The organism is Bacteroidales bacterium (genome assembly GCA_035353855.1).
GTDB lineage: Bacteria > Bacteroidota > Bacteroidia > Bacteroidales > CG2-30-32-10 > DAOQAK01.
The window spans coordinates 1-57,671 of sequence record DAOQAK010000015.1 but is presented as its reverse complement, the minus strand read 5'-3'; the positions used below and the strand labels follow the sequence as shown (position 1 = coordinate 57,671).

General features: G+C 35.2%; 47 protein-coding genes, 2 tRNA genes, 2 rRNA genes and 2 pseudogenes (1 of these 53 running past the window's edge). 27 read left to right on the top strand and 26 right to left on the bottom strand.

All coding sequences use genetic code 11. The features are described 5' to 3' along the window. Window positions 1–104: the end of a DUF5723 family protein gene (locus PKK00_05490; GenBank protein ID HNW97845.1), read on the top strand. The gene continues 1,297 nt to the left of window position 1, outside the view; 104 of the gene's 1,401 nt are visible here — the last part of the coding sequence; the start codon falls outside the window, past its left edge; it ends in the stop codon at window positions 102–104. Window positions 105–154: 50 nt separating this feature from the next. On the opposite strand, the gene PKK00_05485 is transcribed toward PKK00_05490, so the two are convergent. The 9 genes from PKK00_05485 to murB all read right to left on the bottom strand — a co-directional run bounded on the left by PKK00_05485 (window position 155) and on the right by murB (window position 13,100). After that, window positions 155–850, bottom strand: a complete 696-nt coding sequence (locus PKK00_05485) for an OmpA family protein (protein ID HNW97844.1) — start codon at window positions 848–850, stop codon at window positions 155–157. 86 nt (window positions 851–936) lie between these two features. Continuing rightward, window positions 937–3,771, bottom strand: coding sequence for a PD-(D/E)XK nuclease family protein (locus PKK00_05480; protein HNW97843.1), 2,835 nt, complete (start codon window positions 3,769–3,771; stop codon window positions 937–939). Then, window positions 3,768–5,201, bottom strand: a complete 1,434-nt coding sequence (locus PKK00_05475; GenBank protein ID HNW97842.1) for a DUF6056 family protein — start codon at window positions 5,199–5,201, stop codon at window positions 3,768–3,770. Before PKK00_05475 ends, PKK00_05480 begins: the two co-directional genes overlap by 4 nt. Beyond that, a complete protein-coding gene (locus PKK00_05470) occupies window positions 5,194–5,934 on the bottom strand; it encodes a nucleotidyltransferase family protein (GenBank protein HNW97841.1) in 741 nt (246 codons plus the stop codon). Before PKK00_05470 ends, PKK00_05475 begins: the two co-directional genes overlap by 8 nt. Beyond that, complete coding sequence (locus PKK00_05465) at window positions 5,931–7,370, bottom strand: RNase adapter RapZ (GenBank protein ID HNW97840.1); 1,440 nt, start codon at window positions 7,368–7,370, stop codon at window positions 5,931–5,933. Before PKK00_05465 ends, PKK00_05470 begins: the two co-directional genes overlap by 4 nt. 20 nt (window positions 7,371–7,390) lie before the next feature. Further along, window positions 7,391–7,822: a hypothetical protein gene (locus tag PKK00_05460; protein ID HNW97839.1), complete on the bottom strand. Its 432-nt coding sequence runs from the start codon at window positions 7,820–7,822 to the stop codon at window positions 7,391–7,393. A gap of 47 nt (window positions 7,823–7,869) precedes the next feature. After that, window positions 7,870–10,110, bottom strand: coding sequence for a S8/S53 family peptidase (locus PKK00_05455; GenBank protein HNW97838.1), 2,241 nt, complete (start codon window positions 10,108–10,110; stop codon window positions 7,870–7,872). Window positions 10,111–10,140: 30 nt separating this feature from the next. Then, the gene (locus PKK00_05450) at window positions 10,141–12,039 is read right to left on the bottom strand and encodes a DUF3857 domain-containing protein (GenBank protein HNW97837.1); all 1,899 of its coding nucleotides are present in this window, start codon (window positions 12,037–12,039) and stop codon (window positions 10,141–10,143) included. Window positions 12,040–12,080: 41 nt separating this feature from the next. Beyond that, on the bottom strand, window positions 12,081–13,100 hold the full coding sequence (gene murB / locus PKK00_05445) for a UDP-N-acetylmuramate dehydrogenase (GenBank protein HNW97836.1): 1,020 nt from the start codon (window positions 13,098–13,100) through the stop codon (window positions 12,081–12,083). Window positions 13,101–13,165: 65 nt separating this feature from the next. On the opposite strand from murB, the gene PKK00_05440 reads away from it, so the two are divergent. Together PKK00_05440 and PKK00_05435 are read left to right on the top strand one after the other, a co-directional pair. Beyond that, window positions 13,166–14,281, top strand: coding sequence for a glycosyltransferase (locus PKK00_05440; protein ID HNW97835.1), 1,116 nt, complete (start codon window positions 13,166–13,168; stop codon window positions 14,279–14,281). Then, a complete protein-coding gene (locus tag PKK00_05435; GenBank protein ID HNW97834.1) occupies window positions 14,274–15,404 on the top strand; it encodes a glycosyltransferase in 1,131 nt (376 codons plus the stop codon). The genes PKK00_05440 and PKK00_05435 overlap by 8 nt, the downstream gene beginning before the upstream one ends. On the opposite strand, the gene PKK00_05430 is transcribed toward PKK00_05435, so the two are convergent. The 11 genes and pseudogenes from PKK00_05430 to PKK00_05380 all read right to left on the bottom strand — a co-directional run bounded on the left by PKK00_05430 (window position 15,377) and on the right by PKK00_05380 (window position 24,822). After that, window positions 15,377–16,087, bottom strand: coding sequence for an ATP-binding cassette domain-containing protein (locus PKK00_05430; GenBank protein ID HNW97833.1), 711 nt, complete (start codon window positions 16,085–16,087; stop codon window positions 15,377–15,379). The two genes, PKK00_05435 and PKK00_05430, sit on opposite strands and share 28 nt — an antisense overlap. Before the next feature lie 5 nt (window positions 16,088–16,092). Continuing rightward, window positions 16,093–16,296, bottom strand: coding sequence for a hypothetical protein (locus PKK00_05425; GenBank protein ID HNW97832.1), 204 nt, complete (start codon window positions 16,294–16,296; stop codon window positions 16,093–16,095). A gap of 246 nt (window positions 16,297–16,542) precedes the next feature. After that, a complete protein-coding gene (locus PKK00_05420; GenBank protein ID HNW97831.1) occupies window positions 16,543–17,103 on the bottom strand; it encodes a hypothetical protein in 561 nt (186 codons plus the stop codon). A 12-nt stretch (window positions 17,104–17,115) separates the two neighbouring features. Next, window positions 17,116–17,985, bottom strand: a complete 870-nt coding sequence (locus tag PKK00_05415) for a DUF5777 family beta-barrel protein (protein ID HNW97830.1) — start codon at window positions 17,983–17,985, stop codon at window positions 17,116–17,118. A gap of 25 nt (window positions 17,986–18,010) precedes the next feature. Continuing rightward, a complete protein-coding gene (locus tag PKK00_05410) occupies window positions 18,011–18,400 on the bottom strand; it encodes a hypothetical protein (protein ID HNW97829.1) in 390 nt (129 codons plus the stop codon). 47 nt (window positions 18,401–18,447) lie between these two features. Continuing rightward, window positions 18,448–19,023, bottom strand: coding sequence for an Rnf-Nqr domain containing protein (locus tag PKK00_05405; protein HNW97828.1), 576 nt, complete (start codon window positions 19,021–19,023; stop codon window positions 18,448–18,450). Window positions 19,024–19,026: 3 nt separating this feature from the next. Beyond that, window positions 19,027–19,620 (bottom strand): RnfABCDGE type electron transport complex subunit E, encoded by a 594-nt coding sequence (locus PKK00_05400; GenBank protein HNW97827.1) that lies wholly within the window; start codon window positions 19,618–19,620, stop codon window positions 19,027–19,029. Beyond that, on the bottom strand, window positions 19,620–21,197 hold the full coding sequence (locus PKK00_05395; GenBank protein HNW97826.1) for an RnfABCDGE type electron transport complex subunit G: 1,578 nt from the start codon (window positions 21,195–21,197) through the stop codon (window positions 19,620–19,622). The genes PKK00_05400 and PKK00_05395 overlap by 1 nt, the downstream gene beginning before the upstream one ends. Then, a pseudogene (locus PKK00_05390) lies at window positions 21,177–22,124 on the bottom strand (RnfABCDGE type electron transport complex subunit D). The gene PKK00_05395 and the pseudogene PKK00_05390 overlap by 21 nt, the downstream one beginning before the upstream one ends. Window positions 22,125–22,127: 3 nt before the next feature. Then, entirely contained in the window at window positions 22,128–23,462 is a 1,335-nt protein-coding gene (locus tag PKK00_05385; GenBank protein ID HNW97825.1) for an RnfABCDGE type electron transport complex subunit C, read from the bottom strand. Between the two features lie 151 nt (window positions 23,463–23,613). Then, window positions 23,614–24,822 carry a T9SS type A sorting domain-containing protein gene (locus tag PKK00_05380; GenBank protein ID HNW97824.1) on the bottom strand — a complete coding sequence of 403 codons (1,209 nt, stop codon included), beginning with the start codon at window positions 24,820–24,822 and terminating at the stop codon, window positions 23,614–23,616. 236 nt (window positions 24,823–25,058) lie between these two features. On the opposite strand from PKK00_05380, the gene PKK00_05375 reads away from it, so the two are divergent. Beyond that, window positions 25,059–26,060, top strand: a complete 1,002-nt coding sequence (locus PKK00_05375; protein HNW97823.1) for an FAD:protein FMN transferase — start codon at window positions 25,059–25,061, stop codon at window positions 26,058–26,060. 138 nt (window positions 26,061–26,198) lie between these two features. On the opposite strand, the gene PKK00_05370 is transcribed toward PKK00_05375, so the two are convergent. Both PKK00_05370 and PKK00_05365 read right to left on the bottom strand, forming a co-directional pair. Further along, window positions 26,199–26,519 carry a helix-turn-helix transcriptional regulator gene (locus PKK00_05370; protein ID HNW97822.1) on the bottom strand — a complete coding sequence of 107 codons (321 nt, stop codon included), beginning with the start codon at window positions 26,517–26,519 and terminating at the stop codon, window positions 26,199–26,201. After that, window positions 26,500–26,846, bottom strand: a pseudogene (locus tag PKK00_05365) (type II toxin-antitoxin system RelE/ParE family toxin). Before PKK00_05365 ends, PKK00_05370 begins: the two are co-directional and overlap by 20 nt. 520 nt (window positions 26,847–27,366) lie before the next feature. Between PKK00_05365 and PKK00_05360 the strand changes: the two are divergent. From PKK00_05360 to PKK00_05280, 17 genes are all read left to right on the top strand, one after another. Further along, window positions 27,367–28,347 carry a type IX secretion system membrane protein PorP/SprF gene (locus tag PKK00_05360; GenBank protein HNW97821.1) on the top strand — a complete coding sequence of 327 codons (981 nt, stop codon included), beginning with the start codon at window positions 27,367–27,369 and terminating at the stop codon, window positions 28,345–28,347. Window positions 28,348–28,613: 266 nt separating this feature from the next. Further along, the gene (locus tag PKK00_05355) at window positions 28,614–29,156 is read left to right on the top strand and encodes an RNA polymerase sigma factor (GenBank protein ID HNW97820.1); all 543 of its coding nucleotides are present in this window, start codon (window positions 28,614–28,616) and stop codon (window positions 29,154–29,156) included. Then, entirely contained in the window at window positions 29,153–29,824 is a 672-nt protein-coding gene (locus tag PKK00_05350) for a hypothetical protein (protein HNW97819.1), read from the top strand. Before PKK00_05355 ends, PKK00_05350 begins: the two co-directional genes overlap by 4 nt. Next, window positions 29,814–30,743 carry a PorP/SprF family type IX secretion system membrane protein gene (locus PKK00_05345; GenBank protein ID HNW97818.1) on the top strand — a complete coding sequence of 310 codons (930 nt, stop codon included), beginning with the start codon at window positions 29,814–29,816 and terminating at the stop codon, window positions 30,741–30,743. Before PKK00_05350 ends, PKK00_05345 begins: the two co-directional genes overlap by 11 nt. 329 nt (window positions 30,744–31,072) lie before the next feature. Then, window positions 31,073–31,342 (top strand): 30S ribosomal protein S15, encoded by a 270-nt coding sequence (rpsO, locus tag PKK00_05340; GenBank protein HNW97817.1) that lies wholly within the window; start codon window positions 31,073–31,075, stop codon window positions 31,340–31,342. A 180-nt stretch (window positions 31,343–31,522) separates the two neighbouring features. Beyond that, window positions 31,523–33,667, top strand: coding sequence for a polyribonucleotide nucleotidyltransferase (gene pnp / locus PKK00_05335; GenBank protein HNW97816.1), 2,145 nt, complete (start codon window positions 31,523–31,525; stop codon window positions 33,665–33,667). Between the two features lie 57 nt (window positions 33,668–33,724). Then, a complete protein-coding gene (locus PKK00_05330; GenBank protein ID HNW97815.1) occupies window positions 33,725–34,588 on the top strand; it encodes a sigma-70 family RNA polymerase sigma factor in 864 nt (287 codons plus the stop codon). 127 nt (window positions 34,589–34,715) lie between these two features. Beyond that, window positions 34,716–35,366 carry a ribulose-phosphate 3-epimerase gene (rpe, locus tag PKK00_05325; GenBank protein ID HNW97814.1) on the top strand — a complete coding sequence of 217 codons (651 nt, stop codon included), beginning with the start codon at window positions 34,716–34,718 and terminating at the stop codon, window positions 35,364–35,366. 27 nt (window positions 35,367–35,393) lie between these two features. Then, entirely contained in the window at window positions 35,394–35,957 is a 564-nt protein-coding gene (locus tag PKK00_05320; protein ID HNW97813.1) for a Crp/Fnr family transcriptional regulator, read from the top strand. A gap of 77 nt (window positions 35,958–36,034) precedes the next feature. After that, window positions 36,035–36,520: a hypothetical protein gene (locus PKK00_05315; GenBank protein ID HNW97812.1), complete on the top strand. Its 486-nt coding sequence runs from the start codon at window positions 36,035–36,037 to the stop codon at window positions 36,518–36,520. A gap of 35 nt (window positions 36,521–36,555) precedes the next feature. After that, complete coding sequence (locus PKK00_05310) at window positions 36,556–37,068, top strand: hypothetical protein (protein ID HNW97811.1); 513 nt, start codon at window positions 36,556–36,558, stop codon at window positions 37,066–37,068. An 87-nt stretch (window positions 37,069–37,155) separates the two neighbouring features. Further along, a complete protein-coding gene (locus PKK00_05305) occupies window positions 37,156–38,181 on the top strand; it encodes an efflux RND transporter periplasmic adaptor subunit (protein ID HNW97810.1) in 1,026 nt (341 codons plus the stop codon). A gap of 116 nt (window positions 38,182–38,297) precedes the next feature. Next, window positions 38,298–41,384: an efflux RND transporter permease subunit gene (locus PKK00_05300; protein ID HNW97809.1), complete on the top strand. Its 3,087-nt coding sequence runs from the start codon at window positions 38,298–38,300 to the stop codon at window positions 41,382–41,384. A 9-nt stretch (window positions 41,385–41,393) separates the two neighbouring features. Then, complete coding sequence (locus tag PKK00_05295; GenBank protein ID HNW97808.1) at window positions 41,394–42,758, top strand: TolC family protein; 1,365 nt, start codon at window positions 41,394–41,396, stop codon at window positions 42,756–42,758. A gap of 399 nt (window positions 42,759–43,157) precedes the next feature. After that, a complete protein-coding gene (locus tag PKK00_05290) occupies window positions 43,158–43,400 on the top strand; it encodes a DUF6364 family protein (protein ID HNW97807.1) in 243 nt (80 codons plus the stop codon). Further along, window positions 43,397–43,807, top strand: a complete 411-nt coding sequence (locus PKK00_05285) for a PIN domain-containing protein (GenBank protein ID HNW97806.1) — start codon at window positions 43,397–43,399, stop codon at window positions 43,805–43,807. The genes PKK00_05290 and PKK00_05285 overlap by 4 nt, the downstream gene beginning before the upstream one ends. A gap of 174 nt (window positions 43,808–43,981) precedes the next feature. Next, the gene (locus PKK00_05280; GenBank protein ID HNW97805.1) at window positions 43,982–44,614 is read left to right on the top strand and encodes a hypothetical protein; all 633 of its coding nucleotides are present in this window, start codon (window positions 43,982–43,984) and stop codon (window positions 44,612–44,614) included. Window positions 44,615–44,750: 136 nt separating this feature from the next. Here the strand turns inward: PKK00_05280 and PKK00_05275 are convergent, their stop codons facing one another. Continuing rightward, window positions 44,751–46,559 (bottom strand): TIM44-like domain-containing protein, encoded by a 1,809-nt coding sequence (locus tag PKK00_05275; protein HNW97804.1) that lies wholly within the window; start codon window positions 46,557–46,559, stop codon window positions 44,751–44,753. A 220-nt stretch (window positions 46,560–46,779) separates the two neighbouring features. Between PKK00_05275 and mtgA the strand changes: the two genes are divergently transcribed. After that, a complete protein-coding gene (gene mtgA, locus PKK00_05270; GenBank protein ID HNW97803.1) occupies window positions 46,780–47,466 on the top strand; it encodes a monofunctional biosynthetic peptidoglycan transglycosylase in 687 nt (228 codons plus the stop codon). Between the two features lie 98 nt (window positions 47,467–47,564). Here mtgA and PKK00_05265 read toward each other — a convergent pair whose 3' ends face one another. Then, entirely contained in the window at window positions 47,565–48,638 is a 1,074-nt protein-coding gene (locus PKK00_05265; GenBank protein HNW97802.1) for an Ldh family oxidoreductase, read from the bottom strand. 7 nt (window positions 48,639–48,645) lie between these two features. Next, window positions 48,646–50,847 carry a cation:proton antiporter gene (locus tag PKK00_05260; GenBank protein ID HNW97801.1) on the bottom strand — a complete coding sequence of 734 codons (2,202 nt, stop codon included), beginning with the start codon at window positions 50,845–50,847 and terminating at the stop codon, window positions 48,646–48,648. A gap of 260 nt (window positions 50,848–51,107) precedes the next feature. Between PKK00_05260 and PKK00_05255 the strand changes: the two genes are divergently transcribed. Next, complete coding sequence (locus PKK00_05255) at window positions 51,108–52,556, top strand: aminoacyl-histidine dipeptidase (GenBank protein ID HNW97800.1); 1,449 nt, start codon at window positions 51,108–51,110, stop codon at window positions 52,554–52,556. A gap of 44 nt (window positions 52,557–52,600) precedes the next feature. Here the strand turns inward: PKK00_05255 and PKK00_05250 are convergent, their stop codons facing one another. Beyond that, window positions 52,601–53,191 carry a hypothetical protein gene (locus PKK00_05250; GenBank protein HNW97799.1) on the bottom strand — a complete coding sequence of 197 codons (591 nt, stop codon included), beginning with the start codon at window positions 53,189–53,191 and terminating at the stop codon, window positions 52,601–52,603. 676 nt (window positions 53,192–53,867) lie between these two features. Between PKK00_05250 and PKK00_05245 the strand changes: the two genes are divergently transcribed. The 4 genes from PKK00_05245 to PKK00_05230 all read left to right on the top strand — a co-directional run. Next, a 16S ribosomal RNA gene (locus tag PKK00_05245) occupies window positions 53,868–55,391 on the top strand. A gap of 167 nt (window positions 55,392–55,558) precedes the next feature. Then, window positions 55,559–55,632, top strand: a tRNA-Ile gene (locus PKK00_05240). 16 nt (window positions 55,633–55,648) lie between these two features. After that, window positions 55,649–55,722 (top strand) — tRNA-Ala (locus PKK00_05235). An 86-nt stretch (window positions 55,723–55,808) separates the two neighbouring features. Next, window positions 55,809–57,671, top strand: a 23S ribosomal RNA gene (locus PKK00_05230); the annotation flags it as partial.

The window sequence follows — 57,671 nt, the reverse complement described above, 5'->3', positions numbered from 1 at the left end:
TGGGAATTGCATCACGCGATATAGTTACATTCGTTAAAAAAGATAATCCTACTGTTTCAATTGCTCTCGGATTTATTAAATTTTGCTTTGGCAAGTATAAGTAGGAACTATCAATTGGTATAACTTCCGACTTCTGAATTTCCTTTTGCCTATTTTATTCTTTAACGATTTTCACTTCTGTTCTTCTGTTTTTTGCTTTGCCTTCATCGGTTGAATTATCGGCAATAGGTAAAGTATCGCCGTATCCGGCTGCTGTTACTCGAGAAGCAGCTATTCCTTTTTTTATCAAATAATTTCTAACAGACTCAGCGCGGCTTTGTGAAAGCTTTTGATTTATTTCTTTTGTTCCTGTGTTATCAGTATGCCCTTCTATTTCAATAACCATTGAAGGTTTTAATTTCAGAATATCTACCAGTTCGTTAAGCGCTTGATATGATTCAGGTTTTAAAGTTGCAAGTCCTGTATCAAAGAATACATTTTTTAATGTATAAGTTTTTGCAGGTTCAACCTGTATCGTAACTTCAGAAGTGAATTTTCCGGGTGTAGAAGGAATTTCAACAGTGCTGTAATCAGTACTGTCGGTAAAGTCTTTGTAAATGATTCGATAAGTATCACCTTTGGGAAGAAGTATTGAAAATTTCCCTGAAGCATTGGTAGTGTCGGAAATTATTTTCTTGTTGGTTTGCCCTGAAAAAATGATCAGTTCGTTCGTACGCGGCACGTTTTGAAAATTCGTTACTGTAACATTTACCAGGACTTCTGCTTCGCTAGGGGTAAGGGTTTGCGAGTTTTGCCCTGATATGTTTGATGTGAACAGAAATAAAAATAAAATAAAAAAAATGTTTTTCATAACAGAATATTTAATTGTAAAGTTACGAAAAATTTAATGGGAAAACCAATTTTAATTTTATTGAAAGGCAATAAGGGCTGAGGTAATTATCGGTTACATATACCCGAATAAACACAATTCACGCAGGTTTTCAAATCTTCGGTTTGCATGAACGGGGTTTCAGTATTTAGAATATTACTGATAATAGCAGTTAAAATATTTTCAAATTCGGTCATCGCTTCTCTGTTAAAAAGCCCGTCAGCAGCATCCGGAATTGATACAGGCAAAAATCCTTTATCGATATTCCTGAATGAAATAATTCCTAACGAAATCTTGTCGGTATTGATGCTGTTCATGTAAACATAGGCATAGCATAATAGCTGAAGGCTTTTTGAAAGTTTGGAATTGGAAAGCAAGTCGTCCCATTCTTTAACTTTTAATTCGTTATTATTAATATTCCCGGTTTTGTAATCAATGATCCTTGTGGTATTTCCTGCTTGGTCTATCCGGTCAATGTTCCCTGAAAGTACAGCTTTTATTATTTTTCCGGAAATGTTTATTTCCGGCACATTGGCTTTGAATTTTTCTTCTAATTGTTTTATGAAAAGATTTTGCTTTGCATTATTCAGTGTGTCAATAAAACTACTTTCTGTATTAAGGAAATTAGTAATGATCTTTAGCGCAACTTTCGAAATTAAAAGATTTTTCCCTGATTTGATATCTCCTTCAGGATAACAAATTCGAAAAGCTTCTTCGCATGCTTTTGCTGAATTCGCATGCATTTTCTTTATATCATCAACAGTAATATTTTTATTTATGAAATCCTGGAACAGGTTTTTCAGCACATGGTGTATGACCGTTCCAAGTGTTGCTGCATCAATAGTTTCAGCAACATCATCGGTTTCGGAAATTTTTTCAGCGTAATTGAAATAAAATTTCAGGGGACAGCTTATGTATGAATTAAGCGCTGAAGGCGAAATTCCATTTTCTATATATGATTGAAGTGTTGCAATAATTTCAGAAGTTTTTTGAATCAGGATAGGTTGTTGTTGTGCAGAAAGCGAAATGTTATTTATAAGAACCTGTTCGGTTATTTTACACTTATCGTTATATTTTGGAAGTTCTTCGAGTAGTTGTGTTATGAAACGACTTTTTTCGCCACTTCCGAAATGATCGCTTTGAGTATTATACAGGATATGTATATTTTTGGCACGTTGAATAAGCCTGTAGAAATGGTATGCGAATATGGATTCTTTCTGTTTGTAATTGCTTAGTCCTATAGCATTTCTTATATCGAAAGGTATGAAAGTATTCGTATGTTTTCCGGCAGGAAGAATATTTTCGTTTACAGAAAGTAAAATGATATTTTCAAAATCGAGTGTGCGCGTTTCAAGCATTCCCATTATTTGCAAACCTTTCAGCGGCTCGCCAACAAACGGGATATTTGTAGTTGATGAAATTTCACTGAAAAGTGAATGCAGGGTTTTTAATTCATTGATATAACCCGATTCATTTGTAATATTTTTTAACTTATTAATGATAACAGCAAAATGAAAAAGATATTCCATTTCCATATCGCTGTTTTGCGTTTTGTTATCTTCTAAACTTTTGCGAAAAGCGTTGATGAACTTCAGCAATATTTCATTGAGGTGAGAAATTAAATTGTTTTCTATTTCGAAAATAAAATCAAGGTTCGTATTTACTAAAAGTTTCCTGATATTTTCCTGCGAGAAAAAGCTGCGATTTGCTGAATAAAAGGTTTCAATAAGATGGTCGGCAATATGCGGATTTTCTTTCGTGTTCAATAAACTCCGGCTATAAGGATGATTCAGAAAATCAGAAATATCTTTATAATAGTACCTGTAATTTTCAGAACTTTTATATTTTTCAGCATTGATAAAAAGTTTGAAAATACTTTCAAATAAAGCATAAGCGGCTGTATTTGCAAGCGGGTAGCCCATAGTGATATTTAGATGCTTTACTTTTTCAGGGATGCAATATAATACAGCAGTAAGTAAATTCTCGTCAGCCAGGACTATTGCTGTTTTTTCGGAGTTGATTTCGGAGTCGGACATTTCTGATACGATCTGTCCGGCATATTCTGCCTGGCCAATGCTCAATGGAACACCTGTTATGTGAATGTTTTTGGGATATTCGCTAAAGTGATCTTCATTCCATTTCATTTCGCTAAGGTTCCATTCTTCCTTGTATTTCCTGGAAAAATGTCCCGCTTCATGATTTTTATTTTCAGAATAATATTTGTCGTAATCCCAAAGTATTTCTGCTATTCCTGATTGTGTAAGCGTTTTAATGATTTTTTCTTCCGAAGCAGTGAGCGCGTTAAATCCAGCGAAAATAATTTTTTGAAATTTTGTTTCGCTTATGTATGTTTCAATTTTTTCGGCAGCTTTTTTATATATCAGCCCCTGGTAAGCGATATTTTTATTCAGAAGCTGTAAAATGAATTCAGGATAATATTTACTTAATGAATTATAAAAATCCAGGTAATCTTTTTCGTGTTCTGTAAGGGGTTGCTGCTCCAGGTTCCATTGACTGATGGCTTTGGTTTCATTCAGTAATTTAAAAACCTGCACCGTGTCGGCAAGGTTTATATCGCAGTCATTATAATCACTTATCAGAACCTGTGCCCAGTATAAAAATTCATCAAAGCTTTGCGCTTTTTCTTTTTCAATATTTTGATAAACATGAAATAATTCAGTAATCAATGATAAAGAATCAGCAATATTAATTCCTGTAATATGGCAAACAAAATCTTCTATAGAAAAAACAGATGGGGCAAAAGTTATTTTTTTTAGTTTAAGCGGAATGTGTTTTTTAAGGTAAAGCCCGGCACGCCTGTTAGGCAGTACTATGCAAATATCTTTCAGTTGTTCTTCATAACTGGAAATAATATATTCGGTGAGCTTTTCAATGAATGTCATGGTGTTGAAATTTTTATTGAGTCAAGCCCGAAATATTCTGCCGTACTAATATTTATCCAATCGTATGTTTTATCGGAAATATCAATAAAATGTATTGTTGTAGGGATTTTAGTTAATGCAGGCACTTCGAGATATTTAATATTTTTCGCAACGGATTCCTGAATTAAAGCTTCACGTTTATTAAGTTCGGAATTATATGTTTGCGCATTAATAATTAAATCATAGCCTGCACGGAAAATATTTCCTTCGGGAGAAATCTCTTTTCCGGGTTCCTTATTGAAATCAGAAACGATAATGATTATGGCGCCTATACTTAAAAGTTTTATAAGTAAATCAGGTACTTCGATCATTTCAATTTTATTCAGCTTGAAAAAATAATTATGTAAGACAATGATATTATAAAACCACATAAAAATAAAAATAAAACCAACTTCATTATGTATTCTTAAAGCCGGATTCATCCCTGTACTGAACGAAACAATAAAATAAAGACTGATGATAATTATAATACTTACAGGGACTGTAATGTATGGTGGAAAGATAATAACCTTTTGAATGTTCTCATTTTTGTATAATGTTGGCAGAAATGAAATAAATAACATGGATCCAATAATAAATACAGGGTCTTTTAAATATGTTCCACCGATTTTTAAAAATGAAATGGAAGATAATTTTAAAGCAAGCAATAAATTGGAATGTACCGGGAAGGAATCCATTTTGAAAAAGTTCCCGGGTGTACTGATTTCAAATAGACTTGCAATTAATGCACAACCAGCAGATATAAGTATAACGGGTTTAATTTTTCTTTTCAAAATAAATTGTGTGATAATGATTGTAAATAAAATTTCATCAATAAATATCATGCTTATTTCATTACTGCCAATAATGATGACAGGAAGCAGACAAAGAAATATGTTAGATGAATTTTTAACATTGGTCTTATTCCATACTCTTATTATAATTGAGAAGAAAAATAAAATAAAAATAATAGAAAGAAAATAATTTAATGAGGAGCTGATCCAGTATATCCCTTCAGCAGTTGAAGGCATTTTGTTAAAAAAAAGGATGATGATGAAAAGCGATATAAGATGTGTTTTTATTAGTGTTAACGATTCACGGAAAATACTTCGAAAAAAGAAGCAGATGCTAAAATAAAAAAGAATGATAAGAAGAAAAGGGATTATTTTATATCCGAAAATCCAACCGAAGACAAGAGGCGAGAATAATGAGATAATTGTTGAAAAATATCTTCCGCTCCATTCAAAATACACCTGTTTGAAATGCTCGTATATCCCTTTTTCCCTGATTACTGCTGCAATTATATAATCATCGGCAGAAGGATGACTGTAAAACGAAAGAATAAGAAAAGGCAATAACAGCAGGCAAAGCAGCAGAATCCAGAATAATGGTCTATCGATAATCTTATTCATTTAATGAATGGTTACGTTTTAAAATATTCTCTACTTCGTTAATGGTTTCAGGTTTTCCGAGGTCGAACCAATAACCGGAATTATGCAGGTATCCTTTAATGTCGCGATAAGTTGAAAGTCGTAAATAAACATCGGTCATCGAAAATTTTCCTTGTTCGGTAATCAATTCAAAAATTTGTGGATTGATAATATGAATGCCGCTAAATGCCAATGGTATTATTTTCTCTGAAGAATTTCTTGAAATGATTTGTTCGTTTGTTTTTGTATTTTTCCATCCGCACAAATTCATGTTTTCATTGAAAAGAAAATATCGTTGTGTTTGTCTTTCTCTTACAGCTATTGTTGCAATGGCATTTGAACAGATGTGTGAATAATACAGGTTATTCAAATCAATATCAGAAATAACATCAACGTTATAAACAAGGAAAGGTTTGTTATCGCTAAAGAACCATGATGCTTTTTTTAGTCCGCCACCTGTGTCAAGTAGCTTATCGCTTTCGTCAGAGATTTTAATTTGAATTCCGAAATATTTTTTTTCTTGAAGGAAGTTTATAATCTTCTCATGAAAATGATGAGTGTTAACAATAATTTCATTGAACCCTGAAGAAGCAAGTTTAATAATGACATGCTCAAGTAAAGGAATCCCATTTACCGTGACAAGCGCTTTTGGAATGTTGTCAGTTATGGGCTTTAAACGGGTGCCAAGACCGGCAGCGAATATCATTGCTTTCATGCTTTGATATTATTAAGTTCCCGATGAGTTAATGTAGTTTTAATTTTAAACTTTTGATTAATATGTTCATAAAGCATGTTGGCGCAAAACACCGAACGATGCTGCCCGCCTGTACATCCGAAACTAATCATCAAATGAGAAAATTTCCTGGAAATATAATTTTCAATAGTTTTATCAACCAGGCCGTATACATGGTTCATGAATTCGTAAATCTCAGGTTCGCGCTGAAGGAACTCTATTACTTCTTTGTCTTTTCCCGTGAGTTGTTTCAGTTCGTCGTATCTGCCGGGATTATTCAAAGCTCTGCAATCGAAAACAAAACCACCGCCATTGCCTGAATTATCATCAGGCATTCCTTTTTTAAATGAAAAACTATTTATAGCTACAGTTAATTTATTTTCATGTTTGCCAAGATTATAAAGCTTTTCAGAGAGCGTAAGTTTTTCAAGAAGATTTTTTAATGTTGGAATATTTATTGGCAGTGAAGTGTTATTTAAAAGCCATTTTAAATTATCTAATGCGTATGGAATGCTTTGCAGGAAATGTTCTTTCTTTTCGTAAAACCCACGGAATCCATATGCTCCTAATGCCTGCATGATACGAATCAACACGTATCCATAATATAATTCACTGAATTTTTTTCTGTCGATATTAATATATTGTGAAACGGTATCCATATAAAAATCGAGAAGCATATTTTTTGTTTCCTGTGGAATATCGGCTTTTGCATCATAAAGCAGCGAAGCTATATCGTATTGCAATGCACCTTTTCTTCCACCCTGGTAATCGATGAAGTATGGTGTATTATTGAAAAGCATTATGTTCCTGGACTGGAAGTCGCGGTATAAAAAATTATTGCAATCGGTTTGAAGTAAATAATTCGAAAGAGTTTGAAAATCATCTTCCAGTTTTTGTTCATCAAATGCAATTTGCGATAGTTTCAGAAAATAATATTTGAAATAACTTAAATCCCAAAGCATCGATTGTTTATCAAACATAGCACGCGGGTAACAAACAGAATAATCAAGGTCTTTGGAATATTTGATTTGAAAAAGGGGCAGGGCAGAAATTACTTTTTTATATGTTTCAATGATTGATGATGAAAAACTTTCTTCTTTTCTTTTTTCAGTAAGCCATCCGAAAAGTGTGGTGTTCCCTAAATCCTGTAAAAGATATATTTGCTGGTCGTCGGCTATTTTATATATTTCAGGGACATTTAATTTGTTCCTGAAAAAATGTTTGGTAAAAGTGAAGAAAGCCTGATTTTCGCGGATATCGTTATTAAAAGCGCCAATAACAGAAGTTGATTTGCTACATATCCTGTAATAACGGCGGTATGAACCGGACGAAGGTAACTCCGTAATTGTATTCAAATCAGTTCCCGACCATGTTCTGAATAGTTCGGATAATTTATTTTCAATTTCTTGATTTGCCACGATTTCTTTATTGTTTGAAATTAATATTTAAGAGTACAACTTTCTAATGGTACATTAAGTGTGTCATTTCCTTTAAATACCATGATGTTGGTATTTTCATTAAATTCATTTTCATTAACTGAACCATAACTAAAAGAAATTTCAATATTAGAATCAAATTTTTTTGCAGTATCCATATTTAATTTAAGATAAGTAAATACTCCATCGCCCGAAGTCCTGATTTTTGCACTATCTCCGTTGGTTTTCCCTGCAAGCATCATATTTACCGAGCCTCCGCCATCATCGTAACGAATAAGGAACCAGGTTTCTTTCGTGATATTAAATGTTATTCCACTGGTATCGGAATAATTACTTGCATCTTTTGAGCAACTGGTGATGGATGAATCATTGTCTTTTTTTGAACAGGAAAATAGAATTGTAATTCCAAAGATTATTAATAAATATTTTTTCATTGGTAAATAAATTATATTTTAGAATCAACGTGTTCTTATTATTTATATTATTTTACGATCATTTTATAAACGGATGTTCCTTCTAAAGAAGAAATTTTAATGAAATAAATTCCTGTTGTTACATCTGAAAAATTAAATCTTTCAGAATTAATGCCTGTATTTACTTTCCAGTTTTCGGATAAAATATTTTTTCCAAGAATATCAATAATAGAAATATTTATTTCTTCATCCGTTTTGGAAATATAATCAATACTGAAGTTCCCGTTGTTGGGATTCGGATATATCATGTAATTCAGTTCGGTGTTTGAAATATTATTTACATTGACATCGGTCCATGATTTCTTTACAGCTGCATAAGCATTTATTTTTCCATATCCCCAAATACTACTTCCTTCAGAAGGAATAACCCCTGTATAACTATCAGTGATTGCGGTTGACTGCAAAATATATTTTACCAAACCGGGAGTAAGGGAAGGATTTGCTTCAAGCATCAATGCAATAATTCCTGAAGTCATTGGCGATGCCATAGAAGTACCACTCATAACGGCATAACAATAATTATGGCTATTTACCGTGTCGTTATAACAGGTAACAACATAAACCCTGTCAGTACCTCCTGCATCATAGTTGGTGTCAAATGAATTAATTGAAGAAGCAATGGTCATTCCGGGAGCTGCAATATCAGGTTTTGTAAGGCTGTCAGCAGCAGGTCCATGACTCGAGAAAGATGTAATGTTCCCTTCAGTATAACCGGTGTAAGTATTGATTTGTCCGTCGATATTGGTGAATTTTACTTTTGAAACATATGCCGCAGCAGATATTGCTGAATGTGTAGAAGCAAAATCGCTTATGGTCATATCTTTATTCCCATTTTCACTGCCGGTAATTCCGCCTGCAATAAAATTTCCATAGTAGCCAGTATAATCCAGAACATAGCCCATCCACATGTTTACCGTTCCACTGTTTGCTTTTATTGTAATAAGAATACGGTTAGCTGATTTATTAAAAAAATCAAAGAATATTCTTGGCTTTCCATTGAAGTCAGATGCAGATGTTGTAATAGTTGCAAAACAAGTATCGCCTGTGGAAGCTTTAAGAATAATGTTATGAATATTATTATCGAGACAAATAAACTCTGTAGAATCTACCGGGGTTGCGCCATTACATAAGGTAAGTTTTGAACAGAAATTTTCTGATGCATCACCCCATGCATCTACCCATGTTTTCTTGGCGCTCATGTATGTCGAAAAACTTACAACCGTTTTAAGTAAGGTATCATTAGCGCTGAATTTTTTTCCAAGGTGAATATTTGTTGCCCCGTTATTTCCTGCAGCGCAAACAAATATTTTTCCTTCTCCGGTAAGATTATCAACTGCCTGGCTGAATAATGAAGTGCCATCATGCGGACCAACTGTACAGCCCCAGCTTAAATTGGCAACAGCAGGCTTGCCGACAGATTCTGCATAATCAAAAATATAATTTATTCCATCAATAATTGAGCTGGCACCTGTATTTGTCCATTCGCTTTGTTCCGGCCTGATTCCAACAAAAATCAAATCGCTTTCAAAAGCAATGCCTCTGTATTTTTTATTATCGCTACTGCTGCCATAGCCCGAACCTGCGGCTATTCCTGCAACATGCGAACCATGTGAAAATGTATTCACATCATAGCCATCATTGAATAATGCAGCCGAATCAGTTATTTCATTTCCGTATGTATATCCTGATGGTGGTGTTCCTGTTTCTTTAAGTTCCCATACTTTTTTAATGCGGTAATTATTTCCGCTTGTATCGAGGAAAGCAGGATGCGTGTAATCAAAACCAGCATCAATGATACCAACTACAACATTTTTCCCGGTGTATGCCTGTGGTAATTGAATACCCTGGTGTACGGAGTCGGTATGCGTATCATGACGGGCGCTGTCGAGGTTAATGAAAACCGGTTCGTCAAGTTGAATGTATTCTATTTCTTTTATCGAAGCAAATGCTTCAAGGTTTTCGGGTGGGATTTGAACAGTCCATATATTTCCGGCTTTTGTGCCAATAAGTATATCCAGTTTTGAAAGCCTGGAAATATCCGTATTATCACTCACTTTGATTAAAGCGCTTAAATAATTTTTCCCGTTTATTTTTTTAAAGATATAATTACTTTTATCAATATTTTTTTCCGATTCAGATAAAAATTTTCTGGTCAGCGGAGATAACCGGGATGTGTTATTATTATTTTGTGAAAAGGTAATCTGAATGTAGAAAAATAAAATAACGAAAAGAAAAATTCTGTTTACCATAATGGATGATTTTTAAATGTTGAAATTAATTTATCTGTGAATGAATACAAATTTATTTTTATCTGAAATATCAATGTATTTAAAAAACTGAATAAAATCTTCATAAATACCCGGTGAAAATTTTCCTTCATAAATTTTGAGTGTCCTGATATATCTTACTACATTGTAGTTTAACTCTTTTATCTGGGTAGTGAAATCACCGAAAGGCATACTTAGATCCACAACAGCCGGTTTAAATTCAACTTTAAAACTATCAGGCAAAACATAGGTTATTGTATCGGAATAGAAATATGAATTTTGAATTTCAATTTTAGATTTACGTTTCTTAAGCTTTTCAGGAATTTCAACATTATAGTTTTTATAATTTAATGGAATGGTAATTCGTGTTGAACTTAATGATGCAAATTGTTTTAAAAGCAAATTATAATTTCCTTTTACCGTAGGAATATCGTTCGATGTTTTTTCAAGATTAAAATCATTGATTTCGAAATCGGAAATATTTAAATTATTGTAAAGCGATTTTTTTTGTTCCTCTTTAGTTTGCGTTAGCATATCAGCACAGGAATAATAATTGAGTCCTGAACTTGTTGATTTTATTGAAGCATCTGCATTTCCATCCGAATTAACTTTTATTAATACTGTGCTGGTGCTTGAATTATCTTTTTCCAAATAGTGCTTTGTATGAACTAAATTTCCTCCGTTCTCATTTATCACCAGAGCATACCTGTTATCAGTAAACCCTCCTATATAACCAAAAGGATTGTGCTGATTAGTACATTCAAGCCAGATCGTGTCTTTCTCGATAGGAACACAAACGATAACATGGTTAAATTGTAAGCCCGGAAAATCGGGAATGACATTCTTGTTATTTCCTGCTTTGATCAAAGTGTAATAAGATTTTATTCCAACAGCATTGAGTAATGCAATCATATAATTACTTAAAGCTTTGCAATCGCCATAGCCCAACTTTTTTACTGTTGCCGCATCAACAGGCTGAAATCCGCCAATGCCAAGCTGCACACTTACATACCTTGTTTTTGATTGAAGATATTCGTATAATGTTTTTACAATTTCTTTTTTATTTGTAATACTGCCTGCCTGCCTGTTTAATTTAGCAACTGTTGAATCATCAAGGTTTTGCTTCTCTGTATTTAATTTTTTTATCCATTTTCCAAAATCTTCCCACGATTCCATACTGCCTGAAAAATTCTCCAGTTCAAATTTATTGGGAGCGATAAATACTGCCGGTAAAATTTCAATAAGGTTTGTAGAATAAGGTTCTGCTTCGAATGCAGGCAAATTTTCGACAGTCCATGAATAAGTATCTTGATCTTTTTCGTAATTGATTCCGGCTGTTCTTGTAAGATTAAATTCTTTGAAACGGAAAGCCATTTCTTTTGGCGTAGAAATATTAAAAACGGATTTCTCGACAGAAATATCAGGTGAACTTTGAGGTATCCATTTTGGCAGATACATTGTGGAACTATATTTTACCAGCCATTCATATTCTACAGTATATGGATATTCATTTACCAATGGCTTGTAATAAATAACCCTGTTGTCGCTGTATAATGTATATTCGGAATAAGAACTGTAATCTTTGAAATCCGTTTTTTTAATTTCTTTTATAATTGCTCCGTTCTCATTCATCACCTTTGCATATGCAACCGATATTTTGCTGTATTTATCGTAGGGTTCCATGAATACTGCATAATTATCTCCATTCTTATTCAGCACGGTTATAACAGATTTTCTTTTCTCATTAAATTTCCCTGACGATTCAATTATAATGTCTGTTTGATCATATCGTATCACAGCCGAAGCATCTTCTTTCATGTTGGATGAAATCTGTGATGCAGTGTAATCCTGCGAAAATAAATTTATTGATAATGTAATAAAAATTAATAGAGTTAGAAATATTTGTTTCATAGGCGCGTTATAAATTTTGTGAAACATAAAGATAAAAAAAATCAGGAAATGATATTCACTTCGATTTCAAGTTCTATAGAAAATTTTTCCTTTACGGAGGTTTGAATTTTTTTTGCAAGTTGTAAAATGTCATTACCTGAAGCATTACCGTAATTTACCAGCACTAATGCCTGTTTTTCGTGAACACCTGCATCGCCTTCACGATAACCTTTCCAACCGCATTGCTCAATTAACCAGCCTGCCGGGATTTTATAAGTGCCGTCAGTTTGGGAATAGGAGGGGATTGCGGGATATGATGATTTTAATTTTAAGAATTCTTTTCCTGTGATGGAGGGGTTTTTAAAAAAACTTCCCGAATTGCCAATATCTTTTGGATCGGGTAATTTGCAGTTTCGGATATTGCACACAGCTTCAGCAATATTTTTTAACGTAGGCTGTGAGATTCCTGTTCTGCTTAACTCTTCACGAATGGCGCCATATTCAAGATGTAAATGATGTTGTTTGGTAAGTTTGAATGTAACCGAAAGGATGATTATTTTTCCTTTTAATTCATTTTTGAAAATGCTGCTTCTATATCCAAACTTACAATCTTTGTTTGGAATTTCATACATCTGCAAGCTTTTTATATCAATTACTTCAACCGATTCGATGCAGTCTTTTACTTCAACACCATAAGCTCCGATATTCTGAATCGGGCAACTGCCAACGTTTCCGGGAATAAGTGCGAGGTTTTCTATTCCTCCGAAATTATTTTCAATACAGTAATTTACAAAATCGTTCCACACTACACCGGACTGAACATTCAGCCAAATATTTTGTTCCGATTCTTTAACTTTTATAATCCCTTTTGTATTTATTTTTACAACTACTCCGTTAAAGTCGTTAGTGAAAAGAATATTGCTGCCTCCACCAAGTATCAGCTTTTGCCTGCTTTTATACCGGGCTGTGTTCAAAAAGGTTTGAATATCCTGTAATGTATTCAGCTCTGCAAAAGCTCTCGCTTCTGCATCAATACCAAACGTATTATAGGGTTTTAATGAAACATTCTCTAAAATAATCATAATTGTAATTTATATGCTGTAAAATTAATAGTTTTGTAAGAGAATAAATAATTTTTTTATCAGCATTGAAAAAAGCAATCGTATCGGTAATAAATGATTTAAGCACCGACAAGCGCGTAAACCGTACCTGTATTACATTAACGAAACTCGGGTTTGATGTATTACTGGTCGGACGTAAGCAAAGAAAAAGTCTGCCTTTAAATCACAGGGAATACTCTACTGAGCGAATGTTCCTTTTGTTTGAAAAAGGTTTTTTATTTTATGCGGAATACAATTTTCGTTTATTTTTATTTTTAATGTTTAAAAAATGTGACCTGCTTGTATCAAATGACCTGGATACCTTACTTCCGAATTATCTTGTAAAAAAAATCAGAAAGAAAGGTTTAGTTTACGATTCGCATGAATATTATACCGGTGTTCCTGAACTTGAAGGAAGACCATTTGTGAAAAAATTCTGGAAGCATATTGAGAAATGGATATTTCCTAATTTATCAGATATCATTACTGTTAACGATTCCATTGCAAAATTGTACCATGATGAATATGGAAATGAAATAAAAGTTGTAAGAAATATTCCTGAAGTAAAGGCGCATATTGATTTCAAATCAAAAAATGATTTAGGAATTATTGAAAACAAAAATATTATTTTGTTGCAAGGCTCTGGTATCAATGTCGACAGGGGCGCTGAAGAATTAGTTCTTGCAATGCAATATGTAAATGAAGCCGTACTATATATCATTGGCGGAGGTGATGTAATTGATATATTAAAACAAATGGTACATGAAAAAAATTTGGAGAAAAAAGTATTTTTCATTCCGCGTCAACCAATGGAGAAGCTTGTGCAATACACTGTTCATGCTGATTTAGGTTTAACTCTTGATAAAAATACAAATATAAATTACCGATACAGTTTACCTAATAAATTGTTCGATTATATATATGCTGGTGTTCCGGTGCTTGCATCACCACTTGTTGAAGTGAAAAAAATTATTGAACAATATAAAATCGGTGAATGTATTGAAAATCATGAGCCGAAACATATTGCGGAAAAGATAAACGGAATGCTTGTTAATAAAGAAAAACTTTTACGTTATAAAGAAAATTGTAATATTGCAAAAAATAAATTGAATTGGGAATTAGAAGAAAAAGTGTTGAAGAATGTTTTTGAAAAGTATGCATAGTAAAAAAAAGAAAGTTGATATTGTTGCCTTTGATATTCCTTGTCCTCCTAACTATGGTGGAGTGATAGATATCTATTATAAAATTGTTGCTTTTAAGAAAGCAGGTATCAAAGTAAACCTACATTGTTTTGAATATGGGAGAAAGCGTTCGATGGAGCTTGAAAGTCTTTGCGAAAATGTTTTTTATTATAAACGAGATGTGTCTAAAACCAATCTTTTTCGCAGACGCCCGTATATAGTGGTAACACGAAGCTCCGAAGACCTGGTAAGGAACCTGTCAAAAACGGATAACCCTATTCTTTTTGAAGGATTGCATAGCTGTTATTACCTTGATGACAAACGCCTCAGAAAGAAAAGAAGAATAGTTCGTACGCATAATATTGAACATGATTATTACATGAACCTGGCTAAAGTGGAAAAGGATATTTTTAAAAGATATTATTTTTCTAATGAAGCACAGAAGCTGAGCCGCTACGAAAAAATTCTCGAACATGCTGATGGTATTGCTGCCATTTCACTTCACGATAAAGAATATTTTTCAAAAAAATATAAAAATGTAATTTCTGTATCAGCCTTTCATCCGAACGATGAAGTCAATATCGAGGAAGGTCTTGGGAATTATGTGTTATATCATGGAAGCCTTTCGGTCGGTGAAAATAATGAAGCCGGTCTTTTCCTTATAAACGAAATTTTTAATGATATTGATGTACCCTTGATTATTGCTGGTAATAAACCATCCAAAGAGCTGCGTCATGCGGCCGAGAAATACAGCAATATCACATTAAGAACTGAAATAACTACCGCAGATATTTATAAGTTGATAAAAGATGCGCAGATAAATATTCTTCCTACATTTCAGGCTACGGGTATAAAATTAAAATTATTATCTGCTCTGTACACAGGAAAGCATTGTATTGTAAATACTCCGATGGTAGAAGATACAGGTCTTGAATCATTATGCGTTATTCGTGATGGAAATGTTGAAATGAAAAAAGCAGTACTCGACTATTTTGCTCGTCCATTTGCCCGTAATGATATTGAAAAAAGAAAAAAACTGCTGAACGATAGCATCTATTCAACAAATTATAATATCAATCAGTTGGTCGATATATTATTTCCCTGATGACTGGTATGCGTTTCCAATACAGAACCATTTTCGCATTTCAATGTTCTTGACTGGAATTTATTGAACAGCGAATAGTCATGTGTGGCCATTAGCACAGCTTTGCCGGCTTTACTGATTTCAATAAGCAATGATAAAATATCTTCAGAAGTTTTTGGATCGAGGTTTCCAGTAGGCTCATCGGCAAGAATAATTTCAGGGTCGTTCAATAATGCTCTTGCTATAACAACACGTTGTTGTTCGCCACCTGAAAGTTGATGTGGCATTTTGTGCCCTTTTGCTACAAGCCCGACTTTATTAAGTACTTCCTGTATTTTGGATTGCATTTTTTCTGTATCTGTCCAACCGGTTGCTTTTAAAACAAATAATAAATTTTCATTTACATCGCGATCAATTAAAAGCTGGAAGTCCTGGAACACGATACCAATTTTCCTTCTTAAGAATGGAATATCTTTATTTTTTATTTCTTTTAGATTGAATCCTGCAATAACGCCTTCGCCTTCAAATAAAGGTAAATCGGCATATAGAATTTTTAGTAGGCTGCTTTTGCCACTCCCTGTTTCACCAATTAAATAAACAAATTCGCCTTTACTGATACTGAGATTTACATTAGAAAGTATCAGTATGTTTTTTTGATAAACAGATGTGTGATTTAATGATATTATTGTTTCGTTTGTATCCATATGCATTAAAATGGAAGTTTAAAAATTTTACCGAATGAAATGGAATCAATAATTTTTTTTATTTCATTTTCTTTTTCTTGTAATTTACATTGTTGTAATCCGGTGGAAATATTTTCAGTTCGGAAATAAGCTATCAACGTGAAATCATCATCGCGTATTTGAATATAATCAGGTATTTTAGCGCTTCCTTTAACTTTTAAAATATACATTTGATTACTCTTCGGAAAAAATTATTTATTGCAAATGTAGTTTAAAAAATTAATGAATAAAAAAAGCCCGAATGAAATTTCGGGCTTCTGTATATTTTATACAGAATCTTAGCAAATTTGTAAAACAAAATGTGCTAAGATTCTGTTATACCGATAAGAATTTATTGCAACCGAACTTGTGAGCTCATGAATACCTTTAAAATAAAATAAGTTATGAATAAATCATTTCCTTATCGGTATAAAATCTTATTGCGCTTCTTTAATTTCTAATTTAGAAGTAACCGCAGTTTCAGGTTTTCCGCCAATTATGAAAGCAGCATAAAATGTAAGAGGTCCGGAACCTTTAATAGGAGCTTTCCATTTGAATGACCACGATCTTGAACCTTGTCCGTCAACACCACCCTTAATTTGGGTAATGTATTTTATCCCGCCAACAAGTTTGGTTTCCGTTGTATTAATTACAGACATTTTCCCTGCTGTTTTACCGGTAGGAAATTGAGGTGAAGCTTCGAATCCGAATTTTGTTGATGTTGCTTCGCCTTTTGCTGTGCATGTGATTGTATAAGTTGAATCAGGAATATATCCTGTTTGAGGTATGGTTGAAGTAATCCAACCTTCTTCAACTTTAATAATAGATTTGTCGTTATGACAATTTGTTGCACAATGTTGCCCGTCAGCTGGTGAGCCTGTGCATCCCGGAGGATTTCCATCAGTGTAAGCTATAACACTTTTTGTAGAGTAGAACAGAATAGCTACAAACAGAGCTATCGTTACAGTGAAAAATGAAATTAAAATTTTCTTTGTCATAGGGGTTATTTTTTAATAGTTTGCAATTGTAAAGAACCTTAATAGATTGAAACCAATATGTATCTGTCCTTTATCCCATCTTTCGGTTGTTTCTGTAATAAAACCTTTTTCAGCCATAGTTGTTGAATTGGTTATATGAAGCTGGAACGTGTGTTTTCCGGTATAAATATCAATTCCAAGAGAAAAAGAATTTACAACATCTGTGCCATTATATTGCGAATAAACCTGATTTGGGAAAACATAATACCATTCGGAAGTTAAATCTATTTTATGCGATAATTTTAATCTTCCTCCAACACCTAAAGCAAATACATCATTTATATCATCTTTGGTTTGAACAAGGTTGCGGTGTATCAATGTTGGTGAAAGTTGTAAGCTTAATAAATCGCCAAATCTTCTTGCAATAAGAATCTGGTGAGCATATGTTATGCGATTTGTAAAATAATAATCGTTGATTAATGTATTAACAGATGGGTCGGGGAGGGTGTTTAATCCCATTGCAGAAAGACCTGTAACTGTTATTGGCATTCTTCGTTTACCTTTGCTCTGTTTCAGGAATTTTATTTTAATAAAACCATCAACAAGCTTTTCGGTAGTGTTACGACCAACACCAATGTTGCACCATTCTGTAGCGCCATATTCAAGAGCTATGCGTGAAGTAGCCTGGTCGATCCCGAAAAAATTATCGAGCTGGTCAACACGTCCCATGCGGTGCCCGATTTTAAAATCGAGTTTTCCGTGTGGTGTTAGATCAACAGAATGCCCGTTAATAATGCGGTTGGCGTAAAATGTCATTTTGGTGTATTCCGTAGTTTCCTGCTGGGCATAACTAATAGAAGTAATAAATATGATTAGGAAAGAAGTAAGTAAATATCTTTTCATTTTTTTCATTTTTTAAAATAAGAAATCAATTTGCTCCTGTTTCGAGCCATTTTTTCATCTGGGCTTTCTGGCAATCATCAGTAATAGCCGGTAGATTTGCATGTTCAGGAATGGTTTTATTAGGATTTGTAATTTCATCGAATAATAAATGCCCATTAGTAGATATAGCATATTCATGAGCAGATGTAAGGTTGTCTAATGAAGGGGAATCGGGTCCACCTGTATAATGACAGGATGTACATTTTGAGTTTAACAGGGTTTTAATTTGAGCATCATAGGTAACATTGGCTGTGTCGCATCCTGCCACAGCGTCATTTGGATATAATTCATCAGATACATCGTAGTAACATGCACTAAATGTAGTGATGAAAAAAATAAAACCGATAAAAATAAAGTAAAGAAGTTTCCTATTCATAAATTATTTTAATTAGATATACAAATATACAAAAACATTTATTAAAATTAAAAAATCCCGCTCAGTCCCATAAAGGCTAAAATTAAAATACCAATAGTGATAAGTGATATGGGAATTCCTTTCATGCCTTTAGGCATTCCTGATAAATTATTTTGATTGGTAATGGTTGCCATCAGTATGAGTGCAAGAGTATAACCGGCAGTTGTTGCAATGGTATAAATAACACATTGTAAAAAATGGGTAGAGAAATTACTTTTAAAAATAATCAGGCATACCCCAAGTACCATACTGTTAGATGTAAGCTGAAAAAAGTCGGCAGATTTTCTGTAAAATTTAAAACTGATTTTCTTTATCACAAAAGCAATAAGCATGGATACATGAATAACAATCAGTATGAAAATTATAATTTGAAGAAACTCGAGGTGTAATGGAATCAAAACAAAATTTTCCAAAACAAAATTGATCATGTTAACAAATATCATTACTAAAGCTATAATGCTTCCTGTTCGTAATGCTGTGCCTGCTTTATTCAGGTCGCCAAGTAAAGGGCGGACACCCAGAAATTGATTGAATGCAACATTGTTAACGAATAACGACAGAAATATTATTTTAAATATATCCATTTTCTATTTATTTTTTTTATAAATATATTTAAATAGTGCAATTATAAATCCATACACAATAAATGCTCCCGGAGGAAGAATAAAAAATAATATGGTGTTTGAATTCTCGCTTACAAATTTATATCCTAAGAAAGAACCATTTCCCAATGTTTCCCTGATTGTTCCCAGGAATAATAAAGCTATTGTAAAACCTATTCCCATGAAAAACCCGTCGAATATTGATGATACAACATTATTTTTTTGTGCGAATTTTTCTGCACGTCCGAGAATAATACTATTGATTACAATTAATGGAACATATATTCCTAATGCTTTATCAAACTCAGGGAAAAAGGTTTTTAATAATAAATCGGCAACAGTTACAAATGTTGCTATAATTACAAGGAAAACAGTAGAACGGGTTTTTTCAAGAATACTATCTTTAAAAATTGATACTGTAGCATTCGATAATATTAAAACAAAAGTTGTTGTTAATCCCATGCCAATAGCTTTTACCATTGAGTCGGTAACAGCAAGAGCAGGGCATAATCCCAATACCAAAATGAACACAGGGTTTTCCCTTAAAATTCCTTTGCTGATATTTTGTATGGGTCTCATTATTTTTTAATATTTATAAATGAGGAATATGCTTTTTGAACACCATCACAGAATGAGCGCGACGTATATGTAACTCCTGAAACCGCATCCACATCGCCACCTTCTGATTTAATAGCCAGTTTGAATGTAGCCGGGTTTTTCCCTATATATTGGTCTCTGTAACCTGCTTCTTCAACCATTTCAAGAAAGTTGGGTGTTTCATTACTTGAAACAAATGCTGTATTGTTAATGGTTCCATCGGGTTTAAACCCTACCAAAATAATTACTTTACCACCAAATCCTTTTTTAGAGAATGAAGTTATTGCATAGCCAGTAACTACACCATTCATTCTTCCTGTATATACATCCAGCCCGTTTACAGATTGGAATTCGGTTAAAGGATTATTATTGAAAGCAGGTAATACATTATTGAAAATCGATTTGTCGGTGTATTGATAAATTGTCGGTTTTGATGGAGGTGCAATAACACTATCTTTTTTAACTTCATTTTTTGTAGTGGATAAACTATCGCAGAACATGGTCGATGCTTTAGCTACGGCTTCGCAGAACGCGCGCGATGTAATGGTTGAGCCTGAAACAGCGTCAATATCACCATCATCTTTTTTTACTTCAAAATCACATTTGCCAAATAATTTGCCTTTAAACTGACCGAGAAATTGAGGGTTATCAACTTTGTCTCCATAACCTATGGTTTCTTTATTTTCAAGGAAACAAGCGCCATTTATTTTTCCGTCAGGCAGTACTCCTATTAATATCCAGACGGTACTGCAATAACCTTTGCCCGAGCTTTTAATTGCATAACCTACAACTTTACCCCCTTTCTTTGCAGTGAAACATTCCAGGTCAGAAATTGTTTTAACTTCTTTCAATGGATCGTTGTCGAATGCAGGAAGTACTTTCTTTAATATTGAAATATCTTTAATAATAAATTTCTCATTTATTTCTGATGCTAGTTTAACATCTGATTTTTTCAGAATATTTTTCATCAGGGATAAGTATGCCTTTTCGATGGCATCGCAGTATGCGCGTGAACTAATGGTTGATGCCGATATAGCATCCACATCGCCACTGTCTTGTTTAACTTTAAGGTTGAATTCGGTAAGATTTTTTCCATTGAATTGTTTGTTCCAGTCCGATGCCATTCTGTCGCCAAAGCCCGGAGTTTCGTGTTGTTCCAAAACAATAGTGTTATAAATAATTCCATCAGGTTTAAAACCTACCAGCAAATAAAATCTTCCGTTGAATCCTTTATCGGTAAATGTTTTACATGCATAACCTACAATACTGTCGCCTTTCTTTGCTGTATAGAAAACAAGCTCATCAATTGTTTTGGCTGAATCAATGGGGTTATTGTCAAAAGCAGGAAGAACCGTACGTATCTTATCTAATTCGGAATTCTTATGTGCATTATTTATGGGTCCGATTGTATAAATGTAAACTATGGTCAGTATGGTCAGAAGTACTATGAAAATAAAAATAAAGGCAACAATTCTATTCTTTATAATAGGCGCAATTGTAGAAGAAAAAGTATTTGTTTTATCTCTGTATTTGTACGAACGGAATAGCTGGTTTATCATGGGTGTGAATGCATTCATAATAAGAATGGCAAATCCAACACCTTCGGGATAATATCCCCATGACCTGATTGAAACAGTTATTACACCACAGCCTATACCAAATACAATTTTTCCTCCGTCCGACATTGGGCTGGTAACCATATCTGTTGCAATAAATGTTGCGCCTAAAATCAAGCCACCTGCAAGTACATGGAAAACAGGGTCTGCGTATTTATCGGGGTGCATGTACCACAATATACCGGTAAAAACAAAAACGGTAGTAATAAATGTAACGGGTATATGCCAGGTTATAATTTTTTTATATAGCATGTACAATGCACCTATAAGTATTGCAAATGCTGATACCTCGCCAAGTGAACCCCCAATATTTCCCATAAACATATCCATGTACGAAGGTGCATCAGCCATAATATCGGAAAGAGGTTTTCCGTTAAGCATTCCTTCTCTTATTGCGCCTAATGTTGTTGGACCGGATATAGCATCGGTAAGAAACGAAGAATTTTGAAGTGGCAAAGGCCATGTGGTCATTTCTACAGGGAATGAAATCAGTAGAAACATTCGCCCTACTAAAGCCGGGTTAAAAATATTTTTGCCAATTCCACCATAGGGCATTTTGCCAACACCAATAGCAATAAGGCTTCCGAGTACCATCATCCATATAGGCAGCGAACTGGGAACATTAAATGCAAGCAATACTCCGGTAATAAATGCTGAACCATCCTGTATGGTTATATCTTCTTTATCAATAAAGAAATATTGAATCAGGAATTCAAATAGAAGACAGGAAACTATTGCTGTAACAGTTAATATAAATGCACTTATACCAAAAAAATAAAATGATACTGTCATTGCCGGCAATAACGCTATCACAACATTCCACATTATTCTGTGACGGGTAAGGTTATTTCGGAGTTCAATCAGTTTCATTTATTAAATTTCTGTTTGTGGATTGTTTTGAATTTCAGTGATTTTTTTTCTTCCGTATCTGATAAGGTCTAAAACCGGGCGTCCGGTTGGACAAACATATCCACATGTACCGCAATTGGTACAGTTTAATATTTTTTCTTTTCGCAATAGAACAAAATCGGAATTCCTCACATGCATTGCCAGCCGGTAGGGTTCTAATCCCATAGGGCATGCATTAATACATTGTGAGCAACGAATGCATTTGAATAATGTATCTCTTTTTGAAAAGGTAAAAAGACCGATGCTCTTTTTATTAATTGGTGTTTGTAATTCTAAAATTTCTTTTCCTCTTATTACATTTCCATTAATAATTCTTTTTTTATTTATATCAACTGAACATACTTTTTCGAAGATGGGAGTTAATGGAGTTCCAATTCTTACTTGTAAGTTAGCTCCCTTTTTTATATCTAAATCGCTTACTGTTATGATTCTTTCAATAAGCGGTTTATTTTTTTGTACAGCTTCATAAACAGCAAAAGTAGTAGCGATGTTATGTGTTAAGTATCCGGCAGGGAGATCGGTAGAATTATCCGGAACATTTTTTCCTGTCAGGGTTTTTATTAATTTTTGCCGGTTATAATACAGGACATTTTTTTTCAAAGCAATGATTTCAATATTGGGATATTGTTTTGAAATATTCAGCATGTTTTTCAAAACATCTTTTTTTTCTTTCTCAATTGCAATAATCCCTTTATTAGTATCGTAAACCTTCATTAAGATTGAAGTTCCGATAAATAATTCCTCTCCTTTTTCAAGCATTAACCTGTGATCGGATGATATGTAGGCTTCATTTTCGGCGCTGTTTATGATAATAATATTTTCTTTTTGCTTGTGTTGAACAGATAATTTTACATGTAACGGGAAAGCTGTTCCGTTCAATTCAACAACTCCGTTATCTCTTATCCTGTTTATTATTTCCGGAACAGGCAGAGTTATCTCTTTAATTAAAGTATCAGTGGTGTCAATATTTTCTTCCCACACATCATCTTTGGTTCGGATAACGATTTCTTTCCTGTGCCTTTCTTTTTTTTCAGTAATTTCTTTTATTTCAATTATTCTTCCTGTTACTGAGGAATGAATATTTGATGATATTCTTCCATCAGCTTTGGCGATGAGTTGTCCTGTTTTTACAAAGCTGTCTTTCTCTACAATAGGTATAGCCGGGTTCCCGGAATGCTGAAATAAAGGAATACTCACAAATTCAGGAAGCGCAACTTTTTCTATCGGGTGATTTGCTGAAAGCCTGTTATCGTTGAGGTAAACTTCGCCTACGTTTATTTTTGTGTATTCTTTTTTCAAAATATTTTATCTACAGGTTAAATTGTAGCTCAATATGCAAATATAATACATTAATTATATTAATTAATAAATTAATGTTGTTAAAAATAATTAGTAATTCAATTATTAAAAAATAAAAAAAGGCTCAAAATATTTCTGAGCCTTTTTTATTTTATTCTTTAATAAATCTTTTTATTGTTGTTCCTTCAGTACTTTCTGCTTTTATAAAATACACACCTTTTTCAAGATTAGAAATATTGATAGTTGTATTTTTATTTACAGCCGGTTGAAAGTATAATAATTTCCCCTGAACATTGTAAATGGAATATTTAGCATTTTGAATACCGGGATTAATTACAGTTAAAAAATCGTACGCAGGGTTCGGGTACAATTCAAAATAATTTTTATTATTTGTATTGTCAGCAATACCTGTTGTGTTTACTGTTATTGAATTGGAATGAGCCGAAGGACAATTATTGGAAGTAACAATAACATAATAGGTGTCGGTAGTTTGCGGAGTGTATGTTTGACTTGTAGCGCCTGAAATAGCTCCCGAACTGTTATACCATTGGTTTCCGGTAGTTGCAGATGACTGTAAATAATTGCTTATTTGTGTTATAGTAGGTGTAGTGGGTGTTTGAGTAACACTAACGGTTACACTTGAAGTAGAAGTGCAACCTGATAAAGTACCGGTAACCGTATAAGTGGTATTGGTAGTGGGACTAACGGTAATAGCTGCTGTTGTGCCTCCGGAGCTCCAGCTATATGATGCAGATGTTCCGCTTGCGGTTAATGTTGTAGAATTACCGCTGCAAATTGTAGGGCTGGTTGGTGATATGCTTAATGTAGGAGCAGTGCAAGCCTCGGCTACTACTAAAGAACAATTTCTTGTAGAAGAGTAACTAAGAGCAAACGAAGCATAAAATGTTACAGAACCTGTTCCTGCAGCAGGTGCTATCCATGTAAATGTCCATGTTTTTGGACTTGTTGTAGCCCAATTAGAAGTACATACCGCTTTGCTATTATTACAAAGTTTGGTTCCTGTGCCGGATGCAAAAGTTCCTATTTTAGTGGTTGTCCCCGTTTTTTCTGCTGTAAGTTCAAATCCTTTTTTCTGTGTGCTTGTAGCAGTTGCAGAAATTGTATATTGTGTTCCTCCTGTATAACCTGCTGTTGGGATATTGGTAGTAATCCAACCAGTCACATTTATTGGCGTACCACCATGACAATCGTCAGTACAATCTTTGTAGCTGTCGCCCTGAGAACTACTATAGCCACCGGGAGAAGAACCATCTTTATTACTGAAAGCATATTTATCAACATAAATAAAATAAAAAATAATAATGCCGATAACCGATAAAATCGTAATTTTTTTAATCATATAAGTTTGGTTTTAGGGGTTAATATTTATTTTAAATAAAAAGTTAAAAGCATACAAATATAATAAATGAAGGTGTCTAAATCAATATTAAAAATCGGATATTTTTTATTTTAGTAAAACAAATAGATGTTCTGGTTAAAATTATCGACAATCACTTTGTTTTTACGAAATATTTTTTTGTGTTGTTTAATGCAAATGATTAAAAATTAGTAATCTTGCAGCTGAAAATATATTTTATGAGGAAGAATTTTTTTTATTTTTTTGTTGTATGTGCGCTTTGCATTTTTGTTTCATGTAAACAAAAACAATTCATTAAATTTTCAGGACTGGCACAGGGGACAACATATTCCATTTCGTACTACGATTATGAGGGCAGAAATTTTCAGAAGGATATTGATTCTATTTTAAAAAACTTTGATAAATCAGTTTCAATTTATGACTCCACTTCGTTAATCTCAAAAATTAATAAAACAGGCGATCCTGTAAAAGTTGATAAATATTTTACTGATATTTTTAATAAAGCAAAAATTGTTTCCGAACAAACCAATGGTGCGCTGGATGTAACAGTAGGTCCATTGGTAAATGCTTTTGGATTTGGATTTAAAAATAAAGAAAAAATAAGCGATACATTAATTGATAGTTTGAAAAAACTGGTGAATTATAAAAATGTAAAAATCGAAAACGGATACCTTGTAAAATCTAACCCTGCGATTTGCCTTGATTTTAATGCCATTGCACAAGGCTATTCGGTTGATGTAATTTCAAAATATTTGGAAAGTAAAGAAGTGGAAAATTATTGTGTTGAAATTGGAGGCGAAGTATTTGCGAAAGGAACAAAAGCAAATGGCAAACGGTGGAATGTGGGTATTGAAAAACCTGTTGATAATAGTGAGGAGCGGGAACTTAAAGCAACAATTTATCTGGAAAATAAAGGGCTTACTACTGCCGGAAATTATAGGAAATTTTATATTGAGAATGGTATAAAATATTCGCACACCATCGATCCGGCAACAGGTTATCCTGTAAGGCATTCTTTATTGAGTGTTTCAGTAATAGCCGATAATTGTATTGATGCTGATGCTTATGATACCGCATTCATGGTAATGGGACTTGAAAAATCATTAGCCTTCCTAAAGGAGCATAAGGAGCTGGAAGCATATTTTATTTATTCTGATAAAGACGGGAAAATGAAAACGTACGAAACAGATGGATTGAAAGAGTTACTTACAGAAAAATAAATAAATAGCGAATCATACATTTTCTTTTCACTCAATTTTTAATACATAATCAATTGTCATATTGAGTTTCGAAAAGATACGTTTTTGTCTGCTACAGTGTTGTCACGTTCGCCTGGTAGCAGACATAGGTAGCCTTCGTTAAATCTTTATTCCAATTGTCACTTTACCGCCAAGTCCTCTTTCAACGATCTCGAACAATGTCCGTAAAGTGATATTACTACCGTCATTCTCTACACGGGAAATGTAAGTCCTTTTTTTGTCAATTACCTTTGCTAGCTCATCTTGAGTCAGATGTTTTGATTCTCTTGCTTGCCTGAGGAGAATACCAATTTTGAATGACTCAAATTCCCTATCAAGGTTATCCCGTCTGTTGGTGCCTTTTTTACCAAATTGCTCGTCCTTTATTTGCGACCAAGTCTTAATGTTTGCTTTTGTCATTTTATTTTCTCCTTTTTTCATTAAAATATTCTTGTCTTAACCGCACTGCTTTTCCAATTTCAGACTGAGGAGTCTTTTGATTCTTTTTTTGAAAACCGTTTAAAAGTATCACTAGCTTTCCCTTATCGAAAAAGCAAAACACTCTCCAGATATTATTTCCTAGTGAGAACCTTGTCTCGTAGAGTCCATCTGTTCCTTCAATATGTTTAATGAATTTTGTCGGAATTTGTTTTTGGTATTCTACAATTTCAAGAATTTTGTAAATCTTGTTTTGAACCTTGATAGGCTGCGAAGCAAGAATTTCTCAAAATGTCCTTTATAAGAAATAATTGTCCGGATCTTTTCCATGCAATTAATGTTTTTGCAAATGTAACTTAAAAGTTACATACAAACAAGTCTTTTTAATTATTTTTTTAATGAAATTTAATGAAGGCTAACGTTTTCGTGGCTGCTTGCAAGCCGATTTCAACCTTTTCGTGTCTACGTGCATTAACTTGTCAAAGTTATTTCTTTCCTATGGTTTCGTAACTCAACCTGGCCGTTAGTAATTGATAGTTCAATAGCACAAATTGTTTACAAACCCTCAATGAAAGTATAATCCTTATTCATTCATTCATTCATTCATTCATATTGTCCATAAAGTTATTATTCCATCTATCGTTACTTTTTGAAAATCACAATCCATTTCATTTTAAAATTAATATTCTGTTTATAAATACTTTTATCTGACGGGTATAGGGTTGGTATAAGGTAAGTTGTTTTTAAAATAGAGATTAAAGATTTAAAATAAAATTAATGTTTTTACCAACATTATAAAAAATATAAACGTCAATGGTGATAGAAGAGAATAAATAAAAAAACAAAAAAGATGAAAAAATCATATTACATAATATCCATACTTTTCTTTTTTATGATGAGTATAACCAAGGCTCAGGACCCTCACTTCACACAGTTCTATGCCAATCCTATTTACCTGAATCCTGCTTTTGCAGGTTCGGCAATATGCCCGAGAGTTATAATGAATTACCGAAACCAGTGGCCTGCTATTCCTGCGGCATATGTAACGTATAATGCTTCATATGATCAGTATATTAAAAATATGTCGGGTGGAGTAGGGTTAATGCTAACGAGCGATAATGCAGGCGAGGGTGTTTTGCAAACCAATACCGTATCCGGAATTTATTCATATAGTGCGAGTATTTCACCGTCTTTCTCAATAAAAGCAGGGTTTCAGGCAACTCTCAGGCAAATAAATCTGGACTGGGAAAAGCTATATTTTGGCGACCAGATTGATGCCCGGTTAGGATTTGTGTATATAACAAATGAAAAATGTCCTGAAGAGCTAAACCTCCTGATGCCTGATTTTAGTGCAGGAATTTTAGGTTATAGCGAAAATTTTTACGCAGGATTTGCAGTACATCATTTAACAACACCCGACGAAGGTTTTATTGCTACATCCTATTTGCCGCGTCGTTATACAGCGCATATAGGTTGTGTAATAAGTACCGAACAACATCGCCGGAGAAGAAAACTGGAAGACCCTTATATTTCGCCAAACCTGCTTTTTATGAAACAGCGCGATTTTGAACAAATGAATTATGGGTTATATTTTAATAAATATCCTTTTGTAACAGGGCTTTGGTTCAGGCAGGGTTTTGATAATCCTGATGCATTTATTGTTCTTATAGGAATACAAACAAGTGTTATGAAATTTGGATACAGCTATGATGTTACTGTTTCAAAGCTGGCAAGCGCTTCAGGCGGTTCGCATGAAATTTCATGGATAATGCAGCTCCCCTGTCGTGAACGACCTGTTCGTTACAGGAGGATTGTTTGTCCGACATTTTAGCTTTATCATGGGTTATTTTACCAACGTTCTTATTGTATTTTACGTCAGTATAGTTAAGTACTGTTACTTACGTTTGTTTACTATTGTTTTACTTTATCGGAAAAGATATATTTGTTAAGCTAAATAATACCGATTGTATATATGTAATAGTCTAATAAAATGTACTATAACATTTATATCATCGTCATAACCATTGTAAAATTTAAAATATCCTTTAGGCTATTATAAATTAACAATTAGTATAATATAGCTTTTAAGCTATTTAAATGAATATAAATACAGAAATAATAGAAGCTTGTAAAAAGAACGAACGTTCTGCGCAAAAATTCGTTTATGAAAAATTTTTCAGCAGGTTTTATGCAGTATGTGTGAGGTATATCAAGGACAGGGAGGAAGCGCTTGAAGTATTGAACGATGGTTTTATCAATATGTTTAAAAATATTGAACAGTATAAATGCGATGGAAGTTTTGAAGGTTGGGCAAGAAGAATTATTGTAAACAAAGCAATTGATTATATCAGGTCGAATAAAAAATACAAAGAAGTATTTAAATATATTGACGATTACAAAGATGTTCCTGTTAAAATAGAAATAGAAGAGGATATGTTCGATATTAATGAACTTTATGATATGGTACATAACCTGCCGAATATATATCGCATGGTTTTTAATTTATACGCTATTGATGGGTTCTCGCATAAAGAGATTGCCGAAAGAATAGGAGTAAGCGAAGGAACATCAAGGTGGTATTTGTCGGAAAGCAGAAAAATGTTAAAAGAAAAACTCACCCTTGTAAGCATAATGATATGAGTAAAATGAATATTGATAATTTTTTCAGAAACAACTTTCTTGAACATGAGAGAAACATGGAAAGTTATAGCCCGGAGCAATGGAAAAATTTTGAGCAGTTGCTGGATAAAGAAATGCCCAACAAGAAAAATAACAAAAAGGGATTTTTATTCAATAACATATTATTATTTATGTTGTCGCTGGTAATAATAATTTCACCACTATTCTTCATGCATTCAGATAAAGCCCCGGTTGTTGCTGCTAAGAATGGACACAACATGATTCAGGCGAATAAGCTTTCTGCTTCAATTAATCAAATCCATGAAATAAAAAATGATAATCATGAAATAACTGAAGAGGTAATCCCGTCCGAAAATACAACCAAACCGGTAAGATCTGATGCAACAATCAAAATACATATTAATAATAATGAGCTTTGTGATGTTATAAAGCCTGATAAAGAAATTTCTTCTGGTATATCATTTATTGAAGAATTGGAAAATGATATTGATTTGTGCATTCCTGCAAAACCGGTAAATATAAAATATACTTCAACACTTGTTGTTCCATCTGTTAAATCAAAGAATACAAAAAATTATTTAAAACAGGTTGATACAAACAATACAAAAAAAGGAAAAATTAAAAGGTCGAAAGTTCTGGTACCTCACTTTAATTATAATGGTTTTTAAAAAAAACATATTTGTTTTTAGTTTGCTTTTTCATGGCATTATATTTTGCCGGGCTCAATCCGATGTAGCGTACGACCATATCATGGCGGCTGCAACATATTATAACCCTTCGTTTGCAGGAGCCAATGGCAAAACATCCTTTTCCTTTAATTTTAATAATAATGATAATAAAAATAAGCCTGATAATAATTCGTATTTTTTTTCTATGGATACCTATACGCGTATGCTTCGCGGAGGAATAGGAATATTGGGGAATTTTAACCAGACACATAACCAGCTTAAATCATCAATGTATTTGGGAGCAATATATGCCCCGAAAATAAGTCTCGAAAATAATATCAATATATCACCTTCTTTAAAGTTGGGATATGTTTATAATAAAGATATTGTATTGTATTCAGCAGATTCTATAAGTTTTGATTCGATGATTTATGGAATGGATGATTATGATATTTCATTGGGTTTACTTGTAAATTCTGATAGGTTTTATGCAGGCGTGTCTGTTGATCATCTTATGCAGCCAGAAGTAAATTGTTTTGATAAAGGTGATTTCATTATTCGAAGGAAATATATTGCCCAGTTCGGTTATCATTATGCGTGGAACAAGAATGCAAGTTCAATATGGCATTTAAATTTGATTTCACAATACCAGCCTTACAACAGTTTTATTTTTCTGAATGATTATTTTGTAAGTAAAAAATTTCCATACCATGTGGGTGCAGGGAAATATTATTACAGGCTTCTTTTTGGTGCAGGATATAAATATAAATTTCATCCTTATGATGAACATTTTGCATATGTCGGATTCGGGGTGCAAAACCATGCTATCACTTTAGGCGGTGGTTTTGAGTTTCTTTCTACATCATATATTCCTAAAACTTTTGAGATTTCTGTAAAATATGTTCTCAATAATTATTAGATTTGCAATGTTATATACCGATACGGAACAGGTAGCAATTACAAAAACTTTTTATTTATACTCGTTCTTATCAGGTTTGCAAAGGCAAAACTGTTTAGAACGAGTTATACCGTACAGAAAACAAAAAAATATTTTTGCAAAACTCTTTTCTGTCGGTATATAAATGTTCCTATCTGTATTGTCCGTTCTTTTCGTTTTTTAAAAATGGATAAGAATGAATATAAAAACAGGGGGATGAAAATAAATTTGTTTATTTTTTGTTCATATAAAAAGAATTCCTTATTTTTGCACCCCATTAAGATAAGAAAAACATTAAACAGTAAGCATTTATGTATTTGACAACTGAAAAGAAAAGAGAATTTTTTAAAGAATTTGGTAAATCTGAGTTTGATTCAGGTTCTGCAGAAGGACAAGTAGCTTTATTTACACACAGGATAACTCACCTTACTGAGCATCTGAAAGAAAACAAAAAAGATCTTGGAACAGAGCGTGCTCTTGTAGGTCTTGTTGCTAAAAGAAGAAGAATACTCGACTATCTGAAAAACACCGAAATAGATCGGTACAGGGCTATTATTAAAAAACTTAATATCAGGAAGTAATTTTTATGTTTCCTGGAAAGAAGAAAGGCAATACATTCATGCTATTGCCTTTTTTGTGTTTTTGAATGTTTGTGCTCCACATATGATATTATACAACTATTTATTTTTTTTTATTCACTTTATTCCAGTCTGTAGAAATCTCATTTCAATAAAAGGGACTGGTATTTTAATTTAAATTTTATGACTCAATTAGGAATTCAAAAGACCTTTGATTTAGGCGATGGCCGACAAATAACAATTGAAACCGGTAAACTGGCTAAGCAAGCCGATGGTTCTGCTGTTGTGAAAATGGGCGATACCATGTTGCTGGCAACTATCGTTACTAAAAAAGAAGCCGCAGAAAATGTTGATTTTTTACCTTTATCCGTTGATTACCAGGAAAAATATGCTGCCGCAGGACGTTTTCCCGGTGGTTTCTTTAAAAGAGAAGCTCGCCCTTCGGAATATGAAATATTAATAGCTCGCCTTGTTGACCGTGCACTCAGACCATTATTCCCCGACGATTATCATGCAGAAACACAAGTTCAGATTTCACTCATATCGGCTGATAAAAATATTATGCCCGATGCACTTGCCTGTTTGGCTGCTTCATCGGCTATTGCAGTTTCCGACATTCCATTTCATGGTCCTATCAGCGAAGTAAGAGTAGTTCGTATTGATGGAAAATTTTCAGTTAACCCTACTTTTGTTGATGCTTCTTATGCCGACCTTGATATTATGGTGGCAGCATCAATGGATAATATCGTGATGGTTGAAGGTGAAATGAAAGAGATTTCGGAATCCGATATGGTAGAAGCTTTGAAGTTTGCCCATGATGCTATAAAAATTCAGTGTAAGGCGCAGCTGGAACTCGCTGCAATGGTTGCAAAAGCTAACCCCAAACGTGAATATTGCCATGAAGTGAACGATGCTGATCTGAAGAAAGCGGTTTATGATGCTACTTATAAAAAAGCATACGAATGTGCAAAGTCAGGAAATAAAAATAAACACGAACGTGGAGATGCTTTTGAAGCTATAAAAGCTGAATTCATTGAAAGCATTCCCGAGGAACAGCGTGCCGAAAAAAAACCACTTATCGACCGCTATTATCATGAAGTAGAAAAGAAAGCCATGCGCAACATGATCCTTGATGACCGCATTCGTCTTGATGGCCGTAAGCTTGATGAAATACGCCCGATATGGACAGAGGTAGATTATCTTCCTGCTGCTCACGGTTCAGCAATTTTTACCCGTGGCGAAACCCAGTCGCTTACCACGGTAACATTAGGAACCAAACTCGACGAACAGGTTATTGACGGCGCTGTTATTGAAGGCAAAAGCAATTTTATATTGCATTATAATTTCCCTTCATTTTCAACAGGTGAAGTAAAAATGAACCGTGGTACAAGTCGCCGCGAAATTGGTCATGGTAATCTTGCACTGCGTGCTTTAAAACCAATGATCCCCGGATCTGATGAAAATCCTTATACGATAAGAGTTGTTTCCGATATTTTGGAATCGAACGGTTCATCATCAATGGCTACAGTATGTGCCGGAACAATGGCATTAATGGATGCAGGCGTGAAAATAAAAAAACCTGTTTCTGGAATCGCAATGGGGCTTATCACTGATACAGAAACAAAAAAATATGCAGTACTTTCCGATATCCTTGGTGATGAAGATCATTTAGGCGATATGGATTTTAAAGTTTGCGGAACCCGCGATGGTATCACTGCATGCCAGATGGATATTAAAGTTGACGGCCTTTCGTATGAAATTTTAATGCAGGCATTACAGCAGGCAAAAGCCGGAAGAATGCATATACTTGGTGAAATTGAAAAAACAATCATTGAACCAAGGACCGACTATAAACCTCATGTTCCAAGGATAGAGAAAATGAGTATTCCTAAAGAATTTATCGGCGCTGTTATAGGACCCGGTGGAAAAATCATCCAGGAAATGCAGAAAGAAACCAATTCCACCATTATTATTGAAGAAGTGGGAGAGTATGGTATCATTGATATTTTTGCAGCCGACAAAGAATCTATAGAAGCTGCAAAAGATAGAATTAAAAAGATTGTTGCTGTTCCTGAAATAGGTGAAGTATATAAAGGAAAAGTGAAAAGCATTATGCCTTTTGGAGCTTTTGTTGAAGTTTTACCGGGCAAAGACGGATTATTACATGTTTCGGAAATCGACTGGGCACGTGTTGAAAAAGTTGAAGATGTGTTGAAAGAAGGCGATATAATTGAAGTTAAGCTTATCGATATTGATAAGAAAACAGGAAAGATGAAACTTTCACGCAAAGTACTTTTACCACGTCCGCCAAAGACAAATAAAGAATAATGAAACAAAGTCCGGCGCATATACGTATAAACTAATGTTTATAAATAATATTTGTGTATGAGACAACTTAAAATTACAAAGCAGGTAACGAACAGGGAGACTGCCTCTCTTGATAAATATCTTCAGGAGATAGGAAAAGTCGATCTGATTACTGCCGAGGAAGAAGTTGCTTTGGCTCAGAAAATACGCGCCGGTGACCAGTTTGCACTTGAAAAGCTTACCAAAGCTAATTTGCGATTTGTTGTCTCTGTTTCCAAACAGTATCAGAACCAGGGTCTGAGTCTTCCTGACCTTATTAATGAAGGGAACCTGGGACTGATTAAAGCGGCACAACGTTTTGATGAAACCAGGGGATTTAAATTTATCTCTTATGCGGTATGGTGGATTCGTCAGTCGATATTACAGGCGCTGGCAGAACAAAGCCGTATCGTTAGGCTTCCGCTAAATAAAATTGGCGCTATCAATAAAATCAATAAAGCATTCTCGCAACTTGAACAAACATACGAACGCGAACCCAATCCTGATGAAATAGCCGATTTGCTTGAGATTTCAGAAGGTGAAGTAAAAGAATCGCTGCGTAATTCAGGTCGCCATGTTTCAATGGATGCACCAATCGTTCAGGGTGAAGAAACCAATATGTATGATGTGCTGAGGAATGATGATGGTCCTACTCCTGAAACGGGTTTGCTTTACGATTCGCTTCGCAAAGAAATCGACAGGGCTATATCAACGCTTACTCCCCGCGAAGCTGATGTGATACGTTTTTATTTCGGCTTGAATGGCGAACATGCTTTAACACTGGAAGAAATAGGAGAGAAGTTTGACCTTACCCGTGAGCGTGTCCGCCAGATAAAAGAAAAAGCAATCCGCAGATTGAAACATACATCGAGAAGTAAAATTTTAAAAACTTATTTGGGATAATATATGAAACAATAATACTTTCTAAAAGGTCAGGCTGAGTTTATCGAAGCCTGACTTTTTTATTTTTGAAATTTTATTTTTATAAATTTGACATTTATTATTTACAATATTCAATTTGAAAAAAGTTATGAAACACCTCATTTCACCTTCAATATTATCGGCTGATTTTGTAAATCTCGAAAAAGGAATATTAATGCTGAATAAAAGCAAAGCCGACTGGATTCATATTGATGTGATGGATGGCGTTTTTGTTCCCAATATCACTATTGGATTTCCTGTAATCAAAAGAATAAAACAGGTCGCAGAAAAACCTCTTGATGTACATCTGATGATTACCCAGCCTGAACGTTATATCGAGAAATTTTATGAAGCCGGAGCAGATATATTAAGTGTACATTATGAAGGCAGCGTTCATTTGCACCGAACGATACATGCAATAAAACAAATGAATATGAAAGCCGGGGTGGTTATCAATCCTCATACTCCGGTGGATGTACTTTCCGAAATCATTAATGATGTGGATTTGGTTTGCATAATGTCGGTAAATCCCGGTTTTGGCGGACAAAAATTTATTGAAAATACCTATTCTAAAGTTGTAAGTCTTAAAGCGCTTATTAATGCATCGAAATCGAAAGCGCTGATTGAAATTGATGGAGGTGTAGATAATACAAATGCTGCCATGCTTATAAAATCTGGCGCTGATGTTCTTGTTGCAGGGAATTATGTTTTCTCATCTAAAGATCCTTTGAAGACCATTGCTGGGTTGAAAAATTTTTAAAATATTTTTTTATAAAAAACTCCACTGATGAATCTTCTTTCCTATATTAAAAATATTGCTAAATTATCTCCTGAATCAGAAGAAAGCATAATATCCGTATTTAAAAAAGAGTCACTTCCTAAAGGACATTACTTATTTAAACAAAACGACATTTGCCGCCACATTTTCTTTATTGAAAAGGGGCTTGCCCGAACTTATTATCATACCGAAAATGGTCGTGAAGTAACAGCCTGGTTTTTCCCAGAGAATTCTTTTATTACCGCAATTGACAGCTATTATTATAATAACCCGGCTAAAGATTTTTGTGAACTGCTGGAAGATTCAATTGTATATTCAATAAAATTTTCTGAAATGGAAATGATGCTGGATAAAGAATCACAGATGGCAAAATTTGCTTTCCACGTGGTTTACGATATGACAAAGCAAATGTCGGAGTTTATCATAAATTTAAAATTTCAAACAGCAGAAGATCGTTATAGCGCTTTCCTTACAAATTACACTTCTATCCTTCAGCGTGTATCCTTGGGGCATATAGCCTCATACCTTGGAATCACTCAAGAAACATTAAGCAGAATAAGGGCAGGGAAATAATTTATTTTTATTTTTTGATTTAAGTCAAAAGCTTTGTTACGCAGGTTGCGGAATTTTGTATTCTCAAATTAGATACAATGCAACCGGGCAAGCAGAAAAGACAAAGACAAATTCGATCATCAGTAATTCATTCAGGCGAAGCCGGCCCTGACTCCTTTATTAACAATAATGATTTACATTTAGTTTTCATCACTGATGAAAAAGGTATTCAGAAAACATTCAATCTTCTGAAAAAAAGATTATCGGAGAATACGAATAATTTCCTGACATTAATTTATTGTATTCCTAAAATGCAGAACCATCCGTTGTATAACGATGAACTGAAAATTCTTGAAAGCCGCTTTTCGCAACAATTAAAAGTATTTTACATTTCAAAAGAAACAAACTCTGTTTGCAAGAATATCATTGCAGGACTAACCGTATTAGAAATAATAATTAACAGCAATGTGAAAGCAGTGATGAAATTTTTGATAAACGGCAAAGAAGAATTAATAGAAGTAATGTCGGAACAACTTTATTTTCTTGGTATCGAAAAAAATCAAATAATAACACAAATCAGTTAATGAAAAAAAATAGTTGAAATATGAAATCTGTAAATATGAAAAAAAATACAATTAAAATGGTGGCTCCACTGATGCTTGCATGCCTGCTTTTAGTATCATGCAAAAAAGAGGGCGTAAAAGTTTTTGAAGGGGATTATACTTACAAAACTTCAGGGAATGTTGTTGTAAAAATAAATGGGATGAACATTCCTGTGAGCTTGATCAATCATACCGGACAGCTTGATATAATTGATATAGGTGAAGATGATAAAGTTCAGATTGTAAAAACATCATTGGAAGGAAATGTATCAACTTATAACGCTACTATCAATGATGATGAAATTGATTTTGACCCGACAACTTTTACGGAAATAATTATGCTTGGTACTTCAGGCTCTTATGGTACAGGAATCATAACAAGTAAGGCAACAGGAAAAATATATAATAAAAACACGATTATTATCAATGAGGTTTATCAGGGAACATATATTAATTCCGATTCATTGAACACCATGGGAACAATATATGGGGATAATGTATTGACCGTAGCAGACAGAAATGAAGACTGATAAAATGATAAGAAAATCAAAGCAACTAGAAAACAATATAAAACACAATACACACGAATTCGCTTTCCAATTTTAAAAAGGGAAATTATGATAAAAATAAAAACAGCAACAGCAATTATTGTAATTGCCATAATAATTAATGGCTGCACAAATAAAAAGCAAACTTCGGAGCCTAATGCAATACCTGTAAAAATACAGTTAATGGAACCGGCATCAACAGGTACCGAGCATAATTATGTCGGAGTTATTGAAGAGTCTTTTGCAACAACGCTAAGTTTTGAGACTTCAGGGAATGTTCAGCATGTTTATATAAAGGAAGGCGACAGGGTAAGCAAAGGGCAATTGATCGCAGATTTAAATGAAACAACCGCGCAAAATGCATACAACGTTGCAAAAGCAACATTTGACAAAGCGCAAGACGGGTATACCCGTTCAGAACAACTTTATAAAAACAGAAGCCTGTCGGAATTAAAGTGGGTTGAAGTTCAGACTGCATTTACTGAAGCAAAATCGTTAGCTGAAATTGCTAAAAAGAATTTGCAGGATTGTAAAATGTATGCTCCTATTTCCGGTGTGATAAGTTCGCTGGATATTGAACAGGGCATGAATGTTATTCCTTATGAGTCGGTAGCCAAGTTGGTTGATATTAGTGAGCTATGCGTTAAGGTAAGTATTCCTGAAAATGAAATTGCTGACATTAGTATTGGGCAAAATGTACAGGTTATCGTATCGGCGTTGAATAATGCTTCTTTCACAGGTAAAATTACCGAGAAGGGAATTAAAGCAGATATCCTCTCGCATTGTTATGATATTAAAGTAAAATTAAATAATCCTGAAAAAAAATTACTTCCGGGAATGGTTTGCAAAGCGCTGATTCAATATTCTGATACATCGGAATCAAAGATACAGGTACCGGTAAATGCTGTGCAAATTACCAATGAAGGTCAGCGCTATGTTTGGGTTGCAAAAAACAAAAGGTCTCAGCGTTGTTTTGTTACTATTGGTGAACTTACCAATAAAAATGTAATAATTCAATCGGGGCTGAAACAAGGTGATACCGTAATTGTTGAAGGATACCAGAAAGTAAGTGAAGGAAGTTTATTAAAATACTGATGAATTCAAAATCAGAAAAAATTAAATTATACTTCTGCAGAATGAGTTTGCGAAAATTATGAAACACATTAGCCCAGTATAAAAAATGATAAGCATTACAATGAAACCGGAACAAAATGAAAAAAATTAATAAAGGCATAATAGATTCAATGATGAAACACTACAAGATTGTGTGGTTGATTGTAGCGTTATTTGTTGGCTTCGGAATATATGGGTTGATTGAAATGAACAAACAGGAATTCCCTGATTTTACCATACGGCAGGGTGTTGTGGCAGCTGTTTACCCGGGAGCAACACCCGAAGAAGTGGAAAAACAATTAACCAAACCATTAGAGAATTTTTTATTCACATACCAGGAAGTTGACAAAAAAAATACCTACTCATATTCAAGGGATGGGATTGTATACATATTTGTTGAGCTAAGTAAAAGTGTACATAATAAAGATGAAGTATGGTCAAAAATAAAACACGGGTTAAAGGATTTTAAAATCCAGTTACCTTCCGGCGTACTGGCTATAGTTGTGAATGATGATTTCGGAAACACATCATCACTATTAATAACTATGGAGTCGAAAGACAAAAGCTACCGGGAACTGGAAACTTATATGGATAAGCTGTGCGATAAATTGAGAACAGTAAAAGCTGTAGGAAATATAAAAGTTTTTGGTAAAAGGAACGAAGAGATTTCTGTTTATATAGAGCAGGAGAAATTAGCAACCTATGGCATCAGCTCAAAAACATTGATGCTGAATTTATACACACAGGGTTTTTTAAGCATGGGCGGAACTATCGATAACTGCGATATGAATGTTCCTATTCATATTAATACCCCGTTTACTTCTGAAAAAGAAATTGCCGAACAGATCATTTATACCGACCCTGATGGAAATGTGATCAGGTTGAAAGATATTGCCCGTATTGAAAGAGAATACGAAAAGCCGGTCAGTTATATCAATAAAGATGGAGAAGAAGCATTAGTATTATCTGTTGAAATGCAGTCGGGGAATAATATTGTGAAGTTTGGAAAGAATGTGGAAACGGTATTGCAGGATTTTCAAAAAACACTTCCGCAAAGTGTAACATTATATCGTATTACCGACTTGCCTAAAGTAGTAAGCAGTTCAGTAAGTTCATTCATGCGCGATCTAATATTTGCCATACTGGTTGTAATTGCTGTCATGCTAATGTTGTTTCCTGTACGTTCCGCATTGGTAGCAGCATCAGGCATTCCGATAACTATTGCAATCACATGGGCATTTATGTATGCTTGTGGAATGGAGCTGAACACAGTAACGCTGGCAGCGCTTATTGTTGTGCTGGGTATGATCGTTGACAACTCCATTGTGGTTATTGATGGATACATTGACAACCTTGAACATGGATTATCGCGTTGGCATTCGGCTGTAAAAAGTGCAAAGGATTATTTTCAACCTTTGTTGATTGCAACACTTGCAATGAGTGCAGCCTTCTTTCCGTTCCTGTTCACACTTACAGGTCCGCTTAATGATTTTGTAAAACATTTTCCTTACACTTTTGGTTTTGCACTTATGGTATCATTGGTTGTTGCCATGCTGATGACACCGTTTCTTGAATATCGTTTTATTAAACGTGCTAAGCCTGTCGCAAAACAGTCGATGGTCATCAGGGCGCAAAACAAATTTTTTTCCATACTGCAGGGAAGTTATGAATGGCTATTGAAGAAATGTTTCAGGCATCCTGTTGTTACTATTTCTGTAGGGCTATTAGTCATTTTGATTTCTGTCATCATGTTTATGTTTACGCCTGTGCAGATGATGCCTGTTGCTGAACGGGATTGTTTTGCTGTGGAAATACATCTGCCTGCAGGAAGTTCATTGGATCAAACAGCTGTGGTGTGCGACAGTATGCAGCATATCTTATTAAAAGATTCCCGTGTTGAAGCAGTAACTGCATTTATAGGAACCAGTTCCCCACGTTTCATGATAACCTACGCACCTAATCTACCCGATAAAAATTACGCGCAGTTTATTGTCAATACCAATTCTAATGAAGACACAGAAGAATTACTTCAGGACTATTCCGAAAAATATTCAAATTATTTTCCAAATGCGATCCTTCGTTTTAAACAGATCGATTACCAGGCAGTGAAGAATCCTATTGAAGTTCGCTTTACCGGCGATAGTATTCAGAAACTACGTGAAGAAGCGGATAAACTCGTGGCTTATTTACATACGATGGATAACGAGTTATCGTGGATACACACCGATTTCGACGGTTATCAGCCTTGTACAAAAATTGACCTTGATCAGTTAGAAGCAAGCCGTTTGGGAATTACAAAATCTATGTTAGCAGTTGACCTGGCTTCTAGTTTCAGTGGAATACCACTAACTACGCTATGGGAAGATGATTATGCTGTTCCGGTTAAACTCAAAAGAGAGCGAAAAGGTAATGAAACCGATTTTCAATCACTGAAAGAAGAAATGATCCCAACCCTGATACCCGGTGTTTGGGTGCCATTAAGACAAGTAGCAACTATTTCTCCCGATTGGCAACCTTCGCAAATTGTAACACGAAACGGTGTGCATTGCCTTACGGTATCATGCGATTTGAAATACGGGGGAAGTCAACCTAAAAGCATGGCAAAAATTTCAAAATATATAAATCAAAAACTTAAACCTCAACTTCCCTCTGATGTTGAAATTTCGTATGGCGGACTAGTTGGAGTTAACAAGGATCTTATACCGGAAATTATTACAGGGCTTGGTATAGCTATATTGATAATCTTCTTTTTCCTGCTTTTTGCATTTAAAAAAATCAGCATTGCTATATTGGGAATTGCTTCAACAGTGCTTAGTTTGCTGGGTGCTATTATTGGAATATGGATATTTGATATTGATTTTGGTATTACTTCAGTTTTGGGAATTGTAAGTTTGATAGGCATTATAGTAAGAAATGCTATTATCATGTTTGAGTATGCAGAAAAGTTAAGGACAGAAAAAAAATATGATGCAAAACATGCTGCATTTGAAGCAGGGAAACGTCGAATGCGTCCTATCTTTCTTACTTCCGCAGCTGCTGCAGTAGGTGTAATTCCCATGATCCTTGGTAAAAGTACCCTTTGGTTGCCCATGGGAGTAGTGATATGTTTTGGGATGGTCTTTTCACTTGTCCTGGTAGTAACCATTTTGCCGGTAGTATATTGGCAGGTTTATAAAAAAGTATAATCTATAAAAATGAAAACACAAATAATTACAATCATAGCTCTGTCAATCGTTATTCCGCTGCAAGCGCAATACTCGCTGGATTCATGCAGGAAAATGGCGCTTATCAATAACGCCAAAATAAAAAATGCCGGGCTGGAATTAGAAGCTGCCATACAAACCAAAAAAGCAGCTTATACCAAATACTTTCCAACAATTACCGCCATGGGAAGCGCTTTCAAATCGAACAGTTCGTTGTTTGACATGAATGCAAACGATGTTGACATTGATGTTACTTTTGAAAACCAAAGTATCAATGATATTATTCAAACACTGTATTCCAACTATGGAGCCTATATTCCTGATGCCACTATAAACATGCAAATGATAAAAGATGGAATGCTGGGCGGAGTTACAGCGCTGCAACCTATTTATGCCGGAGGAAGAATCGCAAAAGGAAATCAATTGGCGAAATTAGGAATGGAAGCAGCTCAGTACAAATGTAATCTTGCCGAAGATTCAGTGGTTCTTCAAACAGAAGTAAGTTACTGGCTGGTAGTATCGCTGAAAGAAAAATTAAAAACCATTGCTACTGCCGAAAAGCTGCTGGATACATTATATAAAGATGTTAACGGTGCATATCAATCAGGTGTTGTATTACAGAATGACCTGTTAAAAATAATGTTGAAACAAAATGAACTTCGCTCTAAAAGGCTTAAAGCAGAAGATGGTATTGCTTTAGCAACAATGTCTTTGTGCCAGTATACCGGAATCCCGTATGATGAAAAGCTTCAACTTACCGATTCAATTATTTTCGGTGATACAGTAGCTGCGCCATATCAGTACAGGGCAGCCCATAACCAGGCGCTTGCCAACCGTGATGAATATAAATTATTGAATTTAAAAGTGCAGTCAGAACAGATCAAAAAGCAGATGCTGGTAGGTGAAACCATGCCGCAAGTGGCTATTGGCGCAGGGTATCTATACAATAACCTGATGGAAAAGAATAATACGAACGGAATAATTTTTTCAACGGTTACCATTCCTGTTTCCGGGTGGTGGGAAGCAAGCCACAATATAAAAAAACAGAAGATACAACAACAAATTGCTGAGAACAACAGGAAAGATATCAATGAAAAACTTTTACTGCAAATGCAGAAAGCATGGAATGAATGTGAACAATCATACAATCAAATTATTCTTTCGGAACAAGCCATGAAGGTAGCTTCTCAAAACCTGAAAGTGGCAACGGATTACTATCGTGCAGGTATGTCAACCCTTTCCGAAGTCCTGGAATCCGAATCACTATTACGGCAGTGCAGGAATGAATATACTGAACAATTCATTGAATATAAAATTTATTTAACTTCGTATTTGCAGATGGTCAATAATAAATAAGAAAATTTATTGTGAACATCGAAATTTCAATGCCTCAATAAAACTTCATCATTCGTTCGCCGCAACGAATTCGGGGTTGGATAATCAAAATTATTCTTCAGTGAATGAGATTGCGAACATTCCGAAACTCTAACGCTCAGCCTGCCTTGCCGTCCAGGCAGGTATTACTGGATCTAAACATCTTTGCTTTTTGCAAGTAAAATATTTATTGCTTATAAAGGGGAATAAATTTCTATATTTGAAATAGAATTTAAAGTAGAGGCAAATAAATAGCTGCTCCTCTTTTGGCGAATAGATTTGGTTCAATAGAACAGCGCATACATTATGCATAAGTTTGTTGAAAATAAATTTGGATAATACGTATTTAATATATATCTTTGTACGTATAAAACTTCAGCCATGAACTCAAAACTAACATTAAAACTTGACCAAGACACTATCGAACTTGCCAAGGACTATGCAAGAGACAAAAATACAAGTCTTTCAAAAATGATTGAAAATTACCTTAGACTTTTAGTTCGGCGCAATCGACAGGACATCAAAATTTCACCTCTTGTTGAGTCGCTTTCTGGTGTTATAAAGTCAAAACACACTGACATGGAGAAACAGTATATTGATCACCTGACAAATAAATACAAATGAAAAAGATTTTCATAGACACTGACATCATTCTTGATCTATTGGCTAATAGAAAATCGTTTTATCTCCCTGCTGCCCAGGTTTTATCTCTCGCAGACAATGGCAAGTTACACATACATGTATCTTCTTTGACTTTTGCGACTTTATTTTACTTGCTTTCAAAAGATAATGGACAGGAAAAAGCAAAAAAGATTCTTTTTAAATTCAAATCTATCGTCACTGTTTTACCAGTTGACAATAAAACTATTGAATTAGCTCTTAGCTCCGATTTTAAAGACTTTGAGGACGGTATTCAATATTTTTGTGCTATCGAAAATAAATGTTCTGCGATTCTGACAAGGAACATCTCAGACTATAAGCACTCACAGATACCTGTTATGACCGCTGAAAGTTTTTTGAAAGTATTATAATTCAAACCTATGTATATCTTGCGTCTTTTACAAGCGGCGGACTGCAAGTGTTCGGCAGAATCGTCTGTATCCGCCAGACAGTCCGCCATTAAAAATAAAATAGGATAGTTATATGCAAGGTTAAAAACGACAACGAGCATACTAGGAAAAATTAATAACTAAATTTTAGAAATTATGTTTATAGGACATTATGGATTAGGATATGTAGTAAAGAAAAAAGCTCCGGAGCTACCACTATGGCTGTTATTTGCATCAGTACAGTTACTGGATATCATTGCTTTTACATTTGTTTTATTAGGGATCGAAAAGGCTTCCTATAATTCGAGTGATAATCCTTTTTTTAGAAACCATTTGGATTTGCCTTTTTCTCATTCATTATTAGGTGCGATACTAATTTCTTTGATAGTGTTCTTTATATTTTGGATTAAGAATAAAAAAAGAGAAGCATGGATTTTAGGCTTATGTGTGTTATCACATTGGTTTATTGATTTAATTGTTCATACAAATGATTTGCCGATATTATTTGGGACATATAAAGTTGGATTTGGTTTGTGGCAATTTCCATATTTTGCATATGCTCTTGAGATCCTGTTTGTATTAATAGGTTGGCTGTTGATAAGGAGAAGGAATGTGTTTTCGTATGTATTACTATTTTTAATGATAACAAGTTTCTCAGGTATGGTATTTAGGGATGAACCTGAAATGATGAAAAATAATGATTATTTGCGAACTTCTGTCGTGTTGTTTTCCAATGGATTGTTCATTCTACTTGCATATTTGTCGGATAGAAAACTAAAAAAGGAATAAAGCCCATTGTATAACAGCGTATTTATTGTATTTGGGCTGATGATATATTTGGTGTCCTTAAATCTTTTTGGTAATTTTATTAACGGGGAATAAGACAAGCGGTTCAAACACACAAACACAACAAATACGCGGAACTTTACCCCTCATAAATCCCATATTGTTGTTTCACGCTTTCAAGTAAATCTTTTTCTTCATCAGAAACCATCCCGTCAATAGCAGCAGCTTTTTCCATCAGTCTGAAAATTTTCTGTTGTTTCTTTGTGTTGTCGGGCATACGGATTACCAGCCCGTTGTTCTTAGCCATATTGAACATGGGAATGATGTTATCGTATTTATATCCCCATTTTTTACAAAGTTTTGTAGCCATTGCCATTTCTTCCTGTTCAAATTTTCTGTCGGCGGCCATCACTGCAAGCACATTATTAAAAGCATAATCGCGTACATCATACAAGCTTTCCAGTTTATTGGCAGAAAGGCTGGCCATATATGAATCTTCATTTTCACTGAAATAGTCGTGGTATTCGCCTGAGTTGAGTACATCAGAAATAATCCATTCATTTTTTGTGCTGTTCAGTTCGTTGCCACAGAACTGACATTTGATATCAATGGTATCTTTCACTGGACCACCGCATGATGGGCATACATGAGCATATAATGAACCTTTTGAATTTCCTGCAGTAATATCACGAATCATCAGCACGGTTTCTGTTTTGCTTAATACAACAGGGTTTAGAAGTATGGCTTGCCCGTTATTTAATGATACCGACTGGTAAGAATATTTTATGGCGAATGCAAGTGTATATTTATTCTCGTTTCGGCTAATGCCTATAAGCGTAACATCGTTTAAATAAAAACGATTATAAACAATATTGTCGTTGTTAAACCTGCTGAATTTTTCAAAAGCTTCATCAGTAACAAAACGTCTCATTATTTTTGCATCTTTCAAAACACGCGCGGTAACCATTTGGAGGAAACCATTGCTGGCTTTGTCTTCCAGGTGCTGTATGCTGAATGTTGCATCGGTACTCAATATTTCATTTACTTTGGAAGAAAGAGCAGCCTTCCTGGAAGCACGGGGATGTATGGCAATGTAATCATCGGCTTGTGTGATTTCGCATAATATCCAGTCGTAGTCGCCAAGGTTGGTGATGGTCTTACAATAGCTGCACTGGCTTACATCGCCTGCATTCATGGGGAGTTCAGCGCCACACTTCGGACAATTCTGCGTATTGAAAAGATTTTTTTCTTCAATACCTTTTCGTTTTATAAATGACCAATACTCTACAAAATCTTCAGCACCGCCTGAATTGAGTTGAGGATATTTTTTGCTTTCAAACCGGTCGACTATGGAAGCATGGATTGCAGTATGAATGATTTCATAATTCCCATCATATTCTATTTTGTCGATATAAATATTATGAACCATAAGTTTTCCAATGGTATTGGTTTGTTCAAGAATGTTCATCATTTTAAACTGTATGTTCATTCGTTGGTACATGCCGTCGGATATGTATTTGCGGACTTTGCTCATATCTTTAAGCATCCATGCTTCCTGTATTTGCATGAAAGCAGTTTTTACTTTAGCTTTAAAATTTTCAACATTGAATGTTGGATTAACCTGCATGTAATTGGTGATAGCTTTAATTTTATCGGGAGCATTTCCATCAGGAAGTTGGTTAAGTATAGTTTGTTGTTTCGCTTTTTTATTACCTAAATAACCAAAGAGTATGATGATCCCAATAACAATTAAATTCCATGGAAAAGGAATGGAAAGAAGAAGATAGATCAATACACCTATTAATCCGCCATCATCGCCATTGCCACCACCGCTGCTTCCGCCACCGCCGCCTGCACGAGCATACAGGTCGATAGTGTAAAGAAAAAATATAAGTATAATAAAAACGGGTATTATATAATCGTGTAAGCGTAATGATTTTTTTATCATAAAATAATTTTTAATAATCAAATGTAATAAAAAATAATTGTCATCAGGATAAGAAAAATATTTTGAAAGCTTTATAAAATATCTATTCAACTTCATCAATATTTTTAATTATTGAAATTGTTGATCATATTTTTTAGCTGTTATTATTTATATTAATCACTTTCTGTGATTCTATAAATATTCGTCAATAATTTTTAATTTTGTATCTCAATAAAAATTTATGGCAAAGGGAAGAATTAGAAAAAAGATTTTTAAAATATTGCTTTGGGCTTTCGTGATTTTCTTTGCTCTTACTTTATTTCCCGTGGTGTTATATAAGTTTGTTCATCCTCCGGTAACTCCGTTGATGGTAATTCGCGGGTTTGAGTCCGATTCAAAAACAGATTACAAATGGATTTCGATTGATAAAATGTCGCCATATTTATTCCAGGCTGCACTGGCTGCGGAAGACGACCGTTTCATGGAACATAATGGTTTTGATTTTCGCGCAATAAAACTTGCTTACAAATCGAATGTGAAAAATGATAAGACCACAAAGGGTGGAAGTACTATAAGCCAGCAGACGGCAAAAAATGTTTTCTTATGGCCTAACCGCGATTATGTTCGTAAAGGGCTTGAAGCATGGTTTACCGTTCTTATTGAATTGGTATGGGGCAAAGAAAGAATAATGGAAACATATATGAATGTGGTTGAATTCGGCCCGGGCGTTTATGGCGTAGAAGCTGCATCATTAAAGTATTTCAATAAACATGCTTCGAAGTTAAGCCAGTATGAAGCCGCTTCACTGATTTCCGTTTTACCTAATCCGAATATCTACAAAGTGCTGAATCCTTCGGCATACACACAGCGATACAGAAATGCTATTGTATACAGGATGGCTTATATTCCAAAAGTGAAGTTTGAGTAATATGGTTTAAAAATCCAACAATAACAACAAACGACTTACGAGAGGTATAGGTTATAAGTATATAAGGGTATCGACAAACAAAAACGACAAACAACAAACTATTTCAACCCTTCAATCCCAAGCTCTGCGGCTATTTCATTTACTTTCTCAATAAGCATGGGCATAACAGGGATTCCTTCTTTCATGCGTAGGGTTTCATTTTCTCTTTCGGGATCACCGGGAACAAGAACCTTTTCATGGCCTTCAGCAGGTTTTGAATTTCGGAAAGTCAGTATCCATTTATCCATCATCTCTTTAAACTCCGATGCAGGGCGGAAAGCATCAATACGCATGGCGCCAAAAAAATGTCCCGTACCTTTTACATCAGTATTTTCTTTTACAGGTAAATAGGCTACGGATGGCGGAACCCATGGACCATAGCCGGCGCCGGAAAGTATTGCGGAAAAAATATCGACGATAGAACCCAGGCAATATCCTTTATGACTGCCATGTTCGTAATCGCCACCAAGAGGAACAATAGCTCCGCCTTGTGTCAGAATATTAGGGTCGTTGCTGGGGTTTCCCAATTTATCCTGAACATAACCATCAGGAGCTTTCTTTCCTTTTTTATGCATCAGGTCGAGTTTGCCGCGTGCAATAGGAGTGGTGGCGAAGTCGGCAACAAATGCAGGTTGTTTATTGGCAGGAACTGCAACAGCAATAGGATTGGTGCCGAGTAAACGGTCGACCGAAAATGTAGGCGCTACCAAAGGGTTTGCATTGGTCATGGTAATACCTATCATGTCATTTTGTAAAGCCATCATCGAATAATATCCGGCTATACCAAAGTGATTTGAGTTGCGGGCTGAAACCCATCCGGTACCCACAGCTTTAGCTTTATCAATGGCAAGCTGCATAGCTTTTTTCCCAACCACCATTCCCAGTCCGGAATCACCATCAATAACAGCGGTGCTCGGAGTTTCATGAACAACGGAAATAGTTGGATTTACATTTATCCTTTTTGTTTTCCATAAATTATAATAATCGGCAATGCGCAACATCCCATGCGATTCGATACCGCGCAATTCGGCAGCTAGCAGTACATCTGCAACAGTTGTAGCGTCGGCTTCATTACATCCGATTGTTAAAAATATTTTTTTCGTGATATTGAATAATTGTTGATAGGTATACATATTTATATTAGATTGAAAAAATATTGTCCTTGAAATTAAGTAAAAGAAGTGATGGTGCGGCATCAAGAAGTATAGTTTCGTCGCGAAGTTTGTTTTCGAAATAATCAATAGTAGTAATTAGTAGATCGTATTTTTTTAATGAAGCATTATTGATATTGGAAGAGTCAGAAAAATAAATGCGCTCGTGATTCTTTACTATATCAGGGAATGTAGAATTTACAATGTTTTCAGGAAGAATAAATGTTATAGCGCTGAATGAATTTATTAAGAACCGTTCACTGATATTTATAAAGTTTTCTATATTTATAGTATCTGTAAGAATAAGTATATTATTGATCTCCTGGAAATCCTTATCAATAAAAACTCCAACATTACATTTAGCCAGATCGATTATATTTTTAACTTTTCCGCCTAAAACATTTTTGTTGAATACTGATTTTGCTGCGCCTATCAGAAGTAAATTTGATTTTTCTTTACGCGAAGTTCTTGCTATTTCTTTTGAAACATCTTCAGTGGTTTTATAAATGGTTTTGATATCTACCTTCAATTCATTGGCAAGTGAGCGTATGGCAGCAAAGCTGTTCGTTTCATATTTCATAGCTGCCGATTGTGAAATTTCGGTATGTGGCGTAAGGTGAAGAGCGCATATCTTATGATATGATTTATCTTTACCTGAAAGTGCATAAACTAATTTTAATAATGATGTTCCCATTTTGGGAAGACCAAATGAAATGAGCACGTTCAGACTTCGTAAATCAACATAATCATAGATATGCTGTTTTTTCTTCCTGCTGAAATAATCAGTGAGTGATAATATTGGGCCTGTCATGAATGTAGTGAAGAGGGTCATAATAACCATCATTGTGAAAACTTGTGGCGACAATATTTTCAGGTCATACCCGATATTTAAAACTATTAGCTCCATTAATCCGCGCGTATTCATTAAGGTCCCGATAACAAATGAATCTTTCCACGTAAGTTTATTAAACTTTGCTGCTAAAAAACTTCCCCCGAATTTCCCGCTGATAGCAAACAATATTATAAGTCCGCATACAGCCCATGAATCGCTATCTGAAAGCAGTCCAATTTGTGTTCTAAGCCCGGTAAAAACAAAAAATAATGGAAGTAATACTACAAGGCTGACGTCTTCTATTTTTTCTGCCATTACTTTTTTAAACTGTGCATTTGATGGCATAATTACCCCGGCAAGAAATCCGCCGAAAAGTGCTTTTATTCCTATCGCTTCTGTAAAAAATGCGGAAAGAAATATGACGACAAAAATAAAAGCAACCACTCTTTTGGTCATCATTTCCTTAGTGAGGTATATAGCGCCCATTTTCTGTAAAAAAGGTTGAACCGCAAAAAGCATAACACCAATAAAAAGAATAACCATGATTATAGTGAACAATGCGCTCATTATGCTTCCTGCCTGTATTACCGCAACAACTACAGCAAGGATACACCATGCAGTTAGATCATCAATTGCTGCAATAGTAATGATTGTTTTTCCTAAAGGCGTTTTGGTCATCCCTCTTTCCTGTATGATCCGGGCAAGAACAGGGAATGCTGCTATGCTCATTGCTATACCGATGAACAATGCGAAACGTGTGAAATTGGTATTTGTGAAAGCATATTTCTCGAACAATAAGTAGGCAAGGCATACACCGAGAAAAAATGCAAAAAGTATGCTTGTATGGCTGATGATGATTGCCGATTTTGCCTTGACTTTTAAAATGGTTACATCGAGCTCCATCCCTATAATGAACATGAAAAGTACAAGACCTACCTGGCTGAACAATTCTAAATTGTTTAATGAAAATGCAGGGAAAATAAAATGGAATACATCAGGAAAGAATAGTCCAAGTAACGATGGTCCGAGCAAAATGCCTGATATAATTTCACCAATAACAGTAGGCTGTCCAATCTTTCCGAATAAGAATCCAAATATTCTTGAAAAAGTTATGATAATAATGATTTGCAGAATGAGCAAGGCAGAAGGATGCTGCAATGTGTTTTTTATATAACCGGGAATAGATAGGCATTCTGGTGTTGCAGTAACCGGTGGCTGAGTGGGATTATCATTTTGAATGACCTGTTCATTAGTGATTATTCGGGTTGAACTTAAACTTTCTCCTTTTTGAATCACAAGCCATATAAGTGTTCCAAAAAGAAAGAGAATAAGAAAATAGAAAATGAAATTTTTCCTCATGTATCAAAATGTTAGTGCAAAGTTAAGATATTATACCAATTGTTAATTTAAAATAGTCCAAAGGATATTTTAAATTTTACAATGGTTATGCCGATGACATAGATGTTATAGTCCAATAATATTGTACTATTACATCTATACAATCGGTATTAGCATCAAAAATTATTAATTCTATAATCCTAAATAGAGAAGATTTTTTTTGAATAAATTATTTAATCAAAACAAAATGTTTAGTTTTGTGTTGATATAAAAATAAAATTATGAATGATATACTTAAACTTCAGCCCGAACGCGTTTGGTATTACTTTAATGAGATATGTAAAATTCCGCGTCCTTCCAAAAAAGAAGAAAAAATTGCAGCATGGTTAGTTGAATGGGGAAAGTCGAAAAAACTGGAAACCATTCAGGATAAAGCAGGAAATGTAATGATTCGTAAACCTGCAACAAAAGGAAAAGAAAAAAACAAGACCGTTGTTTTGCAAAGCCACATTGATATGGTTTGTGAAAAGAATGCTTCAACACAACATGATTTTGATAAAGACGCTATAAAACCAGTCGTTGAAGGGGGATGGGTGAAAGCATTAGGAACAACTCTTGGTGCCGACGATGGAATTGGTATGGCTGCTCAGCTTGCAGTTCTTGAATCGGATGAACTTTCTCACGGACCCGTAGAATGTCTTTTTACTGTTGATGAAGAAACCGGATTAACCGGTGCCTTTGCTCTTCAGCCTGAATTTGTAAAAGGTCGCATACTTCTAAATTTGGATTCGGAAGATGAAGGACAATTATTTATTGGATGCGCAGGTGGTAAAGATACCGTTATTACTTTCTCATATAAAAAGGATAGCGTTCCTGCAAACATGATTCCATATAAGATATCAGTTACCGGTTTAAAAGGTGGCCATTCAGGTGATGATATTAATAAAGGATTAGGCAATGCAGTAAAACTGATGAACAGGTTTTTGCTGATGGCAACAAATAAATATGGAATTCGGATTTCTAAGGTTGATGGAGGAAATTTACGAAATGCTATAGCCCGCGAAGCTTTTGCAATATTAATGGTACCTTCACAAAATGAAAATAGCCTTATCGATTATGCAAGTAGTTATCATGATATGATAAAGAATGAATTAAATATTACAGAACCCGATTTGAAATTTGTAATTGAAAGTGCCGGGAAACCTGCTTATGTGATTGATTCGGATACACAATTCCGTTTACTGAATTCGATGTATGCATGTCCTCATGGAGTAATAGCAATGACTGCCGATATGCCTGGATTGGTTGAAACATCAACAAATTTAGCTTCGGTTAAAACAGAAAATGATAGAATCATTATTCAAACGAGTCAGCGCAGCTCTGTTGCATCTTCAAAGGACGATGTTGCACAAATGGTTGCTTCCTTATTTAAATTGGCAGGTGCAGAAGTTAAGCATGGTGAAGGATATCCCGGATGGAAACCTAATATGAATTCAGAGATCCTGTCGGTAATGAAAGCAAGCTATAAAAAACTTTTCAAGAAAGAACCTTTGGTACTGGCTATACATGCAGGACTTGAATGTGGTGTTATAGGAGAAAAATATCCGGGAATGGATATGATTTCTTTTGGACCTACACTCAGAGGCGTTCATTCACCCGATGAAAGAATAAATATAGAAAGCGTTGATCTATTCTGGAAATTATTGGTTGAAGTCTTAGAAACATTATAATATAATATAGAGCAAATAAAAAGGAGGCATTGCCTCCTTTTTTATTATAACCCGATTTCAATACCAACGCGATATACTAAAGGGTTTCCGTAGTATGGACTATCTATGGTTTCATTAAAGTTATAAAGTACAGTAAGAGTTACAAAGGTTTTTTCACCTATTGCTTGTCGAACTCCGGCGCCACCGAAAATACTAATTACTCCATACCTTTCTTCATTATTATGTTCATTCCCTATATCGAAGAATGCTGATTCTACATTAAGTCCTTCAATTTCGCCATGAAGATAGATGTCATGAATACTGGGAATAATATCTTTCAGGAAATAAACGCGTGAAAAGAAATTCGCCCCGTACAGGTTTGTTTTAAAAATTGTTGTTGAATATGGATCTTTATAATGATAATATATATAATTAGGACCAACCCCACATGATATATAATCATTTAAGCGGTATCCAACAATAGGAGCAATGTTTACATAGGTATAGTTGCCAAACTGCAAACCTATGGTACCACCTGTAAAGAAGCGATGTATTAATTTGTCATTATCGTTATTTTTTATGTTATCCTGGGCAAAAACATTAATAAAACAGAGCAAACAGAAGCAGTAAATAAGCAAATACTTTATAAGTTTCATCTTTATATCCTTTTTTATAAGAACAAAAATACATGAAATATAGTATGAACAAGATAAAATATTCTGAAATGTATGAAAATATTCACATATAAGTTATTTAAAAACAATTAAATATAAAATATTTTAAAAATAATTATAAAAACATTTGTTTATGTGATTTTAGTTTTCATATCTTTGCAGCCTCAATTAAAAGATTCGATCTTATAAAATTGTTAATAAAAAGTTCATTTAAAATTTTTCTCGGGACAAAAAAATATTAATTTTGCAGTCCCAAATTACCAAGGGAAAATGATTAAGTTTTTTTAAAATAAATTTTTTTTGAAAAAATGTTTGCAGAATCAAAATAAGTTTTTAATTTTGCAACCCCAATTAAAAAGATTCGATCTTATAAATTGTAAATAAAAAGTTCATTTAAAATTTTTCTCGGGACAAAAAAATATTAATTTTGCAGTCCCAAAATACCACGGGAAAAATTTAGTTTTTTGAAAGATAATTTTTTTTAAAAATATTTTGCAAAATAAAAAATAGTTTTTAATTTTGCAGCCCATTTCAAAATGAAATGGAAAACGTTCTTTGAAGATATTGAAGAAAGCCTAAATAAAGTAGCAAATATAACCTGTTCAATTCCGAACAGTAACAATAATAAATCTTGAGACATTTTTAAAGAATCAAACTTACAATGGAGAGTTTGATCCTGGCTCAGGATGAACGCTAGCGGCAGGCTTAATACATGCAAGTCGAGGGGCAGCGGGTGTAGCAATACATGCCGGCGACCGGCGCACGGGTGCGTAACACGTATGCAACCTACCTATAACTGGAGAATAGCCCCGAGAAATCGGGATTAATACTCCATAACATTGCGAAAAGGCATCTTTTTGCAATTAAAGTTTTAATGGTTATAGATGGGCATGCGCGGTATTAGTTAGTTGGTGAGGTAACGGCTCACCAAGACTGCGATACCTAGGGGTTCTGAGAGGATTAACCCCCACACTGGTACTGAGACACGGACCAGACTCCTACGGGAGGCAGCAGTAAGGAATATTGGTCAATGGACGCAAGTCTGAACCAGCCATGCCGCGTGAAGGATGACGGCCCTATGGGTTGTAAACTTCTTTTGTACGGGAAAAAACCCTCGCTCGTGAGCGGGGCTGATGGTACCGTAAGAATAAGGATCGGCTAACTCCGTGCCAGCAGCCGCGGTAATACGGAGGATCCAAGCGTTATCCGGATTTATTGGGTTTAAAGGGTGCGTAGGCGGGATGATAAGTCAGTGGTGAAATCCTACAGCTTAACTGTAGAACTGCCATTGATACTGTCAACCTTGAGTACATTTGAAGTGGGCGGAATGTGTGGTGTAGCGGTGAAATGCTTAGATATCACACAGAACACCGATAGCGAAGGCAGCTCACTAAACTGTAACTGACGCTGAGGCACGAAAGCGTGGGGATCAAACAGGATTAGATACCCTGGTAGTCCACGCCGTAAACGATGATCACTCGATGTGTGCGATACACTGTACGCGTCTGAGCGAAAGCATTAAGTGATCCACCTGGGGAATACGATCGCAAGATTGAAACTCAAAGGAATTGACGGGGGCCCGCACAAGCGGAGGAGCATGTGGTTTAATTCGATGATACGCGAGGAACCTTACCTGGGCTTGAACGTATTATGACATTTGCCGAAAGGTAAATTCCCTTCGGGGCATTTTACGAGGTGCTGCATGGCTGTCGTCAGCTCGTGCCGTGAGGTGTTGGGTTAAGTCCCGTAACGAGCGCAACCCCTATCTTTAGTTGCCATCAGGTAATGCTGGGAACTCTAAGGAAACTGCCTACGCAAGTAGTGAGGAAGGTGGGGATGACGTCAAGTCAGCACGGCCCTTACGCCCAGGGCTACACACGTGCTACAATGGCCGGTACAGAGGGCAGCTACCAGGTGACTGGATGCAAATCTCTAAAACCGGTCTCAGTTCGGATCGAAGTCTGCAACTCGACTTCGTGAAGTTGGATTCGCTAGTAATCGGATATCAGCAATGATCCGGTGAATACGTTCCCGGGCCTTGTACACACCGCCCGTCAAGCCATGGAAGCTGGGGGTACCTAAAGTCCGTAACCGCAAGGAGCGGCCTAGGGTAAAACCAGTGACTGGGGCTAAGTCGTAACAAGGTAGCCGTACCGGAAGGTGTGGCTGGAACACCTCCTTTCTAGAGAAGGTTTATTATTAAGTTCCGTTTTTTATAATTCGGAATTCATATTTGCTACTTTTGGCTTCTTCATATTTTTTTTACCCATACGAGCTCAGTGATGACTCTTCCTTAATTACAGTATTTTGAGCAAAAGGAAGTGCGTTTACAAAATCAATCGTAAACTCAGTCCCGTAGCTCAGTTGGTTAGAGCACTACACTGATAATGTAGGGGTCAGCAGTTCAAATCTGCTCGGGACTACATCAATCATCGTATTGGGGGATTAGCTCAGCTGGCTAGAGCACTAGCTTTGCAAGCTAGGGGTCATCGGTTCGAATCCGATATTCTCCACGAATTCGCCAATTGGCGAAAAAGTTCTTTGACATATTGAAAGAAGATACAAGACACGAGTAAATTTTATTTAATTATAATATAACAAGAAAGTAAGTAAGAGCGTATGGTGGATGCCTTGGCTCTCAGAGACGATGAAGGACGTGACTACCTGCGAAAAGCTTCGGGGAGGCGGAAATAGCCTTTGATCCGGAGATATCCGAATGGGGAAACCCGGTCCGCTGAAGGCGGATCATTCCGATTTATCGGAAAGTAAACCCAGAGAACTGAAACATCTTAGTACCTGGAGGAAGAGAAAACAATAGTGATTCCCTAAGTAGTGGCGAGCGAACAGGGACTAGCCCAAACCAGTTTTGTTACGGCAAAACTGGGGTTGTAGGACTGTAACGTGGACTGTAAATTTGTAGTAGAAGCTTCTGGAAAGTTGCACCATAGAAGGTGATAGTCCTGTAAACGAAACAAATTTATTACCTAACAGTATCCTGAGTACCGCGAGGTCGGAGACGCCTTGTGGGAACCCACCGGCACCATCCGGTAAGGCTAAATACTCCTGAGAGACCGATAGTGAACTAGTACCGTGAGGGAAAGGTGAAAAGAACCGCGAACAGCGGAGTGAAATAGTACCTGAAACCGTGCGCTTACAAACGGTCGGAGGTGAGGTATCAGCAATGATATAGTAACTGACGGCGTGCCTTTTGCATAATGAGCCTACGAGTTACTCCTCTCTAGCAAGGTTAAAGACTTAAGGTCTGTAGCCGAAGCGAAAGCAAGTCTGAATAGGGCGTAAAGTTAGAGGGGGTAGACGCGAAACTTTGTGATCTACCCATGACCAGGTTGAAGTCAGCTTAACCGCTGATGGAGGACCGAACTAGTATGCGTTGAAAAGCGTTTGGATGAGTTGTGGGTAGGGGTGAAAGGCTAATCAAACTGAGAGATAGCTCGTACTCCCCGAAATGTTTCTAGGAACAGCCTCGAGGTAAGAGTGTCATAGAGGTAGAGCTACTGATTGGACTAGGGGGCTTCACCGCCTACCAAATCCTGACAAACTCCGAATGCTATGACATATACTCGGGAGTGAGGCGTTGGGTGCTAATGTCCAGCGCCGAGAGGGAAATAACCCAGACCATCAGCTAAGGTCCCCAAATGTATATTAAGTTGAACTAACGAAGTCTGATTGCATTGACAGCTAGGATGTTGGCTTGGAAGCAGCCATTCATTTAAAGAGTGCGTAACAGCTCACTAGTCGAGCGATCGGGCGTGGATAATAAACGGGCATTAAATATACTACCGAAGCTGTGGATTGATAGCAATATCACTGGTAGGGGAGCATTCCAGTCTGCGCTGAAGGTGTGTTGTAAGACATGCTGGAGCGTCTGGAAAAGCAAATGTAGGCATAAGTAACGATAATGCAGGTGAGAAACCTGCACACCGCAAGACCAAGGTTTCCTGATCAACGTTAATCGGATCAGGGTTAGTCGGGTCCTAAGGAGTATGCGAACGCAAAATCCGATGGATAAAAGGTTAATATTCCTTTACTTGCAATTATTGCGATGAGGTGACGAAGGAGTGAAAGGTCTGCGTACTGACGGAATAGTACGTTGAAGAGTGTAGGTATACATTGAGTAGGAAAATCCGCTTTATGTGCTGAAACTTGATAGTATCGTGAGTCTTCGGACAAGCGAATAATGACCCTAATCATACTTCCAAGAAAACCCTCTAAGCTTCAGATAATTGCAACCCGTACCGGAAACCGACACAGGTGGTCGAGGAGAGTATCCTAAGGTGCTCGAGTGATCCGTGGCTAAGGAACTAGGCAAATTAACCCTGTAACTTCGGGAAAAAGGGTACCCACCGCAAGGTGGGTCGCAGAGAAATGGCCCTGGCGACTGTTTAGCAAAAACACATGGCTTTGCAAAATCGAAAGATGAAGTATAAGGCCTGACACCTGC

Excerpts from the sequence above, each read along its gene's own strand:
- PKK00_05485 (HNW97844.1), bottom strand. The coding sequence starts at position 850 with ATGAAAAACATTTTTTTTATTTTATTTTTATTTCTGTTCACATCAAAC.
- PKK00_05480 (HNW97843.1), bottom strand. The coding sequence starts at position 3,771 with ATGACATTCATTGAAAAGCTCACCGAATATATTATTTCCAGTTATGAA.
- PKK00_05475 (HNW97842.1), bottom strand. The coding sequence starts at position 5,201 with ATGAATAAGATTATCGATAGACCATTATTCTGGATTCTGCTGCTTTGC.
- PKK00_05470 (HNW97841.1), bottom strand. The coding sequence starts at position 5,934 with ATGAAAGCAATGATATTCGCTGCCGGTCTTGGCACCCGTTTAAAGCCC.
- PKK00_05460 (HNW97839.1), bottom strand. The coding sequence starts at position 7,822 with ATGAAAAAATATTTATTAATAATCTTTGGAATTACAATTCTATTTTCC.
- PKK00_05455 (HNW97838.1), bottom strand. The coding sequence starts at position 10,110 with ATGGTAAACAGAATTTTTCTTTTCGTTATTTTATTTTTCTACATTCAG.
- PKK00_05450 (HNW97837.1), bottom strand. The coding sequence starts at position 12,039 with ATGAAACAAATATTTCTAACTCTATTAATTTTTATTACATTATCAATA.
- murB (HNW97836.1), bottom strand. The coding sequence starts at position 13,100 with ATGATTATTTTAGAGAATGTTTCATTAAAACCCTATAATACGTTTGGT.
- PKK00_05435 (HNW97834.1), top strand. The coding sequence starts at position 14,274 with ATGCATAGTAAAAAAAAGAAAGTTGATATTGTTGCCTTTGATATTCCT.
- PKK00_05430 (HNW97833.1), bottom strand. The coding sequence starts at position 16,087 with ATGGATACAAACGAAACAATAATATCATTAAATCACACATCTGTTTAT.
- PKK00_05425 (HNW97832.1), bottom strand. The coding sequence starts at position 16,296 with ATGTATATTTTAAAAGTTAAAGGAAGCGCTAAAATACCTGATTATATT.
- PKK00_05420 (HNW97831.1), bottom strand. The coding sequence starts at position 17,103 with ATGACAAAGAAAATTTTAATTTCATTTTTCACTGTAACGATAGCTCTG.
- PKK00_05415 (HNW97830.1), bottom strand. The coding sequence starts at position 17,985 with ATGAAAAGATATTTACTTACTTCTTTCCTAATCATATTTATTACTTCT.
- PKK00_05410 (HNW97829.1), bottom strand. The coding sequence starts at position 18,400 with ATGAATAGGAAACTTCTTTACTTTATTTTTATCGGTTTTATTTTTTTC.
- PKK00_05405 (HNW97828.1), bottom strand. The coding sequence starts at position 19,023 with ATGGATATATTTAAAATAATATTTCTGTCGTTATTCGTTAACAATGTT.
- PKK00_05400 (HNW97827.1), bottom strand. The coding sequence starts at position 19,620 with ATGAGACCCATACAAAATATCAGCAAAGGAATTTTAAGGGAAAACCCT.
- PKK00_05395 (HNW97826.1), bottom strand. The coding sequence starts at position 21,197 with ATGATAAACCAGCTATTCCGTTCGTACAAATACAGAGATAAAACAAAT.
- PKK00_05380 (HNW97824.1), bottom strand. The coding sequence starts at position 24,822 with ATGATTAAAAAAATTACGATTTTATCGGTTATCGGCATTATTATTTTT.
- PKK00_05375 (HNW97823.1), top strand. The coding sequence starts at position 25,059 with ATGAGGAAGAATTTTTTTTATTTTTTTGTTGTATGTGCGCTTTGCATT.
- PKK00_05370 (HNW97822.1), bottom strand. The coding sequence starts at position 26,519 with ATGAAAAAAGGAGAAAATAAAATGACAAAAGCAAACATTAAGACTTGG.
- PKK00_05360 (HNW97821.1), top strand. The coding sequence starts at position 27,367 with ATGAAAAAATCATATTACATAATATCCATACTTTTCTTTTTTATGATG.
- PKK00_05355 (HNW97820.1), top strand. The coding sequence starts at position 28,614 with ATGAATATAAATACAGAAATAATAGAAGCTTGTAAAAAGAACGAACGT.
- PKK00_05350 (HNW97819.1), top strand. The coding sequence starts at position 29,153 with ATGAGTAAAATGAATATTGATAATTTTTTCAGAAACAACTTTCTTGAA.
- PKK00_05345 (HNW97818.1), top strand. The coding sequence starts at position 29,814 with ATGGTTTTTAAAAAAAACATATTTGTTTTTAGTTTGCTTTTTCATGGC.
- rpsO (HNW97817.1), top strand. The coding sequence starts at position 31,073 with ATGTATTTGACAACTGAAAAGAAAAGAGAATTTTTTAAAGAATTTGGT.
- pnp (HNW97816.1), top strand. The coding sequence starts at position 31,523 with ATGACTCAATTAGGAATTCAAAAGACCTTTGATTTAGGCGATGGCCGA.
- PKK00_05330 (HNW97815.1), top strand. The coding sequence starts at position 33,725 with ATGAGACAACTTAAAATTACAAAGCAGGTAACGAACAGGGAGACTGCC.
- rpe (HNW97814.1), top strand. The coding sequence starts at position 34,716 with ATGAAACACCTCATTTCACCTTCAATATTATCGGCTGATTTTGTAAAT.
- PKK00_05320 (HNW97813.1), top strand. The coding sequence starts at position 35,394 with ATGAATCTTCTTTCCTATATTAAAAATATTGCTAAATTATCTCCTGAA.
- PKK00_05315 (HNW97812.1), top strand. The coding sequence starts at position 36,035 with ATGCAACCGGGCAAGCAGAAAAGACAAAGACAAATTCGATCATCAGTA.
- PKK00_05310 (HNW97811.1), top strand. The coding sequence starts at position 36,556 with ATGAAAAAAAATACAATTAAAATGGTGGCTCCACTGATGCTTGCATGC.
- PKK00_05305 (HNW97810.1), top strand. The coding sequence starts at position 37,156 with ATGATAAAAATAAAAACAGCAACAGCAATTATTGTAATTGCCATAATA.
- PKK00_05300 (HNW97809.1), top strand. The coding sequence starts at position 38,298 with ATGAAAAAAATTAATAAAGGCATAATAGATTCAATGATGAAACACTAC.
- PKK00_05295 (HNW97808.1), top strand. The coding sequence starts at position 41,394 with ATGAAAACACAAATAATTACAATCATAGCTCTGTCAATCGTTATTCCG.
- PKK00_05290 (HNW97807.1), top strand. The coding sequence starts at position 43,158 with ATGAACTCAAAACTAACATTAAAACTTGACCAAGACACTATCGAACTT.
- PKK00_05285 (HNW97806.1), top strand. The coding sequence starts at position 43,397 with ATGAAAAAGATTTTCATAGACACTGACATCATTCTTGATCTATTGGCT.
- PKK00_05280 (HNW97805.1), top strand. The coding sequence starts at position 43,982 with ATGTTTATAGGACATTATGGATTAGGATATGTAGTAAAGAAAAAAGCT.
- PKK00_05275 (HNW97804.1), bottom strand. The coding sequence starts at position 46,559 with ATGATAAAAAAATCATTACGCTTACACGATTATATAATACCCGTTTTT.
- mtgA (HNW97803.1), top strand. The coding sequence starts at position 46,780 with ATGGCAAAGGGAAGAATTAGAAAAAAGATTTTTAAAATATTGCTTTGG.
- PKK00_05265 (HNW97802.1), bottom strand. The coding sequence starts at position 48,638 with ATGTATACCTATCAACAATTATTCAATATCACGAAAAAAATATTTTTA.
- PKK00_05260 (HNW97801.1), bottom strand. The coding sequence starts at position 50,847 with ATGAGGAAAAATTTCATTTTCTATTTTCTTATTCTCTTTCTTTTTGGA.
- PKK00_05255 (HNW97800.1), top strand. The coding sequence starts at position 51,108 with ATGAATGATATACTTAAACTTCAGCCCGAACGCGTTTGGTATTACTTT.
- PKK00_05250 (HNW97799.1), bottom strand. The coding sequence starts at position 53,191 with ATGAAACTTATAAAGTATTTGCTTATTTACTGCTTCTGTTTGCTCTGT.